The sequence below is a fragment of the Variovorax boronicumulans genome, assembly GCF_040544675.1.
Classification (GTDB): domain Bacteria; phylum Pseudomonadota; class Gammaproteobacteria; order Burkholderiales; family Burkholderiaceae_C; genus Variovorax; species Variovorax boronicumulans_D.
Map to the genome: position 1 here is coordinate 1 of NZ_JBEPKK010000022.1, position 54,866 is coordinate 54,866.

Consider the following 54,866-nt stretch of genomic DNA (forward strand, 5'->3'; position numbering starts at 1 on the left):
GAAGCGGCCGGCACAGTGGGGGCGCCCGCCCCGCACCGCACACCGGGCGCCCCCCCAAAGGTAGCGAACAGGACATTCACACCGCCACCCTCCTCAAGCTGCTCACGTCGTCCACGGTTCCGAGGTAGGCCTCGATCACGCGCTCATCTGCCTGCACCTCGCGCGGCGTACCGGTGGCCAGCACTTCGCCCATGTTCATTGCGAGCACGCGGTCCGACACCTTCGACACCAAAGACATGTCGTGCTCCACCATCAGCAGCGACACGCCCAGCTCATGCTGGATGTCCTGGATCCAGAACGCCATGTCCGCCGTCTCTTCGACGTTGAGTCCCGACGACGGCTCATCGAGCAGCAGCAGCTTGGGCTCGGTGCACAGCGCACGCGCCAGCTCCACCACCTTGCGCACGCCATAGGGCAGGCCTGCCACCATCGAATCGCGGTGATGCTGCAGATCGAGCAGCTCGATCACCTGCTCGGCCTTCTCGCGCGCCGCGATCTCGGCTCGTCGCGTGGCGGGCGTGAAGAACACTTCGCTCCAGAACCCTGTCTGCCGATGCGTGTGACGACCGATCAGCAGGTTGTGCAACACGGTCGCATGCTCGAAGAGTTCGATGTTCTGAAATGTGCGTGCGATGCCCAACGCGGCAATCGCGTGCGGCGCCTGCTGCGTCAGGGCGAGCGGGCCGGCGGCCTCGCCGTGCCATGTGATCTCGCCGGTGGTCGGCGTGTAGATGCGGCTGATCAGGTTGAACACCGTCGTCTTGCCCGCGCCGTTCGGGCCGATGAGCGTGAACACCTCGCCGCGCCGCACATCGAAGCTCACCTTGTTGACCGCGAGCACGCCGCCGAAGCGCACGCTCAGGTCCTTGGCCGACAGGAGGATGTCGCCGCTGTTGCTGCCGCTCATCTCAGCCGGTCCGATTTGGTGAAAGACTTCTGCCGCTTGAACAAGCCCTTGCGGTAGAACGGAAAGAGTTGGAGATACGTCCTGATCTTGAGCCACCGGCCATAGAGCCCCAGCGGCTCGAAGAGCACGAACGCAATCAGCACCACGCCGTACACCAGCCCCTGCAGGCCGGGCGCCTGGCCGATGACCGCGGGCAGCCAGTCCTTGCCCATCGAAATGAGCTGCGGCATCGCGATGAGGAAGATCGCGCCCAGGAACGCGCCATGCACTGAACCCAGTCCGCCGATCACCACCATCAGCAGCAGGTCGATCGATTGCAGGATGTTGAACTGGTCCGGTGAAATGAAGCTCAGCTTGTGCGCATACAGCGCGCCGCCCAGCCCCGCGAGCGCGGCCGAGATCGCGAACGACATGGTCTTGTAGCGCGCCAGATGAATGCCCATGCTCTGCGCCGAGATTTCCGAATCGCGGATCGCGACGAAAGCGCGCCCCGTCGGCGAACGCAGCAGGTTCAGGATGCCCAGCGTGCTGAGCACCGCCACCACCAGGCACAGAAAGTAGAAACCGTCGCCCGAACCCAACGACCAGCCGAAGAGCTGCGGCGACTTCACATGCAGCCCTGCGTTGCCGCCGGTGACGCTCTCCCAGCGCGCAAACACTTCCTCGACGATGAAGCCGAACGACAGCGTTGCGATGCCCAGGTAGATGCCCTTCACGCGCAGCGCCGGCAACGCGACCACCACGCCCACCGCCGCCGACAGCGCCGCCGAGGCGATCAGCGCCAGGGGAAAAGGCACACCGAGATTCGTCAGCACGCCCTGTGCGTAAGCCCCAGTTCCCAGAAACGCCGCATGCCCGATGGAGAACTGCCCCGTGAAGCCGGCCAGCAGCATCAGGCCCAAACCGACGATGCCGTAGATCAGCACGAAGGTGAGTTGCGCGAGCCAGTACTCTTCGATCACCCATGGCGCGGCGATGAGGAACGCGATGAGCAGGCCGTACCAGAACACATGGCCGCCGTGCCGGGCAAGGCGGATGTCCTGGTCGTAACTGGTCTTGAAGATGTAGCGCATGAACGTTCAGACTTTCTTGCGCAGCTTTTCGCCAAAGAGACCGTTGGGCTTGATCATCAGCATCAGCAGCACCACGATGTACGGCGCCGTGTCCTTGAAACCATCTGGCAGATAGAAACCGGCGAACGATTCGACGATGCCGATCACCAGCCCGCCGACGATCGCGCCCGGCAGGCTGCCGAAGCCGCCCACCACCGCCGCCGGAAAGGCCTTGAGCCCGATGAAGCCCATGTTCGCGTGCACAAAAGTGATGGGCGCGAGCAGCATGCCGGCAATGGCCGCGACCGCCGCCGCCAGCCCCCACACCAGCCCGTTGAGCCGCTTGACCGGAATGCCCATGTAGTAGGCCGCCAGCTGGTTCTGCGACGAGGCCTGCATCGCGATGCCCAGCTTGCTGTAGCGGAACATGGCAAACAGCAGGCCGCACAGGATCGCCGTGGCGATGATGATCGCGAGCTGCTCCAGGTTGACCACCAGCCCGCCCAGCTTCCAGATCTGGTCCTTGTAGGGCACGGCCAGCGTGTGGGTGTCGGTGCCGATGTCCGGCACCATGGTGATGACGCCGCGCGCCACGTAGGCGATGCCGATGGTCAGCATCACGATGGAGAACTGCGGCTGGCCGAGAATCGGGCGGATCACCACCAGCTCCAGCAGCACGCCGAAGGCCGCCATCGCCACCACCGCGAGAAGGGCCGCCAGCCAGAACGGCATGCCGAAGAGCGACATGCCCGCGAACGCGCCGAAGGCGCCGAGCATCATCAGGTCGCCCTGCGCGAAGCTCACGGTTTCGGTGGCCTTGTAGATCAGCACGAAGCCCAGCGCGATCAGGCCGTAGATGCAACCTTGCGCAATGCCCGACAGCAGGAGTTGAAGGATCTGCATGCGGCCTCTGTGTGCCTAGTGCCGGAAGCCGCCGGCCGCGTCGTGCAGCGCGAGGCGGCGGGAGCCGGCCAGGATGTCGCTGGGCTTGAGGCCATACACCTGTCGGATCGAATGGCTGAAGTGCGTGGAGTCGGGGTAGCCGGTGTCCAGCGCGATGTCGGTGAGCGTGGTGGTCTGGCGCACATAGCGCAGCAGACTGCGTGCGCGCTTCCAGGCCCGGAAGGCGCGAAACGCCATGCCGGTTTCCTGCTTGAACAGATGCAGGAAGCGCGAGAACGACAGGTGCACCGAGGCCGCGCAGTCCTCGGCCGAGGTGGGCGCGGCCGGGTCGGCGACCAGGGCGTCGATGACCTTGCGGATGCGCGCATCGAGCGCGCGCGGTGCGAGAGCCTCGCCGAAGAAGAGCGCATCGAAATCGAAGCCGTCGAAGTCCGTGCCGCGGCCCGAAGCGGCCAGCAAATGCGCATGGGCGTCGCGCACGCGCCGCACGAAGGCGGGAGCATCGACCGTGCCGCAGTGCTGCATGAAGTCCGGCAGCCGCGCGGGGTCCACCGATTCCGATTCGACGAGCAGGTTGAAGATCAGCGGATGCCGGCTCTCGACATGGTGCGGCACCTGCGGCGGCACCACGATGAGCTCGCCGGTCTGCCAGGCACCGCCGCCGATGCGGATGCGGATCGGCGGCACACCCGCGGGCGACACGTACACGCCGTGCCCGCCCATCGTGCGCTCCGCCGCCGCACCGAGCAGGCCGGCGTAGAACACGCGCTGCGGCGTCAGCCACATGAGGCGTTCGCCTTGCCGTGCACCACCGGTTTCCGGGGGTGCATCAATCGCTCGCTGCATGGTGTTTGTCTCCTGCATCGGGTCTGGACTGCCGGCCTGCTGGCGGCGTCGCGGTGGCTGGATCGTAGCGGCGCGGACCGTGGACGCGGCATGCATTTGCGCGGGGACTTTCCCTAGGCTGCCGCGAAGGCGCGACGCAACTCGGTGGCGCAAAGCGCGACCGCCGTGCCGGCCTCGTCGAGCACCTTGCCCATGGTGATGAAGCCATGGATCTGCCGCTCGAAGCAGACGTAGTCCGCGCGGTTGCCGGCGGCGGTGAGCGCCTCTGCGTAGGCCAGTCCCTCATCGCGCAGCGGGTCGTACCCTGCGGTGATCACCAGGGCGGGCGGCAGCTTCGACAGATCGGTGTGCAGCAGCGGCGAGGCGCGCCAGTCGAGGTCGTGCTTCGCATCGTCGATGTAGTGGTCATGGAAGTACGTCATCGTGTCGCTGGTCAGCAGGTACCCCTGCCCGTTCGCCTGGTGCGAGGGGTGGCCGCGGCGCATGTCGGTGGCCGGGTAGATCAGCAACTGGAAGGCGATGGGCAGGTCGCCCGCATCGCGCGCCGCTATCGCCACCACCGCCGCGAGGTTGCCGCCGGCGCTGTCGCCGCCCACGGCCAGGCGGCCCGCATCGAGCCCCAGCGTCGCGGCCTCGCGGCGCACCCAGCGCGTGGCGGCAAGCACATCGTCGACGGCGGCGGGAAAGCGGTGCTCGGGGCCCATGCGGTAGTCGACCGCGACCACCGCGCAGCCCGCGCCGTTGGCCAGTTCGCGGCACAGCACGTCGTGCGTGTCGAGGTCGCCGATGACCCAGCCGCCGCCATGGAAGTACACCAGCACGGGCAGCGGGCCGGCGCCCGAACCGAGCGGCCGGTACAGCCGCACCGGGATGGTGCCGTGCGGGCCGTCCGCGGCAAGGTCGCGCACCTCGGCCACTTCCGCGGGCAGCGGCTGCGTGGCGTCGCGGCGCTCGCGGTAGAAGGCCCGCGCATCGGCGGGCGAGAGCGTGTGGGTCGGCGGAATGCCGCGTGCCTCGATGAAGTCGAGCAAGGCGCGCGCCTGGGGATGCAGCATGGGGTCTCCGGAAGGGTCGAGTGGTGTTGCTCGATCTTCACGCACGATGCCCGCGTCATTGCAACGCGGCTTGCGGAAACTGGCTACCCGGGCGTTGCACCCGGGTTCACCCTCAGAAGGCTCAGGCCCTGCGCGGCTTCACGCGCGAGGCGGCTTCCTTCGCCAGCTTGCGCGCCGTGTCGGTGTCGGCCGCGTGCACCAGCGCCACGCCCATGCGGCGCTTGGCGAAGCTCTCGGGCTTGCCGAACAGGCGGATGTCGCTGCCGGGCACCTGCAGCGCCTCGGCCACGCCGTCGAAGGCGATGCCGGTGGCGTCGACGCCGCCGTAGATCACCGCGCTCGCGCCCGGGCTCTTGAGCGAGGTGTCCACCGGCAGGCCGAGGATGGCGCGCGCATGCAGCTCGAACTCGTTCTGCCACTGCGTGGCCATGGTGACCATGCCGGTGTCGTGCGGACGCGGGCTCACTTCGCTGAACCAGACCTCGTCGCCCTTCACGAACAGCTCGACGCCGAAGAGGCCCTGGCCGCCCAGATCCGCCGTGACGGCATGGGCGATCTGCTGCGCCTTCTGCAGCGCGGCGGGGGCCATGGGGTGCGGCTGCCAGCTTTCGACATAGTCGCCGCTCACCTGCACATGGCCGATGGGGTCGCAGAACTTCGTTTCAACCGCGCCAGCCGCGTCCCTGGCGCGCACAGTCAGCAGCGTGATCTCGTAGTCGAAATCGATGAAGCCTTCGACGATCACGCGGCCATGGCTCACGCGTCCTCCGGCCATGGCGTAGTCCCAGGCCTTCTGCACGTCGGCGGGGCCGTCGATCTTGCTCTGGCCCTTGCCGGAGCTGCTCATCACGGGCTTGACGATGCACGGATAACCGATGCCTTCGTCGATGGCCGCCTGCAGCTCGGCCAGCGAGTCGCAGAACTTGTAGGGGCTGGTGGGCACGCCCAGTGTCTCGGCGGCCAGGCGGCGGATGCCTTCGCGGTCCATCGTGAGGCGGGCGGCGCGGGCCGTGGGAATCACACGCACCACGCCCGCGTCTTCGAGCTCCTGAAGCATCGGCGTGGCGATGGCCTCGATCTCCGGCACCACGAGCATCGGTTTCTCGGCCTCGATCAGCGCCTTGAGCTGCGCGGGGTCGCTCATGGTGATGGTGCGCGCGTGGTGCGCCACCTGCTGGCCGGGCGCGTTCTCGTAGCGGTCCACCGCGATGGTCTCGACGCCGAGGCGCTGCAGGGCGATCAGCACTTCCTTGCCGAGTTCGCCGGAGCCGAGCAGCATCACGCGGGTGGCGGAGGGGGAAAGAGGGGTACCGAGGGTGGTCATGGTCGATGCTGGAAAGAAGGAAGAAAAGCAACCGCCGCACTGTAAGCCACCCGTGCGCCGCAGGTGTCGCACGCGGGAACGGCCGCTTGGCGGGGCTGCTTCACAATCAATGTCCTGCCGCGGTGGCGGCCTGGCGCCCCACCCGCTCCCCCTTTCTGTTTTGCACTTCCAAGGAGTTTTCTCATGACGATCAAGACCGTCGGCATCATCGGCGCCGGAACGATGGGCAATGGCATTGCGCAGGCCTGCGCGGTGTCCGGTGTCAACGTGGTGATGGTCGACATCGCCCAGGCGGCCGTCGACAAGGGCCTGGCCACCATCTCGGGCAGCCTCGACCGCCTCATCAAGAAAGAAAAGCTCACGGCCGAGCAGAAAGCCGCGGCGCTCGCGCTGATCAAGGGCTCGACCAATTACGAGGACCTGAAGGGCGCGCAGCTGGTCATCGAGGCGGCCACCGAGAACCATGCGCTCAAGCTCAAGATCCTCAAGCAGGTCGACGAGCTGCTGGCGCCCGAAGTGATCATTGCCTCGAACACTTCGTCGATCTCGATCACGCAACTGGCGGCCGCCACCTCGCGCCCCGACCGCTTCATCGGCATGCACTTCTTCAACCCGGTGCCGATGATGGCGCTGGTGGAGCTGATCCGCGGCTATCTCACGAGCGACGCCACGCACGATGCGGTGAAGGAACTGGCCGTCGCGCTGGGCAAGTCGCCGATCACGGTGAAGAACGCGCCGGGCTTCGTGGTCAACCGCATCCTGGTGCCGATGATCAACGAGGCTTTCTTCGTGCTGTCCGAAGGCATCGCCACCGCCGAAGACATCGACGCCGGCATGAAGCTGGGCTGCAACCAGCCCATCGGCCCGCTGGCGCTGGCCGACATGATCGGCCTGGATGTGTGCCTGGCCGTGATGGAGGTGTACCTGGACCAGTTCGGCGACTCCAAGTACCGCCCCTGCCCGCTGCTCAAGGAAATGGTCGCCGCGGGCCAGTTGGGCCGCAAGACCGGCCGCGGCGTGTACACCTACTGAGCCCCACGACAAGAACAACTCGGAGACAAAAACCAATGACCGCCACGCCCACTTCCCCGCCCGCAGAAGGCTGCATCGACACCCAGGTGCTCGACCATGTGCTGCTGATCGGCATCAACCGCCCCGCCAAGCGCAACGGCTGGACGCCGCCGATGTTCAAGCAGCTGGCCGAGGCCTACACCCGGCTGGACGACGACCCGACCCTGCGCGTGGGCGTGCTGCATGCCTTCGGCGACCACTTCACGGCGGGCCTCGATCTGCCGGCGGTTACCGAGTACATGAAGCGTGGCGAGAAGGCGATTCCCGCCGGCTTGGTGGAACCGCACGACTTCGGCCTGCCCGACTACCGCCGCCGCACCAAGCCGATGGTGGTGGCCGTCAAGGGCATCTGCTTCACGGTCGGCATCGAGCTGATGCTGGGTGCGGACATCGTGGTGGCCGCCGACAACTGCCGCTTCTCGCAAATGGAAGTGCAGCGCGGCATCATGGCCACGGGCGGCGCCACGCTGCGCATGGCCGAGCGCGCGGGCGTGGGCAATGCGATGCTGCACCTGCTCACCGCCGACGAGTTCGACAGCGCCGAGGCGTACCGCTTGAACTTCGTGCAGAAGGTGGTGCCGGCCGGGCAGGAGCTCGATGCGGCGCTGGCCATTGCGCAGCGCATCGCGGCACAGGCGCCGCTCGCGGTCGTGGCCACGCGGCTCAACGTGATCAAGGCCGTCGAACACGGGCCGCTCGCGGCGGTGTCGGAATTCATCGAAACGCAGAAGCGGCTCTCGAACAGTGAGGACGCGGCCGAGGGTGTGCGCTCCTTCATCGAGCGCCGTCCCGCTCGCTTCAGCGGTCATTGATGAATTCATCCGGAGCCTTGCAACCCATGTCTTTTTTCCAACGCACGGCGCTTGTCGCCGCCTCGACACTGTTTGCCGTGAACACCTCCATTGCACAGACGCCCGCGCCCGCCGCGCTGCCCGATCCCGCGGCCACCTCTGTCGATGCGCTCGGATGGATGAAGGGCTTTCCGCCCCCGCCCGACAAGCAGATCACCTTCGACAACCCGGCCGGCGGCGTGTTTCCGCGCACGCGCTGGAGCTTCTCGCATGTGCGCGAGACGGTGCCCACGGCCAACGTGTGGCGCGGCAGCGGTGCGGCGAGCCCGCTGCCTTCGGCACCGCGCAACGACATCGAAGCGGTCACCTTCAAGCCTCTTGGAAGTGCAGGCAGTGAAGAGACCGTGACCTTCGCCCAGATGATCCCGCGCACCTACACCGACGGCATCCTGGTGATGCACCGCGGCAAGGTGGTCTACGAAAAGTACTTCGGCGCGCTCACGCCCGAGCGGCCGCACATCGCGATGTCGGTGACCAAGTCGTTCGTCGGTACGCTCGCCGCCATCCTCGCGGACGAAGGCAAGATCGATCCGTCGGCGCCGGTGACGAAGTACCTGCCCGAGCTCAAGGACACTGCGTATGGCGACGCCACCGTGCGCCAGGTGATGGACATGACCATCGGCGTGCACTACTCGGAAAACTACGCCGACCCGAAGGCCGAAATCTGGGACTACGCGCGCGCCGGTGGCATGTTGACGCAAGGGCCGAACTACACCGGCCCCAAGTCGTTCTACGAATTCCTCGTCACGCTGAAAAAGGAAGGCGCGCACGACGCCGCCTTCGCCTACAAGACGGTGAACGCCGAGGTGCTCGCGTGGATCCTTCGCCGCGCGAGCAACCAGTCGCTCGCCGACCTGCTGAGCGAGAAGATCTGGCGCCGCATCGGCGCCGAGCAGGACGCGTATTTCATGGTCGACCGCATCGGCACCGAGTCGGGCGGCGGCGGTCTGAACACGGTGCTGCGCGACCTCGCGCGCTTCGGCGAAACCATGCGCAACGGCGGGCGCGCGCCCAACGGGCAGCAGGCCATTCCGAAGGCCGTGGTCGAAGACATCCAGCGCGGCGGCGACCCCGCCAAGTTTGCCAAGGCCGGCTATGCGCTGCTGCCGGGCTGGTCGTACCGCAACATGTGGTGGGTGTCGAACAACCCGCATGGCGCGTACATGGCGCGCGGCATCCACGGCCAGAGCATCTACGTCGATCCGAAGGCGGAGATGGTGATCGTGCGCTACGCCGCGCACCCGGTGGCGGCGAATGCAGGGAACGATCCGCTCACGCTGCCGGCATTCCAGGCGGTGGCCGAGGCGCTGATCGCGCGGCCCTGATTCTTCTGCAGTTCGTCAAACGGCGGCGCGCTCGCGAGCGATGACAAGCAGGCCGTCCATGATCAGGCTCTCGACCAGTTCGAAGTGCCCGTTCATCACGGGCGCCATCTTCCAGCCCGCGCCGCCGGTCATGAAGCAGGCCGGCTCCTCGCCGCAGTGCGAGCGCACGTGCTGCACCATGCGCTCGACCGCACCCGCGATGGCGTAGGTGCCGCCGCTGGTGAGCGCATCGCTGGTGTTGGTGGGAAATTCGCGCACCTCGCCGGTGGGCACGTGCAGCCCCGCGGTGCCCGATTCGAGCGCGCGCAGCATGATGCCGTGGCCCGGCAGGATCAGTCCGCCCAGGAATTTGCCGTCGGCATCGATGGCCTCCACCGTCACTGCCGTGCCGATCAGCACCACCACCATCGGCCGCGCCGGCCCTTGCGCGAGCATGCGGTGGCGCGCGCCGATCATCGCCACGAAGCGGTCGGCGCCCAGGCGCGTGGGGTGGTCGTAGCCGTTGACGATGCCCGCCTCGCCCGCGCTGGCCACCACCCAGCGCGGCGTGCAGTCGAAGCGCTCCACGATCTGCTCTTCGGCGCGGCGCCGCAGGGTGTCGCCGGCCACCACGCAGCCCAGCATGGACTCGGGGGCGGGCAGGTCGGCCCAGGGGCCGTCGGCGAGGCGTTCGATGTGGTCCAGAAACTCCGCGCCCGAGGCCTGCAACGCGGCGCCCGGATGCGCCCCGTCGTAGAGCGCCCATTTGAGGCGGGTGTTGCCGATGTCGATTGCGAGGAAGGGGGAGGCCATGCGCGGGATTATTGCGACTTTGTTGTTATTCCTGCTGGCGCGTGCGTCGCATACGCGGCATGGGCCTACGCTGCCCTGCGGTGGTCCACCGCTACATTCGAAAATTCCATCCACCACGGCACAAGGAGAACACCATGGGATTGCTCAGTTTCATCAAGGAAGCCGGTGAAAAACTGTTCGGCGGTTCGTCGGCCCAGGCGGCCACGCCCGACGCGAACACGGCGGCCGCAGCCGCCATCAAGACCTACATCGAGACGCAGAACCTCGGCCTCACCGGGCTCGAGGTGACCTACACGGCCAGCAGCGGCGTGGTCACACTCGCGGGCCAGGCGCCTTCGCAGGAAGCCAGCGAAAAGGCCGCGCTCGCCGCGGGCAACGTGGCCAACGTGACCAGCGTGGACAACAACCTGGTCGCACCCGCCGCGCCGCCCGCGCAGTTCCACGACGTGGTCAAGGGCGATACGCTCTCGGCCATCTCGAAGAAGTACTACGGCGACGCCAACAAGTACAACGCGATCTTCGAGGCCAACAAGCCGATGCTGTCGCATCCGGACAAGATCTATCCGGGGCAGAAGCTGCGGATTCCGGCGCTGAACTGATCTCCCGCGCCTCGTCAAGAAAAGGCTCACGGCTTGCCCGTGGGCCTTTTGTTTTTGTGCGCGATCGCTCGCCGTCGCCTGTTCCGCTCTTCGAGCATGGCGCGCAGTGGCCTTGCCGAATGTCGCCTTATTAGCAACAATCGTCGCCTAATGAGCAACGACTCTTCCCTGATGGACCTCCTGTTCCCCGCCGCGCGGCAGCGTGCGCTGGCGGTGTTGCTGCTGCAGCCGCAATCGGCCTTTCATCTAAGGGAGCTTGCGCGCCTCACCGACAGCCACGCGGGCACGCTGGCGCGCGAGGTGGACAAGCTGGCACGCACCGGCCTGCTGTTACGCAGCGAACAAGGCAATCAGGTGCGCTACAACGTCAACACGCGCCATCCTCTGTTCGACGATCTGGCGGCGCTGTTTCGCAAGACGCATGGCGTGGTGCCTGCCGTGCGTGAAGCACTGGCGCCGCTGGACGCGCAGATCAGGTTGGCGCTGGTGTTTGGCTCGGTGGCGCGCGGCACGCCCTCGCCGGGCAGCGATGTGGACCTGCTGGTGCTGGGCAGCGTGGATTTCATGACGCTGGCACAGGCGGTGTTTCCTCTGCATGCGGCACTGGGCCGAGAGGTGAACACGGTGCTCTATACGCCTGAAGAGTTCGCGCAGCGTGCGCGCAGTGGCGATGCGTTCGCGCGCGACATACTGGCCAAACCAAAATTGCTTGTGAAGGGAGGCGCCGATGAGCTTGCAGAACTTGCTGGCGATCGGGCGGCTGCAGGCCCACCAGCCTGACGCCGCGGGCATCGCCAAATTGCTTTCAGGCGGCGCGGCGAAATCTGGCCGACGCGCATATTGCACAACTCAGCACCGACAACCGATTCGATGCGGCCTACAAATGCATCATGCAATGCGCGATGCTGGCTTTGTGGGCCAACGGCTACCGCACATCCACCAGCCAACCCGGCCACCACCAGACGGCCATCCAGAGCCTGGGCCTCACGATGGGTGTGGCGCAGCCGGACATCATCGTGCTCGATGCACTGCGTCGGCAACGCAATGTGAGCGACTATGAAGGTGACCCGGTTTCCACCGCCACGCTGCGGGGCTGCGTTGACCAAGCCACGAAATTGCTGGCCAACGCCGAAAGGTGGCTCCGAGCCCATCGACCCGATCTCCTGACCCCGCCATGAATCTGCTGGAGGCGCTGCGAGCGCGGTCGAACAGCGCAGACCCAAGGCCTTCGGCCTCGTAGCAGACGCGGATTCAGTTCTGCTTCCAGGGCAACCCGCGCTTGCGCCAGCCGCCGGTCTGCCCCCGGTGCCCTTGCTCGTCCGGATTCCCCTCGAAGCCTTCGAGGATGTTGTAGGCCTCCAGCCCCAGTTCGGTGGCCCGCTTGGCGGCCGCGATGGAGCGCACACCGCTGCGGCACAGCAGCACCAGCTTCTTCCCGCCTTCCCCGGCGGCGCGCACGCCGTCGTCGAACGCCGGATTCATCGCCATCCCGGGCCATTGCTTCCACGCCAGGGGCACGGCGCCGGGCACGTAGCCGACCCATTCGCGCTCCGCATCGGTGCGCACGTCGACCAGCACCGCCTCGCCGCTGGCCTGCCATTGCGCAGCTTGCTCGGGGGTCACGTCGCCCGCGTAGCCTTTTTCACCAATGGGTTCAGTCATTGCTTTGCTTCCTTCAATCAATAGGGTTAGTTCGGAGGCGGCTCGTCTTTACTTCGGAGCCGGCGGCTCGCCGGATGATGGAATTTTTCACCAGTTCGTGAAAACCCTGTTTGTCACGTTTTCGCGCGCGCCAAAGATGGGGGCTTGGCCTGCAGAACATAACTCCAAGAAGGCGGGCAGGGTTTATTCGGTCAGAACTTGGATGGAGAGAGACACATGACAGACAGCAAATCACCCCGCCGCCGCAGCCTTCTGAAGGGTGCAGCCGTTGCCGCAGGCGCCATGTCGGCGCCGATGGTCAGCATGGCCCAGACCACGTCGCTGCGCTTCCAGAGCACCTGGCCGGCCAAGGACATCTTCCACGAGTACGCCACCGACTTCGCCAAGAAGGTGAACGACATGGCCGGCAACCGACTGAAGATCGAAGTGCTGCCCGCCGGCTCGGTGGTGCCCGCCTTCCAGCTGCTGGACGCTGTGGCCAAGGGCACGCTGGACGGCGGCCACGGCGTGGTGGCGTACTGGTACGGCAAGAACTCGGCGCTCGCGCTGTGGGGTTCGGGCCCGGGCTACGGCATGGACGCCAACATGATCCTGGCCTGGCACACCTACGGCGGCGGCAGGGCGCTGATGGACGAGATCTACAAAAGCCTCAACCTGGACGTGGCCTCCTACCTCTACGGCCCCATGCCCACGCAGCCGCTGGGCTGGTTCAAGAAGCCGGTGTCCAAGGTCGAAGACATGAAGGGCCTGAAGTTCCGCACCGTGGGCCTGGCGGTCGACGTGTTCACCGACATGGGCGCGGCGGTGAACCCGCTGCCCGGCGGCGAGATCGTGCCCGCGCTGGACCGCGGCCTGATCGATGCGGCCGAGTTCAACAATGCCTCCAGCGACCGCGTGCTGGGCTTTCCCGACGTGGCCAAGACCTGCATGCTGCAGAGCTTTCACCAGTGCGGCGAGCAGTTCGAGGTGCTGTTCAACGGCTCCAAGCTCAAGGCGCTGCCGCCCGAGCTCAAGTCGATCATCGAGTACGCCACGCAGGCCGCCAGCGCCGACATGAGCTGGAAGGCCATCGACCGCAACTCCAAGGACTACGAAGAGCTCAAGAAGAGCGGCATCAAGTTCTACAAGACGCCCGACGCCGTGCTGCGCGCGCAGCTCGCCTCGTGGGACAAGACCATCGCCAAGAAGTCCGCCGAGAACCCGATGTTCAAGAAGGTGCTCGATTCGCAGCGCGCCTTCGCCGAGCGCGCGGGCCAATGGCAGAACGACTACTCGGTCGATTTCAAGATGGCCTACAACCACTACTTCGGACGCCAGGCCAAGAAGTCCTGATGCGCTTGCAGTGACACGAGGGCACCCGGGGGGTGCCCTCCTTCATTTTTCTCGCCCCATTTCCCTGTTCCATGCCTGAACGCAAGCTGCGCACCGCTCGCAGCGAGGAGTTCGTTCCGATGCAATCTTTACTGCTGGCGGTCGACCGGTTTTCCACCTGGATCGGCAAGACCTTTGCCTGGTGCGTCCTGCTGCTCACGCTGCTGATCGCCTGGGAGGTGTTCTCGCGCTACGTGCTCAACAAGCCCCACGCCTGGGTGCTGGACGCGCAGATCATGCTGTACGGCGCCATGTTCATGACCGCCGGGGCCTACACGCTTTCCAAGAACGGGCACGTGCGCGGCGACGTGCTCTACGGCTTCTTCCGGCCGCGCACGCAGGCGCTGTTCGACCTGGTGCTGTACATCGTGTTCTTCCTGCCGGGCATCGTGGCGCTCACCTACGCGGGCTGGATCTACGCGGGCGAGTCGCTGGCCATCCGCGAGCAGACCTTCTCAGCCGAGCCGCTGCCGCTGTATCCGTTCAAGTTCATCATTCCGCTGGCGGGCTTCACGCTGCTGCTGCAGGGCATCGTGGAAATCATCCGCTGCGTGCAGTGCATCCGCAGCGGCGCCTGGCCCTCGCGCGAGCAGGACGTGGAAGAGGTCGACGTCGCAAAACTCAAGGAGATGGTGCACGTGAACGATGACGACATCGCCGCGCTCGACCGCGTGGTGCTCGCCCACGCCGCACCCGGCGCCAAGGAGGGTGCGCGATGATCCGCCGCGAACTCTGGTTCGGCCTGTCGTTCATGGCGCTGATCATCATCGGCGCGGCCACGGTGCTTTTCAACGCCCCGACCATCACCAACGGCCACCTGGGCCTGTTGATGCTGTCGCTGGTGGTGGTGGCCATCATGCTGGGCTTTCCCACGGCGTTCACGCTGATGGGCATGGGCATGCTGTTCACCTGGCTGGCCTACGACCGCGACTGGCACCGCACGCTCGACCTGATGGTGCAGTCGGCCTACAAGACGATGGCCAACGACGTGCTCATCGCGGTGCCGCTCTTCGTGTTCATGGGCTACCTGGTGGAGCGCGCGAACCTGATCGAGTCGCTCTTCAAGAGCCTGCACCTCGCGATGGCGCGGCTGCCCGGCGCGCTGGCGGTGGCCACGCTGGTGACCTGCACCATCTTTGCCACGGCCACCGGCATCGTGGGTGCGGTGGTCACGCTGATGGGATTGCTGGCGCTGCCCGCGATGCTGCGCGGCGGCTACAGCGTGCCGCTGGCCGCGGGCTCGATCACCGCGGGCGGGTGCCTGGGCATCCTGATTCCGCCGTCGGTGCTGCTCATCGTGTACGGCGCGACGGCTGGCGTGTCGGTGGTGCAGCTGTATGCGGGCGCCTTCTTTCCGGGCCTGATGCTGGCGTCGCTCTACGTGCTGTACGTGGTCCTCATCGCGTGGATCAAGCCGCAGTGGGCGCCGCCGCTGTCGCAGGCCGAGCGCCAGGTGCCGTTGCCGCCGCTGTCGCAGCGGCTGGCCGACAGCCCCGCCGCGCATGCGGTGGTGGGGCTACTGAAAGGTCGGCGCAATGCCGACGTGCCCTTCTCGCACGTGCTGCGACAACTGGGCATCGTCGCGCTGCCCGGCGTGCTCTTCCTGCTGCTGGCCGGCTTCAGCTACAAGTCCGTGACCACGGTGGAAGCGGAGGTCCGCTACGACATCCAGGAGATCGGCGCCATGCGAAGCGCAGCACCCGCCGAGGGCGGCTTGCAGGAGCCGCCGGCAGAAGGCGGGCTGCAGGCGCCGCCGAGCGAAGGGGGACTGCAGGAGCCGCCCTCCGAGGAAGAGGCCGCCGCGCCGGCTCCTTTGGGCGAGCCGCCGGCTTCCTTGAATGAGCCCCCCATGGCCACACCACCCGCCACGCCGGGCACGGCCCAGCCCGCCGCGGAACCCGCCGCCGCAACGGCCACCGAGGCCGCCACCACGCGCCCCGCACCCACCTGGTGGTGGGTGGTCTTCGCGGTGTTCGGCGCGCTCGTCTCGCTGTTCTATCTGTTCCTGAGCTTCGCGAGGCTCGAGATCTTCAAGATGCTGCTGGCGTCGTTCTTCCCGCTGATGCTGCTGATCTCCGCGGTGCTGGGCTCCATCGTGCTGGGCCTGGCCACGCCGACCGAGGCGGCCGCCATGGGCGCGCTGGGCGGCATGCTGCTGGCGGCGGCCTACCGGCGGCTCAACCTCACGGTACTCAAGGAGTCGGTGTTCCTGACCGCCAAGACATCGGCCATGGTGTGCTGGCTCTTCGTGGGCTCGGCCATCTTCTCGGCCGCCTTCGCACTGCTGGGCGGGCAGGCGCTGGTGGAGGAGTGGGTGCTCGGCATGAACCTCACGAAGCTGGAGTTCCTCATCCTGAGCCAGGTCATCATCTTCCTGCTGGGCTGGCCGCTGGAGTGGACCGAGATCATCGTGATCTTCATGCCCATCTTCATTCCGCTGCTGGACAACTTCGGGGTGGACCCGCTGTTCTTCGGCCTCCTGGTGGCGATGAACCTGCAAACGGCGTTTCTCTCGCCGCCGGTGGCCATGGCGGCCTTCTACCTGAAGGGCGTGAGCCCGCCGCACGTCACGCTGAACCAGATCTTCCTGGGGATGCTGCCGTTCATGGGCATCCAGGTGCTGGCGATCGTGATGCTGTACATCTGGCCGCAGATCGGGCTGTGGCTGCCGCAGCTGCTTTACAAGTGAGAAATCGCGGCGAGCAGCCACGCGCTGCTCGCCGCGCGGCCTGCCTCATCAGCGCGCCAAGCCCCGCCCACGGCACTGTCTTCGGCCGGCCGCTACAGTCGCCCGCAAGGAGCGCTTTCTCATGCCCACATTCGACTTCGATCTCTTCGTCATCGGCGGCGGTAGCGGCGGTGTTCGCGCCGCGCGCATGGCCGCGCAGACAGGCGCCCGCGTGGGGCTGGCCGAGGCCGCCGAGCTCGGCGGTACCTGCGTCAACGTGGGCTGCATTCCCAAGAAGCTCTACAGCTACGCGGCCGGCTATGCCGAGTCCTTCGAGGAAGCCGAGGGCTACGGCTGGAAGCTGCCGTCGGCGCCGCAGTTCGACTGGTCGCACCTCAAGTCGCAACGCGCGAAAGAGATCGGCCGGCTCAACGGCATCTACGGCTCGCTGCTGAAGAACTCGGGCGTCACGCTGGTCACCGGATGGGCGCAGCTGGTCGATGCGCACACGGTGGAGATCGACGGCAAGCGCCACACCGCGCGCCACCTGCTGGTCGCCACCGGCGGCACGCCCTTCGTGCCGGACATTCCGGGCCGCGAGCACATCGTGACCTCGGATGCGATGTTCGACCTCGACCCCTTCCCCAAGCGCCTGCTGGTGGTGGGCGGCGGCTACATCGCGTGCGAGTTCGCGTCGATCTTCAACGGACTGGGCTCCAAGGTGACGCAGTTGCATCGCCGCGCGCATTTGCTCACCGGCTTCGACGACGACGTGCGGCAGTTCCTCGCGAACGAGATGGGCAAGGCCGGCGTCGATGTGCGGCTGAACTGCGAGGCCTCGTCGATCGCGCGCGGGCCGAACGGCCTGGTCGTGACGCTCGCGCGCGGCCAGCAGGTCGAGGCCGACACGGTGCTCTTCGCCACGGGCCGCGTGCCGAACACGCAAGGCCTCGGCCTCGAAGCGGCGGGCGTGAAGCTCGACGACAAGGGCGCCATCGCGGTCGATGCGCACTACCGCACCTCGGTGCCGTCGATCTACGCGGTGGGCGATGTCTCCACGCGCGTGCAGCTCACGCCGGTGGCGCTGGCCGAGGCGATGGTGGTGGTCGACGAACTGTTCGGCAAGGGCAAGCGCCGCATGGATTACGAGTTCATCCCGACGGCGGTGTTCACCCATCCGAACATCGGCACCTGCGGCTACTCCGAGATCGACGCGCGCGCCAAGTTCGGCGAGGTGACGGTGTTCTCCAGCGAGTTCAAGTCGCTGCGCCACACGATGTCGGGCCGCAGCGAACGCACCTTCATGAAGCTGGTGGTCGACAAGAAAAGCGATCGCGTGGTCGGCCTGCACATGGTGGGCGCGGACGCGGGCGAGGTGGTGCAGGGCTTTGCGGTGGCGATGCGCGCGGGCGCGACGAAGGCGATCTTCGACAGCACCATCGGCATTCACCCGACGGCGGCCGAAGAGTTCGTCACCATGCGCGAACCCATGCCTGGATAGGGCTCGCCCCCAGGCTTCGCGCACTTCGTGTCGCTACTCCTACCCCTACCGGGGGCAACACCTGCGGCCCGGCGAAGCCGGTTCCGCGGTGTTCCGCGAAAAGAGGGGGTCAGCGACGCTGCTGCTTGCCTTCGAGGAGCTTCACCATCACGAACAGCACGCGGTTCGCTGGCGTAGGCACACCGAGCGCTTCGCCGCGCCGCACGACCAGGCCGTTGAGGTGGTCGATCTCGCTGAGCTTGCCGCGTGCGAGGTCTTGCGCAGTCGATGAGTACTGCGAGGGCATCGACTGCGCGATGCCGCGGATGGCTGCATCGGTGTCGCCCGGGATGACCACGCCTTCAGCCTTTGCCACGGCGAGGCATTCGGCGACCACGTCGCGGATCACCTCGGCCACGCCCGCGCCTTTCACGAGTTCACCATAGGGCAGCTGCGACACCGCCGAAAGCGCGTTGTAGGCGCAATTCAAGACCAGCTTGGCCCAGAGCGCGCCGCGCACGTTGTCGGAAATCTGCGTGGGCACGCCAGCGGCGACCAGGTGCTGCGCGACCTGTTCGCTGGCGCGCGAAGGCGCGATCACCAGCTCGCCGCGGCCGTGGTGCTTGACATGGCCGGGGCCGGCCATCTCGGTCGCCACGTAGACCACGGCGGCGGCCACCTCGTTGGACGGCAGCACCGAGCGCACGCGCTCGTCGTTGTCCACGCCGTTCTGCAGCGTGAGCACCAACGCATCGGACGCCAGGTGCGGCCTGATCTGCGCGGCGGCCGATTCGCTGTCGGTGGACTTCACGCAGAACAGCACGAGGTTGGCGCCCTGCACGGCGCTCGCTTCGGTGCTCGCACCGAGGCGCACCTGCTCATCGAAGGTCTTGGTCTCCAGCCGCAGGCCGTTCGCGAGGACAGCCTCCACATGCGAAGGCCGGCCGATCAGCACCACCTCGTGGCCCGCGCGCGCCAGCATGGCGCCGTAGTAGCAGCCGACTGCGCCGGCGCCCATGACTGCGACTTTCATCGGCTCATCTCCTTGCTCGTTGTTCGTTCGACGCCAGAGGTTAGCTAAAAAACCTGTGCCGCCATGCCTTTGTGCACGGAAAGGCATCCATCGCTCTTTCACACGCATGCAGACTGTCCGAGCCGCGCACGACCCATGGCGCATCGACGCTCGACCACTCACCTTCACATGCCGATCGATCAAGACTCCTTCCATCTCCAGGGCTATGCCCGGCTGTCCAGGGCCATCGAGCCCGTCCTGATCGACAGCCTTTGCGCCGCCATCGACGCGATCCAGAGCCGGGTCCCCCGGATGTCGGAAGCGGAGCGCGCCAGGCTGGTTTTCGAAAAAGACCTGCCGGCCCATCGACGCGACGACGTTCAAGCGCAAGCCGTGGGCGATGCGATCTTCATCCTCGGCGAACCGTGCGCATTCGATCCGATGTTCGATGCGCTGCTTGACCACCCCGCGATTCGCGATGCCGCGCGCACCCTCCTGGCGAGCGACGCGCTCACGGTTCACTTCATGAACGTGACCATCAAGCATCCACGCTTCGGCCGGTCGATCGGCTGGCACCGGGATTTTCCGAACGACTACATATGCCCGGCAAGCTCGGGCTTCGTTCGCCTGATGCTGTGCCTCGACGGCATGGAGGAGGCAATGGGCGCCACGCGCTTCCTGCCGGGCAGCCACCGCCTCTCTGATGCGGAAGCGCTGCGCGAGAAAAGCGAAGGCACGCCCCCCCGACCATCGGACGACGAAGGCATGGCACTGGAATGCACTGCGGGCGATCTGGTCGCCATTCATCCCAAAGTCTTGCACGGCGGCGGCATCAATCGCAGCGACCGCATGCGCCGCAACGTGGTGCTGCAGATCGGGTTGGCGTCCGAGCCGCTCGTCACGACCGAGCGCGAGGGAGTGACAGGAAGACTGCTGAGCTAGCGCATTGCACAATGCCGCCATGCCCTACATGCCCACATTCGTCGCCCCCGCCCGCTTCACCGACGCCGCCGCCGCACTCGACCAGGTCAAGGCCATCTACCAGGGCGGCATCGCCCATCTGCGCGAGTCGATGCTGCGCTTCGTAGCGGGCGAGGCGCTGCCGGGCCGGGTGCGGGCCTGCTATCCGTTCGTGCGGGTGCACACCCACACCGTCTCGCGCCACACGCCGCCGGCCAATGCGGGCCTGAGCTACGGCTTCGTGGCCGGGCCCGGCCGCTACGAGACCACGCTGACGCGGCCCGATCTCTTCTCGCGCTACTACCTCGACCAGTTCCGCCTGCTGCTGGAGAACCACCAGGTCGAGCTGGAGGTCGGCACCAGCACGCAGCCGATTCCGATCCACTTCTCGTTCGCGGAGAACGACCACATCGAAGGCACGATGAGCGACGACCGCCGCGCGCTGATGCGCGATGTGTTCGACCTGCCCGACCTGGGCGTGATGGACGACGGCATCGCCAACGGCACCTATGAGGCGCGCGAGGGCGAGGCGCAGCCGCTGTCGCTGTTCACGGCGGCCCGCGTGGACTACTCGCTGCACCGCCTGCGCCACTACACCGGCACCGCGCCCGAGTGGTTCCAGAACTTCGTGCTGTTCACCAACTACCAGTTCTACATCGACGAGTTCGTGCGCCTGGGCCACGAAGCCATGGCCGACGAGAACAGCGAATACATCGCCTTCATCGAGCCCGGCAACGTGATCACGCGCCGGCGCGGACTGGATGCCGGCGCGAGCGCCACCTTCGGCCACCTGCTCGACGGCAGCCAGGGCACCGCGCCGCCGCGGCTGCCGCAGATGCCGGCCTACCACCTGGTGCGCGAGGACTACAGCGGCATCACCATGACGAACATCGGCGTGGGCCCGGCCAATGCCAAGACCATCACCGACCACATCGCCGTGCTGCGCCCGCACGCCTGGATGATGCTGGGCCACTGCGCGGGTCTGCGCAACACGCAGCAACTGGGCGACTACGTGCTGGCCCACGCCTATGTACGCGAGGACCATGTGCTCGACGAAGAGCTGCCGCTGTGGGTGCCGATTCCGGCGCTGTCGGAAATCCAGCTCGCGCTGGAAAAAGCGGTGGCTGACGTCACGCGCTACGAAGGTCCGGACCTGAAGAAGATCATGCGCACCGGCACCGTGGCCAGCACCGACAACCGCAACTGGGAGCTGCTGCCCGGCAACCAGCCGCAGCGCCGTTTCAGCCAGAGCCGCGCGGTGGCGCTGGACATGGAGAGCGCGACCATCGCAGCCAACGGCTTCCGTTTTCGGGTGCCCTACGGTACTTTGTTGTGTGTGAGCGACAAACCGCTGCACGGCGAGATCAAGCTGCCCGGCATGGCCAACCACTTCTATCGGGAGCGTGTGGAGCAGCACTTGCGAATCGGCATGCGGGCCATCGACATCCTTCGCCAGGAGGGCTCGACCCGTCTTCACAGCCGCAAGCTGCGCAGCTTTGCGGAGGTCGCTTTCCAGTAACAGTTGGCACCGCCTAGGGTTTCCACTTAGGCATCGGCGCAGTCGTTTGACGCGTTTCGCGGACATCATCCAGTTACCTTTGTGAACAACTGGAAACAAAATGTCTAAATCGTCGACTGCGTGCCTTTCCCGCCGCAACTTCAGCGCATGGATGGCGGGCGGCGTTGCCGCCGCAGGCGCCGGCCAGGCCGCGCTGCTGTGGCCCCGGTCGGCCGGCGCGGCCGAACCGCAGCTGGTTGCCAAGCTGCGCATCGTGATCCCCGCCAATGAAGGCGGCGGCTGGGACCAGACCGGCCGCGCGCTCGGTGCGGCGCTGCTGGCCTCGGGCGCGGCGGGCGACGTGGCCTACGAGAACATCGGCGGCAAGGGCGGCACCATCGGCCTCGCCAAATACGTCGAGAAATACGATGCCGACCCCGACACCCTGTTGATGAGCGGCATGGTGATGGTCGGCGCGGTGGCGCTGCAGAAACCCGCCGTTACCATGGCGCAGGTCGCGCCGGTGGCGCGCCTGACCAGCGACTACGAAGTGGTGGCGGTCAAGGCCGATTCGCCCATCAAGACTCCCAAGGACCTGATCGCCCAACTGCGCGCCGATGCGGCCAAGACCGTCATCGCCGGCGGCTCGGCCGGCGGCGTCGACCACATGTACGCGGGCATGCTGGCGCGCGTGGCCGGCAACACCGCGGGCCTGGTCTACCAGCCGTACCCCGGCGGCGCACAGGTGGTCGAGGCGCTGGAGACGGGCAAGGCCGTGGCCGGCATTTCCGGCTACAGCGAGTTCAGCGAAGCGCTGGCCGGCGGCAAGCTGCGCGCGATCGGCGTGTCGGCCAAGCGGCCGTTCCTGGGCATTCCGTCGGTGCGCGAACAGGGCGTGGACGCCGACCTCGCCAACTGGCGCGGCGTGCTGACCGGCAAGAAGGTGCCCGCCGAACGCAAGGCCATGCTGCTCGAAGCCGTGCGCCGCGCCACCAGCGCCGACGTCTGGCAAAAAACCATCAAGCGCAACAACTGGGACCCGTACTGGATGGCGGGAAAGGACTTCGAGAGCTTCCTGGAGCTGGACCTGGCAATGGCCGGTCCGATGATCTATCTGCTCAAGCTGAAGGCCTGAGCGCACGCCTTCAGGCAAAAAGCTCCGGCATCTCGCGCTGCGCCTTGGGCGTGAGCGCGAGTTCGCGCCCGTCGAGTTCCTGCCGCACCCACCCGCGGCGCAGCGACAGCTGCAACCACGCCGCACCCAGCGCGCCGCCCAGGTGCGGGCGGCGCTCGCTCCAGTCCAGGCAGGCACAGGCAAAACGCCGGCGCGAGCGGCGCACCGCATCGACTTCCACACCCAGGCTTTCGAGTGCGATCGCACCTTCGGGCGTGAGTTCGTACGAGCCGCTCTGCAGGCCGCTGAGCCAGCCCTGTGCATGCAGCCGGTCGTGCAGCGCGACGCCCGCCGTGCCGGCCATGTGGTCGTAGCAAGTGCGTGCGCTGCGCAGGCGGCTCGGCGTGCTGGGCTTGAAGTCGGCTGCGCGCGGCGCGCCGGCCACCACCATCAGGCTTTCGAGTGCGGCCGCGACGTTGTCGTCGGCCAGCCGGAAGTAGCGGTGCTTGCCCTGCACCAGCAACTGGACCAGCCGCTCTTCCTTCAGGCGCGCCAGGTGCGCGCTCGCGGTGGAGGCGGCCACCTCTGCCACGGTGGCGAGCTCGGTCGCGGTGCGCGCGTGGCCGTCCATCAGGCAGTTGAGCATGCGGGCGCGCGCCGGTTCGGCGATGGCGCCGGCCAGGCGCGCCAGTTGCACGTCCGCGTTCGGCGATGAAGAGGAGGGTGGGGTGTCCATGCGCAGATCCTAAGACGCCGCTGCATCCCACACTTCGTTCACGGCCGAAGTGTGGCGGCGCCTGCAATCGCACACTGCGCGGCATGACCCCCCGCCCCACTTCTTTTGCCGACGCGCCCTCGGACCCGGTCGCGGCCGTCACGCATGCCGACCCCTATCCCTTCTACGCCGAGCTGCGCGCCGGGCCGCCGCTCGCGTGGCACCCGAAGCTGCGCGTCTGGGTCGCGAGCCGCGCGGAAGTCATCGAATCGCTGCTGCTCGCGCACGGCGCGCTGCATGTGCGGCCGGCGGCCGAGCCGGTGCCGCGCGCCATCGTCGGAAGCCCGGCCGGCGAGGTGTTCGGCCATCTGGTGCGGATGAACGACGGCGCGGCGCACAGGGCGCATCGCCCCGCGCTGCAGCGTGCGCTGGCGGGCCTGGATCTGGATGCCGTCCATGCGGCGGCCCTGCGGGTTGCCCAAGCTGCCTCGCCGCAGCCCTTGTCGGACGCGTTGTTCTCCGTGCCGGTGCGCACGGTCGCGCACCTGCTCGGCTTTGCAGACGAAGCGCTGCCGCAGGTGGACCGGTGGATGCGCGATTTCGTCGCCTGCCTGTCGCCGCTGTCCACGGCGGACCCGTTGCAGGACGCCAGCGCTGCGGCGGCTGCACTCATGGCGCGCATCGAAGCCATCACCGCGGGGGCATCGCCACGACACGGCACGCTGCTCGCTGCCGTGCGCGAACAAAGTGCCGCCAGCGCGCCGCTCGCACGTTCCCTGCTCGCCAACCTGGTCGGCCTGCTCTCGCAGACCTGCGATGCGACGGCGGGCCTGCTGGGCAACAGCCTCATCGCGGTGATGCGCGAAGCTTCACTGCGCCAGGCCCTGCCCGCGCGCCTTGCGCTGCAGGCCGTGGTCGAGGAGACGGCGCGGCACGATCCGGCGGTCCACAACACGCGCCGCTTCGCGGCCGAGCCCGTCACCATCGCCGGCACGCCCTTGGCGGCGGGCGATGCGGTGCTGCTCGTGCTGGCCGCCGCGAACCGCGACCCTGCGTTCAATGCGGACCCCGACAACTTCAGGCTCGTGCGCGAAAGGCGCCGCATGCTGGGCTTCGGACACGGCATGCACGCCTGCCCGGGTCAGGCGCTGGCCTGCACGCTCGCCGCCGCGGGGCTCGAAGCAGTGCTCGGGCGCGCGCCCGATCTCGATGCGATGCGCGAACGCGGCTGGCACTACCGCCCTTCGGCCAACGCGCGCATCCCCGTCTTTCACTGACACCACGCGTGCTCAGCGTCGCCCGGCCGCCCACTGCCCGGTGCCTGCGAGATGCGGCGACAGTTGCGCATCGCCCCAGCGCAGCGGCAGCGCGGCCGGTCGGCGCAGCGCATGCTGCACACGCAACCGCAGCAGCCGCTCCGCGCCTTCGAACGCGGCGAGCTCGGGGCCTTCATGCACGATCTCGGCGGTGGCTGCCACATGAAGCAGCTCACCGTTGTCGTGGTCGATGAACAGCAGCCCCGCGCGCGGATGGGCCAACAGGTTGCCCAGCGTGTTGAAGAAGCGGTTGCCGTTGAAGTCCGGCACGGTCAGCACGCCGTCCTCGTCGACGCGCACGAAGCCGGGGCGCCCGCCGCGGTGCGACACGTCGACGCCGTGCGACGTCGCATCGGCATCGTCACCCGCCGCGACGTCCTCCGGATATGCGGTGGCGATGAACAGCGTGTCCGCGCTGCCGATGAGGCGTTGCGCATCCAGGTCCAGCGCATCGAGCCGCTGCACGGGCGCGGTGTCGTGGCGCGCGGACACGAACTCCGGCTCGCGCGCCTGGATGTAGCGCGGGCAATTGCCAAAGCTCTGCTGCACCTGGACCATGAAGCCTGTGCCGTCGAGCGATTCGACGGTGCCGTTCATGCGGTTGCGGCGCCGTGTGTGCGGCTCGATGCCCAGCAGGCCGAGCGGGGCGCCGTGCACGAGCTGCGCCGCCAGCGGATCGCCGTCCGCCGGCAGCGCATCGACACGCAGGTGCGTCGCATCGGGCGAATGCGCAAAGCCCGGCGGCGCCGAGAGCACGCTGGCCCAGGGCTGCAACTGAGCATCGAGGCTGCCGACCACCAGGAACGGCAGCTGCGCGAAGAACTGTCGATGCTGGTCGGGCATGCGGTCGCGGATCACGCGCGGCCCCACCAACGCCATCTGCTCGCGCGCGCCGGTCTGCGCCTGCAAAGCGCGCTCGCCGGCATGAAAAGGCGCGGCGATCACAGCGGCACCGCCGCGAGCCCGACGGGCGTGCGCACCATCGGCACGAAGCCGGGCAAGGCTTCGATGCGCGCGAGCCATTCGCGCACATGCGGATAGGCATCGAGCGACACGCTGCCCTCGGGCGCATGCGCCACGTAGGCGTAGTTCGCGATGTCGGCCAGCGTAGCGGCAGGCCCGGCCAGAAAGCGTTGCTGCGTCAGATGCATCTCCATCACGGTGAGCAATGCATGCGAGCGTGTGACCGTCTCGGTCGGGTCGGCCGACGGGGCGAACAGCGCCATGATGCGCGCCGCCGCCGGGCCGTTGGCCAGCGGCCCGGCCGCCACCGAGAACCAGCGCTGCACGCGCGCCGCACCGACAGGGTCGGCCGGCATCCAGCGCGCCGGGTCGGGCGAATAGCGCGCGTTGAGGTAGACCAGGATCGCGTTGGAATCGGCCAGCGTGGTCTCGCCGTCCTCGATCACCGGCACCTGGCCGAAGGGGTTGCGTGCGAGGAACTCGGGCGTGCGGCTGGCGCGCTTCTTCAGGTCGAGCTCGATGATCTCGAAGGGCAGGCCGAGCATCGAGAGGAACAGCCGCACGCGGTGCACATGCCCCGAGATGGCGCTGCCGTAGAGCTTGATGGGGTGCGCTGGGCGGGTTGCGTTCATGGGGCGTCCTTTGGAGTGGCGGAGTGGGTATGGCGCCGATTCTTCTCTGTTGCGCCGAATGAATGAATAGCCATTTTTGTATTTGACTCCTGCGATTTCCGGTTTAATGACCGCATGGACCGTTTCAAAGCCATGCAGACCTTCGTTCAGATCGCCGACCAGGGCAGCATGACCCGCGCCGCCGCGGCGCTGGGCACCTCGTTGCCGGTGGTGGTGCGCTCGCTCGCCGCGCTGGAGGCGCACCTGGGCGTGCGGCTGTTCCACCGCACCACGCGCCGCCTGTCGCTCACCGACGAAGGCCGCCACTACCTGCCGAGCGCGCGCGAGGTGCTGCTCGCAGCCGACGCCGCGGACCTGGCGCTCAAGGACGAAGCGCGCGAACTCGGGGGCCATCTCACCATCACCGCGCCGGTGCTCTTCGGCCACATGTACGTGGCACCGGCCATCACGCGCTTCATGCAGCGCTACGACCAGGTGCGCTGCAGCGTGCTGCTGCACGACCGCACGGTGAACCTGCTGGAAGAAGGCATCGACGTAGGCATCCGCATCAGCCCGCTGGCCGATTCGTCCTTGGTGGCGCAAACGCTGGGCACCGTGCGCCGCGTGGTGGCGGCCAGCCCCGACTACCTGGCGCGCCACGGCACGCCGCGGCATCCGCGCGAGCTGGACGGCGCGCCCTGCGTGCGCGGCCATGTCGACGGGCCGACGCCATGGACCTTCCACGAAGGCGGCAAGACCCTGAGCGTGACGCCGCAAAGCCGCCTCGCGTTCAACCACCTCGCACCCGCCATCGAGGCCTGCGCCGCGGGCATGGGCTTCGGCAGTTTCTTCTCGTACCAGGTGCTGCCGCATGTGGCGCAGGGCCGCCTGGCACTGGTGCTGGAAGACTTCGAGCCGCCGCCGCGGCCGGTGAGCGTGATCTACCCGAATGCGCGGCTGCTGCCGGCGCGCACGCGGGCCTTCATCGACTGGATGAAGGCGGAGTTCAGCGGGTTGCGGATGTAGATCACCCGGCGGGCGGCGCGGGAGGCGCGGGCAACGGCCGGCCTTCGCACAACGCGCCGGCATCGCTTGCCAGGCTGCGCACCGCCTCTTCCATGCCGAGGTTCAGCACCGACATGAACTCGCTGTTGCCGCTGGCCCAGTTGGTGCGCGTGCCCATGCCGTGGTACTGGCGCACAACGACCTCGCCGCCCGGCAGCCGGTAGCTCGCCTGCAGCACCACGTGCGAGACGAGGTTGAGCCCGGCAGACCAGCCATGGGCGAGGCGCAGCGCCACCTCGGCCGTGACCTGCCGCGCGGCGGCGGGCGGCGCGGATGCGCCCACCACGGTCTGGAAACCATAGCGCCGCGTCGACTGCAGCGCATCGCGCGTCCATGCGCCCGCGTCGCCGCTCTTGAGCGACTGCATGGTCCTGGGCGTGGCGTGGACGGTCGGCATCATCAGCGTGAGGTTGCCGGCGTTGGCCTTGTTGCTGCGGGCATCTTCGATCTTCGGCAGGTAAAGCGTGCAGCCCTGGGGCACGCGAAGGACTTCGACCGGCGGGCCGTTGGGGCGCTGCTCCTGTTCAGGGGCCTGCTCGTAGACCATGCTGAGCGGCTCGCTCTCGGTCATGGCATGCACGAGGCCGGGCGTTGCAAGGAAAGCCGCCAAGGGCAGCAGCGCGGCATGCGCGGCGGCGGCGAAGGCTGTGCGAAACAGGTGCTGCGGCTTCATGGCGCGACGTTCCTTACCGTGTACATCGCGTTGTCCTGGTCGCGAAACACCACGCGCCCCGGCAGCTCGTCGAAGCTCTGGCCCGCCAGGGTGAACCACGTGCCGTTGACGTTGAAGCGCGCTGTCCTGATGCCGCCGGAGCGCGCACCGGCGATGTCCATGCCCAGCACATGCAAGGTCTGCTTCACCGAATCGCGCATCACCGCCTTGAGCACCTGCCCGTCGTTCGCGGTAAGCCGCCGGATGACGGTGGCGCGCGCGCCGCCGCCCAGCGGCGTCTGGAAGATGGTGGCGGAACGGTATGAAGGCTCGCTGTTGCCCGCCTGCCAGAGAAAGGCCGAGGTGCGCGTGGTGAAGGCGCCCAGCCCCGGCTCCAGCGCGTACTGAAGCAGCAGCACCAGGTAGGCAGGGCCGGTCTTCGTGGCGGCGATGCGGGCCTCGTGCACGGCCTTGTCGGGCATGGCGGCGAGCACCTGCGACGAGGCGATCTTCAAGGGGAACGATGTGGGCTCGGCCAGCAGCTCGCCGAATGCCAGGCCGGCCTCGTCGCGGTAGTCGTAGTCCAGCAGCGGGCCGACGATGGCCTGCACTTCGGCACTCATCTCCTTTTGCCGCGACTGCTGCACCGAGGAATCGATCAGCGCGCCGATCAGCCCGCCGCCCGTGGCGGCGCTCAGGCCTGGCGCCTGCGCGGAGAACATGAAGCTCTCCTGCGCCACGACCAGGCGCACGTCGACCGACTGGACCCTGGCCCGGTCCGCGCTTGCCAGCGGCCGGTGAAAAAATGGTGCGCAGGCGGTCAGCAGCAGCAACACCGACAACACCGACAACGCCGACAGCAAACGAAGCATCTTTGGGTCTCCCCCGCGATATCGGAACAAGAAGCCAGTACGCGAACACGCACCCGGGCGTGGATTGTGCCGGGAACTTGCGCGCAAGACGCGCGCCTTGTCCATCGGTTGATCCGCTGCCGACGCCTGTCGCGTGCCTGGGCCAGAATGCCCTGTGCCTTCTTCTTTTACCTCCCCCCTCTTTCGCGTCAGCCATCTGCGCAAGCGCTATGGCGACACCACGGTCGTGGACGACCTGTCGTTCGAGATCGCACCCGGCGAGTGCCTGGGCGTGATCGGCCCGAACGGCGCCGGCAAGACCACCACCATCCGCATGTGCCTGGGCCTCACCGCGCCCGACGGCGGCGAGATCTCGGCCCTGGGCCTGCAGATGCCGCGCGATGCGCTGGCCATCAAGGCGCAGCTGGGCGTGGTCACGCAGTTCGACACGCTGGACCCCGACTTCAGCTGCGCCGAGAACCTGGTGGTGTACGGGCGCTACTTCGGCTTCGGCAAGGCAGAGGTGCGTGCACGCGTGCCGCAGTTGCTGGACTTCGCTGCGCTCTCGCACAAGGCGGATGCGAAGCCGGGCGAGCTCTCGGGCGGCATGCGTCGGCGGCTGTCGCTGGCGCGCGCGCTGGTGAACGACCCCAAGCTGCTGCTGCTCGACGAGCCGACCACCGGGCTGGACCCGCAGGCGCGCCACCTGATGTGGGAACGTCTGCAGGTGCTGCTGCAGCAGGGCAAGTCGATCCTGCTGACCACGCACTTCATGGACGAAGCCGAGCGCCTGTGCTCGCGCCTGCTGGTGCTCGACCATGGCCGCAAGATCGCCGAAGGCAAGCCGCGCGACCTGATCGCCGAGCATCTGGAGCCCGACGTGGTCGAGGTGTACGGCAACGGTGCGCTCGCGCTGGCCGAATCGCCCGAACTCAAGGCGATGGCGGCGCGCGTCGAGGTGAGCGGAGAGACGGTGTTCTTCTACACGCAGGATGCGCGGCGGCTGCTCGATGCACTGACGCAGCATGCGGGCCTGCGCACCTTTCATCGCCCAGCAAATCTCGAAGACCTTTTCCTGAAGCTCACCGGACGGCAGATCCGCGAGGACGGCTAGACCATGAACACAACGACTGCAACGACAACGACGAACAACACGCCGGCTCCGCCTTCCGTGTGGCGCGCGCCCGAAATCTCGCTGCGCTGGTGGCCCGTTTTTTTGCGCAACCTGCTGGTGTGGCGCAAGCTCGCGATACCCAGCCTCATCGGCAACATCGCCGAGCCGCTGATCTGGCTGGTGGCCTTCGGCTACGGCATGGGCGCGCTGGTGGGGCAGGTGGCGGTGGACGGCGTGAAGGTGCCCTACATCCTGTTCCTGGCAAGCGGCTCCATCTGCATGAGCGCGATGAATGCCGCGAGCTTCGAGGCGCTGTACTCCGCGTTCTCGCGCATGCATGTGCAGAAGACCTGGGACGGCATCATGAACGCGCCCGTGGGCCTGGACGACATCGTGATGGCCGAGATGCTGTGGGCGGCCTTCAAGTCGATCTTCACCGTCACCGCCATCCTGTTCGTGATGCTCGGATTGGGCATCAGCCACAGCCCGAAGCTCATCGTCGCGTGGCTGGTGCTGATCGGTGCGGGCATCACCTTCTCGTCGATCGCGCTGATCTTCAACGCGCTCGCCAAGGGCTACGACTTCTTCACCTATTACTTCACGCTGTTCATGACGCCGATGATGTTCCTGAGCGGCGTGTTCTTTCCGCTGGAGCAGTTGCCCTCGGCGGTGAAGGCGGTGGCCGCATGGCTGCCGCTGACCAACGCGGTGGCGCTGGTGCGGCCGCTCTTCATGGACCAGTGGCCGGCCGACTGGTGGCTGCATGCGGGGGTGTTGGCGGTGTATGCGGTGGTGGCGTTCTGGGTCGCGCTGGCGTTGACGCGCAAGCGGTTCCGGGCCTGAAGCCGCACGCCTGATCGCATCCGGAAACGGATGCTTTCAAATTTAAATTGCACACAATTTAATTGCTCACTACAATCCAGCTCATGCGCTCCACCAAGGTCACTGCCGACGACATGCTCAAGCTGGACAACCAGCTGTGCTTCGCGGTGTATTCCGCCTCGTTGGCGATGACCCGGCTCTACAAGCCGGTGCTCGAAAAGCTGCAGCTCACCTATCCCCAATACCTCGTCATGCTGGCCCTCTGGGAGCAGGACGGGCCGATGGTGTCCGAACTCGGCGAACGCCTCTCGCTCGACTCCGGCACGCTCACCCCGCTGCTCAAGCGCCTGGAGGCCAGCGGCTACGTGGCCCGGGTGCGCGACGTGGCCGACGAGCGCCGCGTGCACATCACCCTCACCGCCGCGGGCCGCAAGCTCAAGGCCCGCGCCGCCGATGTGCCGGGCTGCCTCATGGCCGCCGCCCAGTGCTCGGTGCCCGAGCTCATTGCGCTCACCCAGCAGATCCAGACCCTGCGCGACCGCATCAAGAAGGCGGCCTGACACCTCACGATTTCTCCCGGCTTCGATCCAGCAAAGAGAGAAGCTTTTTTCACCCCTCCCTCATCCATCACCAAAGGAATCACCATGACCACCAAGCTCGACAAAGTGCTCTACACCGCAGAAGCCCACACCGTCGGCGGCCGTGACGGCGCAGGCAAGTCCAGCGACGGCGCGATCGACGTCAAGCTCAGCTCGCCCGGTTCGGGCAAGCCCGGCACCAACCCCGAGCAGCTGTTCGCGGTCGGCTACGCCGCCTGCTTCATCGGCGCGATGAAGGCCGTGGGCCCGAAGATCAGCGTGAAGGTGCCCGAGGACGTGGCCATCGACTCGAAGGTCTCCCTGGGCCCGACGAACGGCGGCGCTGCCTACGGCATCTCGGTGCAGCTGGCGATCACCCTGCCAGGCCTGGACGACGCACAGAAGAAGCTGCTGGTCGACACGGCCCACCAGGTCTGCCCGTACTCGAACGCCACCCGCGGCAACATCGACGTCGAACTCACCATTGTTTGAGCTCGCCCCCAGGCTTCGCGCACTTCGTGTCGCGTGCGCCTTCCCCTACCGGGGGCAACACCTGAGGCCCGGCAAAGCCGGTTCCTCGGTGTTCGCTTGAAGGGACCCGACAATTTCAGAGAAAGCGCCCCAGCCAAATGCAGGGGCGCTTTTTTCATGGCCGGGGTTGTCTCACGGGTGACGCGGAAAGGGACAACGCGATAGCGCCTTTCATCAAGCTTGGCTAACGTGGCCGCACGCCTCGCAACTCACACCACCGTGGAGATCGCCCCATGAGCACCACCAGCCTCCTGATCCGCAAGGACAGCCTCCCCACCACGCGCCTGCACACCGCCACCGACCTGCCATTGGTCGACGGCCAGGTGCGCGTGCGCATCGACAGCTTTGCGCTCACCTCCAACAACATCACCTATGCCGCCTTCGGCGATGCAATGAGCTACTGGCAGTTCTTTCCCTCGGAAGAAGACGGCTGGGGCAGCATCCCCGTGTGGGGCTTTGCGAGCGTGGTGCAGTCGCTGCACCCGGGCGTGGCGGTGGGCGAGCGGCTCTACGGCTACTGGCCGATGGCGTCGAGCGCGGTGCTCAGCCCCGACCGGCTCTCGGCCGCGCGCTTCACCGATGCGGCGCCGCACCGCGCCGAGCTGCCCGCGGTGTACAACCAGTACTTCCGCTGCAACGCCGATCCGCTCTACACCACCGACACCGAAGACCTGCAGGCGCTGCTGCGCCCGCTGTTCATCACCTCGTGGCTGATCGACGACTTCATGGCCGACAACGATTTCTTCGGCGCCGGCACCATGCTGCTGTCGAGCGCGTCGAGCAAGACGGCCTACGGCACGGCCTTCCAGTTGCACCAGCGCAAGGGGATCGAGGTGATCGGCCTCACATCGCCCGCCAACGTGGCCTTCTGCCAGAGCCTGGGCTGCTACGACCGCGTGGTGAGCTACGACGCACTGGACAGCATCGCGGCCGATACGCCCTGCGTCTACATCGACTTCGCGGGCAACGGCGGGTTGCGCACGGCGATCCACACGCGCTTTGCGCAGCTCAAGTACAGCAGCTCGATCGGCGGCACGCATGTGGAGCAGCTCTCGGCCAAGGGCGCGGGCAAGGACATGCCCGGCCCGCGCGCCACGCTGTTCTTCGCGCCCGCGCAGATCAAGAAGCGCACTGCCGAGTGGGGCGCCGACGAGTTCGGCCGCCGCATGGTGGCCGCCTGGCACGCCTTCCTGGCCACGGTGACCGACGCGAGCAACCCCTGGCTGCACGCCGAGCACCACGACGGCGGCGAGGCCGTGCAGGCCGCCTATGCGCAGGTGCTGGCGGGCAAGGGCGACCCGCGCGCCGGCCATATCCTTTCGTTTTACAAGCAAGCGGGCAGGCTGTAGGCGGCTTGGGGGTCCGTGTAGCGACAATCGCTGCATGACCCCTTCTCCCGCGGCGCCCGCCAACACCCATCCCTACGAGAGCCTCACGCCCGACGTGGTGCTCGACGCGCTCGCGACGCTGGGCCTGCACGGCGACGGCCGGCTCACCGGCCTGAACTCCTATGAAAACCGGGTCTACCAGGTGTTCCTGGAGGACCGCAGCGCCGTGGTGGTCAAGTTCTACCGCCCCGAACGCTGGAGCGAAGCCGAGATCCTCGAGGAGCACGGCTTCTCGCTCGAACTGGCCGCGGCCGAAGTGCCCGCAGTGCCGCCGCTGGTATTCGACGGCAAGACCCTGCACCACCACGCGGGGTTCGCCTTCAGCGTGAGTCCGTACCGGGGCGGCCGCGCGCCGGAGCTCGACAACTTCGAGGTGCTCGAATGGGTGGGTCGCTTTCTGGCGCGCATCCACACCGTGGGCAGCTCCAAGCCTTTCGAGGCCCGCCCCGCCCTCGACCTTCAGACCTTCGGCCTCGACTCGCGCGACTGGCTGCTGGAGAACGACAAGATCCCGCTCGACATGCAGCGCGACTGGGAAAAGATGTGCAACCAGTCGCTGGACATGGTCCGCGCCACTGCACTGGCGCTGCAGCCGCCGGCCTCCGACTTCAAGCCGCGCAAGCTGCGCCTGCACGGCGACGTGCACCCCGGCAACATCCTGTGGACGCCGACCGACCGCCCTGGCGGCGGCCCGCACTTCGTCGACCTGGACGACGCGCGCACCGGCTTTGCTGTTCAAGACCTGTGGATGCTGCTGTCTGGCGACCGCGCCCAGCGCACCTCGCAGCTGTCGGGCCTGCTCGACGGCTACGAGCAGTTCCGCGAGTTCGACCGCCGCGAACTCGCGCTGATCGAGCCGCTGCGCACGCTGCGGCTCATTCACTACAGCGCCTGGCTGGCGCGCCGCTGGGAAGACCCGATCTTCCCGATCAACTTTCCGTGGTTCGGCTCCAGCGACTACTGGAAGGGGCAAATCCTCGTGCTGGAAGACCAGTGCGAGCAGATGGCGGAAGAGCCGCTCTACGCCTGAGCCTCCGCTTCAGCCGTAAGGCTATCCGCCACGCCCTGCAGCAAGCGCTCGACCAGCACGTTGGGCGGGCCGCTGCGCCACACGCCGTAAGCCTCCGACTGCGCCACGGCCCTGTCGAGCGGCCGGAACACCGCGCCGCGAAGCGCCGAATTGCGCATCGCCTGCGGCACCAGCGCGACGCCCATGCCTTGCGACACGAGCGACACCACGGCCAGCCAGTGGCGCACCTCGTGCCGCACCTCGGGCAGAAAGCCAGCATCGGCGCAGATCGACAGGATGCGCTCGTGATAGTCGGGTGAAGCCTCGCGCGAGAACAGCACGAAGGGTTGGTCGCGCAGGTCGGCCGGGGCCAGCACCTTCTTGCGTGCGAGCGAATGCCCGGCAGGCAGGCAGCACACGAAGGGCTCCGACAGCAGCAGGCGGTGATGCAGCTCGGGCGGCATGCGGCTCGTGTGGACGAAGCCCAGGTCCAGCCGGTCGTGCAGCAACTCGGCGATCTGCACACCCGAGTTGAGTTCATTCAGCGTGATGCGCACTGCCGGGTGCTTCGCCTGGAATGCGCGCAGTGCCGGCGGCAATCCGCGATAGAGCATCGCGCCGACGAAGCCGATGCGCAGCCGGCCCGCCGAGCCTGTCGCCACATCGCGCGCTTCGGTCGCGGCCTCTTGCGCCTGCTGCAGCAATCGCCGTGCCGAAATGCGCAGCGCCTCGCCCGCGTGCGTGAGCCGCACCTCCTTGCTGTTGCGCTCGAACAGCCGCGCGCCCACCGATTCCTCGAGCTGCCGGATGGCGACGGACAGCGGCGGCTGCGAAATCGACAGACGCCGCGCTGCGCGACCGAAGTGCAGCTCTTCGGCCAGCACACCGAAATACCGCAGATGACGCAATTCCATGAATAGGCAGATCAGATTGAACAAGACCAATTCGATATTAGACACAGATCGTCTCGGCTTCAACAATGCAGCGAACCAGGAGACAAGACACATGTCCGAGAACGCCGTTCACGCCGCGTCGCCAGCCGCGCACGCCCATCCGATCCCCGACCGCCACGGCCAGAACCTGTTCACCGTCGACACCGAGCTGCACGGCCTGCTCGCGCTCTACCTGCCCGACGACCTGCGCGTCCATATGCAGCCGCACTTCGAGCGCCTCGGCGGCCTTGCGGGCGGCCTGCTCGACGAACTGGCGGGCACCGCCGACCGCAACCCGCCCACGCTGAAGCAGCGCACGCGCACCGGCCTGGACGATCAGAAGATCGTCAAGCACCCGGCCTATGTGGAGATGGAGCGTCTGGCGCTCAGCGAATTCGGCCTGGCCGCGATCTCGCACCGCGACCAGACGCTGGGCTGGAAGGGCAAGATGCCGCCGCTGGTCAAGTACGTGCTGACCTATCTCTTCGTGCAGGCCGAGTTCGGGCTGTGCTGCCCGGTCTCGATGACCGACTCGCTCACGCGCACGCTCAAGAAATTCGGCAGCCCCGAGCTGGTCGCGCGCTTCCTGCCGCGCCTGACCTCGCTGGACTTCGACGAGCTCGCGCAAGGCGCGATGTTCATGACCGAGCAGGCCGCGGGCTCCGACATCGCGGCCACCGCGACGATGGCACAGCGCGAAGGCGACGGCAGCTGGCGCATCACCGGCGACAAGTGGTTCTGCTCGAACCCCGATGCCGACTTTGCGATGGTGCTCGCGCGCGCAGAAGACGGCGCAGCGGGCATGAAGGGCGTGTCGCTGTTCCTGCTGCCGCGCCGGCTTGAGGACGGCAGCCTCAACCACTACCGGATCATTCGCCTGAAGGACAAGCTGGGCACGCGCTCGATGGCCAGCGGCGAGATCCGGCTCGAGGGCGCGATCGCGTACCTGGTGGGCGAAGAAGGCCGCGGCTTCGTGCAGATGGCCGACATGGTGAACAACTCGCGCCTGTCGAACGGCGTGCGCGCCGCGGGCCTCATGCGCCGGGCAGTGGCCGAGGCCGAGTACATCGCCTCGGAACGCCGCGCCTTCGGCCGCACGCTAGCCCAGATGCCGCTGATGCAGCGCCAGCTCGACAAGCTGCGCGTTCCGGCCGAGCAGGCGCGCACGATGGTGTGCCAGACCGCGCTGGCGCTGGCACGCTCCGACGCCGGCGAGCCCGATGCGTATGCGCTGCTGCGCATCCTCACGCCGCTCATCAAGTTCCGTGCGTGCCGCGATGCGCGCAAGGTGACGGGCGATGCGATGGAAGTGCGCGGCGGCTGCGGCTACATCGAGGAGTGGAGCGATCCGCGCCTTGTGCGCGATGCGCACCTGGGCTCGATCTGGGAAGGCACGAGCAACATCGTGGCGCTGGACGTGATCCGTGCGGTGAAGCGCGAAGGCTCGCTGCCGGTGCTGCGCGCGCACTGCGAAAAGCTGCTGGACGATGCGGCGCTCGCACCTGCTTTCGCCAAAGCCTTGCGCGATGCACTGGCGCGCGCCGCAGCGCTGGCCGAGACCGCCGCACGCGAAGGCGGCGACGTGCTCGCGCGCCAGGCTGCCTCGGCGCTCTACCACTGCACGAGCAGCATCGCGATGACCTGGGAGGCCAGCCACACCCACTCGGCCGCGCGCCTGCGCTGGGCGCAACTGGTGCTGCTGCACCGCGTGCTGCCGCGCGATCCGCTTGCGCCCGATGCGATGCCCGCGGACTGGAATCTCGCCGCCGCGCGCACCGCCACAGACATCGCCTGATTCACAAAACAACGGAGACATCCCCATGCGACACCTCACCCGACTTCTTGCTGCAATCAGTGCCTGCGCCGCGCTGCTGAGCGCCGCCCCCGCCGTACAAGCCCAAGGCTCGTTCCCCACCAAGCCCCTGGTGCTGGTCGTGCCCTTCCCGCCCGGCGGACCGACCGACGCCATGGCCCGCACGCTCGCCGCCGAGATGAAAGACCGCCTCGGCCAACCCATGATCGTGGAGAACCGCGCGGGCGCGGGCGGCAACATCGGCGCCGAGTACGTGGCGCGCGCCGAGGCCGACGGCCACACGCTGCTGTTCGGCACCTCCGGCCCGCTCGCCATCAACGCGAGCCTCTACCGAAAGATCAACTACGACCCGGTGAAAAGCTACGCGCCGGTGATCCAGGTCGGCTATCTGCCGAACATCCTGGTGGTCAACCCGGCACTGCCGGTGAAGACCGTGCCCGAACTGGTCGCGTATGCCAAGGCCAACCCCGGCAAGCTCAGCTATGCGTCGTCGGGCAACGGCGCCTCGTCGCACCTGGCGGGTGTGCTGTTCAATTCGGTGGCGGGCACCGACCTGCAGCACATCCCGTACAAGGGCACGGGGCCGGCGCTCAACGACCTCCTGGGCAACCAGGTCAGCATGACCTTCACCGACATCCTCACCGCGCTGCCTTACGTCAAGGCCGGCAAGCTGCGCGCGCTGGGCGTGGCGACGCTCGCGCGCTCGCAGGCGCTGCCCGAGGTGCCGACGATTTCGGAGCAGGGCTACAAGGGCTATGACGTGAGCGTGTTCTTCGGCATCGTCGCGCCGGCCGGCACGCCCGCGGACCGCGTCACCAAGCTCAACCATGCATTCGCCGAAGTGCTGAACTCGCCGAAGGTCAAGCAGATGTTCGCCGCGCAAGGGCTGGAAGCCTCGGCCGATACCTCGCCGCAGAAGCTCGGCCAGTTCATCGTGAGCGAATCGGCCAAGTGGAAGGACGTCGTGAAGACCTCGGGCGCGCAGCTCGATTGATGGCCACGCACGGAGCACTCGCATGACACCGACCCAAGGCGCCCTCTCGGGCATCCGTGTGCTGGACATCTCGCGCATCCTCGGCGGTCCCTACTGTGGCCAGATCCTGGGCGACCACGGCGCCGACGTGCTCAAGGTCGAGCCGCCGCAGGGCGACGACACCCGCACCTGGGGCCCGCCCTTCAAGGAAGGCGTGGCCTCGTACTACCACGGACTCAACCGCAACAAGCGCGTGCAGCACCTGGATTTCTCGACCGAAGAAGGCCGCGAGGCGCTGCTCGCGCTGGTGGCCGAGGCCGACGTGCTGATCGAGAACTTCAAGACCGGCACGATGGAACGCTGGGGCATCGGCTACGAGACGCTGTCGCTGCGCTTTCCGCGCCTCGTGTGGTGCCGCGTGTCGGGCTTCGGCGCCGACGGGCCGCTGGGCGCGCTGCCCGGCTACGACGCGGCGGTGCAGGCCATGACCGGCATCATGAGCATCAACGGCGAGGCCGACGGCGGACCGCTGCGCGTGGGCCTGCCGGTGGTGGACATGGTGACGGGGCTGAACGCGGTGATCGGCGTGCTGCTGGCGCTGCAGGAGCGCCAGCGCAGCGGACGCGGACAGTTCGTGGAAGCGGCGCTCTACGACAGCGGCCTCTCGCTGCTGCACCCCCACGCCGCCAACTGGTTCATGGACGGTACGGCGCCGCGCCGCACGGGCAACGCGCATCCCAACATCTATCCCTACGACGCGCTCGCCACAGGCACCGACCCGGTGTTCGTGGCGGTGGGCAACGACCGGCAATTCGCCAGCCTGTGCCGCTGCATCGGCCTGCCCGAACTCGCGGACGACCCGCTCTACCGCACGGCCGGTGCGCGCTCGGTGCACCGCGACGGGCTCAAGCAGCGGCTCGAAGCGGCGATGGCGGCTTTCGACGGCCGCACGCTGGTCGATCAGTTGATGGCCGCCGGTGTGCCCGCGGCGCCGGTGCTGCCGGTGGCCGATGCGCTGCAGCATCCGCACACGCTGCACCGCGAAATGGTGGTGGAAATGCCCGGCGGCTACCGAGGCATCGGCGCGCCGGTCAAGCTGAGCCGCACGCCGGCGAGCTACCGCCATGCGCCGCTGACACCGGGCAATGCATTCCTGCCCGCTGATGACTCAGCGCAGCACTGAACTGCCCCGGCCAATGCCGTAGCACCTGCGCGGCCATCAAGGCGCGATGGGATTGCCCGGCGTGCCGAGCGCGCCGGCCGGCACGGCAGCGGCGGGCACGGCTGGCGTGCGGTAGGAGACGCGCGCAGCGGGCACAGGCTGCGGCGCGGAAGAAGCCACCGGCCGGGTGACGCCGCCCTTGGTGACCATGACCGGCGGGGTCGGCGCGATCGGCGCGACAGGAGACACTGCAGCCAGGGGCGCGGCAGGGTTGGCCGCCGCCACAGCCGCGGAAGTCACCGGTGCGGCGCCGCCCGGGGGCGCGAACGCCGGCTTTCCCGCATTGGGGTCGTGCAGCACCACGCTCTTGCCCACACCCACGCCGGTGCCGATCGGCCCGATGCCGACACCGACCCCCACGCCCGCGTTGCCGGCCACTACACCGGTGTTGTTGACCGACACGCCCGCGCCCAGCGGGCCCCAGCCGGTGTTCAGGCCCACGGAAAAGTTGCCGTCCTTCGTGGCGCCCAGCCCAAGCGAGAGCCCGGGCACCAGCGGAATGCCGATGTGATAGTGAGAACAGCCGCTCACCAGAAGCAGCAGCACCGCCGCCGAGGCGGCGCTTGCTGCACGAACGGTGCGCGGCCGGGCGTTCACACCAGCAGCGCGTTGACGCGCCTCACATAGGCGGCGGGGTCGGCCGGCAGACCGCCCTCGGCGAGCAGGGCCTGGTCGAACAGGATGTTGGCGAGGTCGTCGAAATGCTCGGAGCCTTCGAGCTTCTTCACCAGCGCATGCTCGGCGTTGACTTCGAGCACCGGCTTCAGGTCGGGCGCGGGCTGGCCGGCTTGCTTGAGCATGCGCGCGAGCTGCGTGCTCATGCCGCCGTCCTCGGCCACCAGGCAGGCGGGCGAATCGACCAGGCGCGTGGTCACGCGCACGTCGCCGGCCTTGTCCTTGAGCGCTTCCTTGAGCTTTTCCAGCAGCGGCTTGAAGGACTCGGCGGCTTCCTCGGCCGCCTTCTTCTCGGCTTCGTCCTGCAGCTTGCCCAGGTCGACCGCGCCCTTGGCCACGCTCTGCAGCGGCGTGCCGTCGAACTCGGTGAGGTAGTTGAGCGCCCACTCGTCGACGCGGTCGGTCATCAGGAGCACTTCGATGCCCTTCTTCTTGAAGACTTCGAGCTGCGGGCTGTTCTTGGCACCCGGGAGCGTGTCGGCGGTGATGTAGTAGATCGCGTCCTGGCCTTCCTTCATGCGCGCCTTGTAGTCGGCAAAGCTCACGGTGGCCGCATCGCTGGTGGTCGAAGCAAAGCGCAAGAGCTTGGCGATGCGGTCGCGGTTGGCCATGTCCTCGCCCAGGCCCTCCTTGAGCACCGCGCCGAACTCGGCGTAGAACCTGGCGTACTTGCCGGACTCATCGGCGTGCGCGGCAGCGGCTTCCGCGGCCGGGGTGCCGTTCTTGTCGACCACGTCGGTCACATCGGCTCCGTCGGCGAGCGCTTCGGTCGGCTCGGGAGCCGGCACCGATTCGCCCGAGCCCACGTCGATCTTGCCCTCGACGCTGTCGGGTGCGGTCTTCTGCTTCTTCGCCAGGTCTTCGAGCATGGAGAGCACGCGCTTGGTGCTGCCCTCGCGGATAGCCTTGACGTCGCGGCTTTCCTGCAGCAGCTCGCGGCTCACGTTGAGCGGCAGGTCGGCCGAGTCGATCACGCCCTTGACGAAGCGCAGGTAGCTGGGCATCAGCGCCTCGGCGTCGTCCATGATGAAGACGCGCTTGACGTACAGCTTCACGCCCGCGCTCTTCTCGCGGTTCCACAGGTCGAACGGCGCCTTGGCGGGGATGTAGAGCAGCTGCGTGTATTCGGTGCTGCCCTCCACGCGGTTGTGGCTCCAGGCGAGCGGCGCCTCGTAGTCGTGGCTGATGCTCTTGTAGAACTCCGCGTACTGCTCGGACGTGATGTCCTTCTTGGGACGGCTCCAGAGAGCGTTGGCCTTGTTGACCGTTTCCCATTCGCCGGTTTTCACCATGTCGCCGGGCTGGTCGTTCTCGCCTTCCTTCCACTCTTCCTTTTCCATGAGGATCGGCAGCGAGATGTGGTCGGAATACTTGCCGACGATCTGCTTGATCTTCCAGGCGTTGAGGTATTCGTCGGCATCGTCGCGCAGGTGCAGCGTGATGCTGGTGCCGCGCTCGGCGCGCGTGATGTCGGCCACCTCGAAGTCGCCCGCGCCGCCGCTGACCCAGCGCACGCCCTGCTCGGCCGGAACACCCGCGCGGCGCGATTCCACCGAGATTTTGTCGGACACGATGAAGCCCGAATAGAAGCCCACGCCGAACTGGCCGATGAGCTGCGCGTCGGCCTTCTGGTCGCCGCTCAGCTTGCTCATGAAGTCCTTGGTGCCGCTCTTGGCGATGGTGCCCAGGTTCTCGATGGCCTCCTGGCGCGACAGGCCGATGCCCTTGTCGGTGATGGTGAGGGTGCGCGCGGCCTTGTCGAACGAGATGCGCACGTCCAGCTCGGGCTGGTCTTCGTACAGATCGGGCTGGTCCAGCGCCTCGAAGCGCAGCTTGTCGCACGCATCCGACGCGTTCGAGATCAGCTCGCGCAGGAAGATTTCCTTGTTGGAGTAGAGCGCATGCGTGACGAGGTGCAGCAGTTGCGCGACTTCAGCCTGGAAGGGGAGTTTGGTGTTGGAGGAGTCAGCCATTGGGACAAAAGGGTTGGATCGAAAAAATTCTAAGTCGGCACGGCGACCGAGAGACGACGCGGCACCAACTTCTTCAGCTGGGGTTCGGTGTTCCAAAAACAACGGTTTGGCTTGAAAAAAGCGGAAATTTTCACAGTTGAGTCACAAAAATCTGGCCCCCGCGCCTAAAACGAATACTTTAGACCCATATAAGTTACCTAAGTTAACAATTCTGGACTAGCCTCCGCACCCAGTGATCAATCAGGGCCGCGATGCCCGAAGGAACGGAGATGTTGTTGAATGACGAGTGTTGCCCTGTCGACTTCCACCGGCCCCGCCGGCATGTCGTGGCGCCTCGTCTTCGCCCGGTTGGGCGTCGGCAGCGCGGCCGCGATGGCCTGCCTTGCAGCACAGGCGCAGACCGCTCCGGAGAAGGCGGCGACCATGCCATCCGTCGCCGCTGATGTCCGCATCCAGTCCATGGACCGCGCCCAGGCGGAGCAGGCGCGCCTGAAGGCGCTCATCGAGGCCGCGCCCAAGGCCTACCAGGACAACTTCATGAGCGCGCCTGAAGCGGGCGCCGCAGCCGCCGAGGATGCCGCCTCGCAGGCCGAGCAACCGCAGGGCTTTCGCGCCTGGCTGGTCGAGAGCCGCATCGGCTTCGGCGATTCGAAGACCACCGGCTACGGCCGCCAGCGCGCAACCGAGTTCGGGCAGCGCCTGGAATATCGGCAGGAAACACTGAACTACGGGGAGTTCGTGCTGCAGGCGGATGGGCGGCATTTGAGCGGCGACGGCTTCGTCAGCGGTGGGGCCATCGGTGCACTGGGCTATGCCCGGCAGCCGACCAGCGGTCGCTTCACGCTGCGCAACCTGGGCTTTCCGCTCACCACGCAGACCTTCGCCGACAGCGCCGTGGGCGACATCTACAGCGAGCTGACCGATGGCCTGAGTCGCAACTACCGCCTCTCGCTGGGCTCGACGACGGTTCGCGGTGCCTCGACGCGCATCTTCAGTAACGATACCGATGTGCGCGCGGGCTTCGGCCAGCGCGGCAACCTCACAGGCGGCCCATACCCGGGTTTCGAGAAGAGCCAGGGCACGCTCGGCTGGCTGGGTCTGACGCGACGCCTGGACGACCAGTGGGTCGTCTCTGCGCAGGTGGACCAGGCGCGCGACATTCCAGCCTACTACTTCGATCCGGTCACCGCACAGGGCCTCGGCTCGAAGAACGTCTCGAGTTGGGCCACCTCGCTCGGGTACGGCCGCGAGGTGGTCCGCGATGGCGACTTCAAGGCGCGCGCCACGCTGGTGGGCAGCCGCGCGAGCTCCCAGACCCCCGGCGTTGCCACCGGCAGTTCGCAGGGGCTGTTCCTCGAGGCCAGCACGCTCGCCGGCGCCTATCGCCACGAGTTCGGCGCGTATGCGGCACGACCCAACCTGTACTTTGGCGACTACGCACTGACCACAGGCACCCGTGGCGTGTACTGGCGCGTCGACCGCAGCGCCCGCAGCATGAACTGGGGCGCCTCCATCGATCACGAGCGGGCGGCGCCGAACGACAGCTTCAACCTGGCGGGATACACCCGCACCGGCGCGAGCGGCAACTTCCAATACCTGCTGGACCGCCACACCTCGTTCGGCGGCAGCCTGAGCGTCTTCCAGACACGCTATGAAAGCGCTGCGACTGGCGGGCCTTCGGAAGCGGCCAGCGGCGCACGCAGCCTCTACGGCAACGCGTTCTATCAGACTCGTTTCTTCGACTGGCCTCGCAGCCGCTTCAACCTGTCAGTGCGACGCAACGAAGCCATCGTGCTCGGTTCCGGCACGGCCACCGGACAGGAGTTGCAATGGGAACAGGATTGGGTCGGGGGCCGCTACGAAACGATGCGCCCCGAACTGACCACGACGCTCGGCTTCGCTCGCGACGAAAGCGGCGGCACGCCGCAGCACTACCCCACTGCCGGGGTGCAGTTCCGTTACTGGATCGCCAGCGGCTTCAGCGTCCTGGGCAACCTGCGCTACACCTCGCAGCATGGCGGCCTCTCCACGAGCCGCGGGCTGTCGGGCACGCTGAGTGCCGAGAAAGAGATTGCCCCCGGATGGCGCGCGGGCATCGCCGCCAATCTGAACCAGGCGCGCGCCACCACGATGCCGACCTCGCCGAACACCCCGCGGCTCTTTCGCACCAACGACAAGACGGTCTACATCTTCCTGCGCTGGGAGGGCAGCGCCGGCTCGGCCTTCCAGACGGCAGGGGCACGCGGCAACAGTGCCGGCGGCGGCAGCGTGGCGGGCCGGGTGTTCCTCGATGCCAACCGCGACGGCGAGCAACAGATCGACGAAGGCGGCGCGGCCAGTGTCGAGGTGGTGCTGGACGGCCGCTACCGCACCGTGACCGACCGCGACGGCCGTTTCGAGTTTCCGCTGGTGACGACCGGTCGCCACCAGCTCACCCTCACCCCCGAAACCGTGCCGCTTCCCTGGGGTGCAGCACGGGATGCCGGTGTGAGCATCGATGTTCCGCTGCGTGGCCAGGCCACAGCTGCGATCGCCGTGGTCAAGGTGGGGCAATGACCACGCTCGGCTTGCTACCCCGTGAAGGCATTTCCGCCTCGTATTTTTTGAACCACTGAAAACCAAGGAAACTGAAACATGAAATCCCGCATGAAGTTGCTCACCGCCATCACCGGCATGGCCATGACGTTGGGCGGCGGCACGGCCCTGGCTGAAAGCCAGTACGGCTATGGCACGGGCGCTCCGGCCGTGACCGCGCAGGCGCGCCTCAACCTGAGCGTGACGGTGCCCAAGCTGATCTTGCTGCGCGTCGGCACGCAGACCGGCGGCGGTGACTCGCTGGCCTGGACCGCCCCGCTGACGTGGGCCACGGCACCCGCTATCACCACCGCCAACAACCAGGCCGCCAACTGGGACGGCACGGCACCGACCATTGGCACAGTGACCAACCCGGCCGCCGTGCCCGTGTTTGCATGGACCAACAGCAGCGGCGGTGGATCGCTGAGCTACACCGCCGCTGCGTTTGCAGCCGGAGGCCCGACCCTGGCAAACATTTCGGTGGCGTCCGGAGCGGGTCTGGCGCACCCCGGCGCAGCAACGCTTGCAACCAGCAGCGGCGCCGCACCAAGCACCTTCGGCGCCGCCACCCTTGCAACCGGCACCTGGACGTTCTCGCTGACAGGTTCGGCGGTGACCTGGCTGCCAGGCGCCTACACGACCATCATCACGTACACCGCCACCAGTGTCTGAACGATTCCACCCGGCGTTTCCATCGACGCAAAAATTGCGCTCCATGGCGCGTCGGGCGCTCGCGCCCGCGTTCCTCGCCTGCATCGCGCCGAACGCGGGCGCTGTGTTCACCTATGCCAGCACCAATGCGCCCTACGGCATCACGCTGCAGGTCGGCTCGGCGGTTGCTGTCGATGAGGTGGCCTTCAATGTGACAGGCGCCAACGTCGGCCTCACGCCGACATCGGTTGCCGGTTCGCAGCCGATCACCATCCGCATCAGCCCCAGCCGACCCTCGATGCTGTTTGCCGAAACGCGGCCCGTGACCCTCACCGTCGACGTGCCGGCCGGATTGAACTGCACGACCTTCAGCAGCTGCGGCAACACCATCATTCCGTTCAGCACGATCAGTTGGGTCTCGACCAATGCGACCAGCCCCAATCAGGGCGACATCCAGAGCGGCACCTTCGCCAACAGCACGACGCAGTCGCTCGCCAGTTTCAATGCGGCAACAAGCGCCTTTCTTATTTTCAACAGCGACACCCGCTTCATGGCCAACACCCTGACTTTCCGTTACGCCAACACCACGGTGTACCCAGCAGGGAGTTACCGTGGCAAGGTGCGGTTCACAGCCACGATGGTCTGATGAAGACTGCGACTGCTTCACCGATGCGTAGGCGCTTGGCCGCCAGCGCGCTCGCTTGCCTGTCGGGCCTGCCTGGCCTGGCGCAGGCCGTGGTCGAACGGCTTGACGATTCGACATCGCCCAGCGCGCAGGTGCATGCCACCCTGGACGACGGGGCGGCGCTCACGGCACCTCGTGCGCCCTTTTCTTCGGTGCTGCAAGTCCCTTTCGGACGAGTCCACTATCGCCTTTCCACTTCGCGCTACATCGGCCGTCATGCCCGCATCTACTACGTGTTGCCGATGGCCATTCCAGGCTTGCGCTCGCCTGCCGGCCTGCAGGTGAGTTGGCGTACCAACGGTTTGTTTGCCGCCGGCACCGGCCGACCGGGCGACCGGATTCCGGTATGGACTGGCGTGGTGCGCGATGCCTGGACGAACGAGTCGCTCGATCTGACCTGGCAACTGGACGTGCGAGAGCTGCGGCTGACCCGCGGCATGCCCCTCGGCTTCGAGGCTTATTTCGAGATAGAGACATTGCCATGAAACTGCTTTCAACTTCCCCGCTGCGGGTGCTTCGCGCCATTGCGCCGCTGATGCTGGCCGTTGCGGCATCGGTCACCTGGGCCGCCCCGTTCGAGATCGCCGTCATGCCCTCGCGCTTCGAGTTGTCCGCCAAAAGCGGCGTTCGCCTCGGCCAGTCGCTGGACATCCACAACGTGGGCAACGCCGCCACCGAGGTGTCGGTGCGAACCCTCGATTGGCGCTACTCGCCCGAAGGCGATATTGCGTACCTGGACCCTTTGCAACCCGACAGCTGCCGGCCGTGGGTGACACTGGAGCGCAAGACGGTCAAGGTGGCTGCGCGCGGCAAGGCCAGCTTCCGCTTCCAGATCGACCCGCCAACCGACGCACCGCGCGGCGAGTGCCGCTTCATGCTGGCGATCGAAGGGGTAGAGCCTGCCTACCAGGCAGCCATCGGCCAAGGCGGCGCAAGCCTCAGCCTTCCTGTCAGCGGACGCATCGCCGTGGCGGTTTATGTACAGATGAACGGCGCGGAGCCGAAGCTGGTGCTGAGCGAGGTCGGCATGAAAGACATTCGCGGCAAGCGCTCGCCCTATGTCACGATCAGCAACACCGGCGACGCACACGGGCGGCTCGAAGGCAGCCTCGAGGCGACCGATGCGGCCGGAACTGCTTTCGACTTGGCGCCGGAAGGCACCCCCATCATGCCGGGCCAGACCCGCGCGATCCCGCTGCAACTGAAGGGCGATGCCCAAGGCAAGGCGCCGGCGCCGGTCTATCCCCTGAAGGCCAGCGGCACCCTCGAGTGGGAAAAGGGCGGCTTCAAGGTGAACGCCGAGTTCCGCTGATGCAGCCCGGCATTCGGCCACTCTTGCACGTCCTGCGTGCGGGACTCGGTTGCGTCGTGGCCGCGACATGGCTTTGCACAGCGCAGGCTGGCACGACCACCACGACCGGCCTTGGCAACCCCGCGTCGGCCGATCTGAACTTTGCGATCAACATCGACAAGTTCGTGTTCTTCCGGCTGGGCAACAGCGCCTGGCCCGCGGAGGACCCGGGCATCAGCGGCATTGCTTTCAATCTCACGCCCTCGATCCCGGGTGGACCGACAACCCCGGTCGCCGTCAACAACGCGTCGGCCAACTGGAGCGGTGGAGCACCCAACTTCGCCGTCACGCCCAACGGCAGCGCGCTGCCCGTCGAAGTGCGCAGCAACGCCGGGCAGATCAGCTTGCGCGCCTCGGTGGTGCTGCCGCTCGCCAGCGGCACCAACACCATTCCATTCTCGGAGATCACGATCACCACCAGCAACCCGGCGCTGCCCGCTCCCGCCATTCCCAACACCGGCCTCGGCATCACCGCAAATGTCACGCCCACGAGTCCCGACAACTTCGTGACCTTGCGCAGCGCGACCTGGACCTTCTTCTACGCCAATCTGATCAACCGGCCCGCCGGCGCCTACACGGGCCAGGTCATGTTCACAGCCACCTCACCCTGACACTGCTCGAGGTATTGAGGCCTTCCGTACACACGCAACGCAGTTGCGGCACCGCACAAAACTTCGCGATCCGTGAAGAGATGCCGTTCACAGCCAGGCGGTGCTCGACGCCATGCTTTTCCCGCTCCAGAATCCGCCCGCGCCAGGCAGCCGCCGGGCGCGATTATTCATATGGAGGATGGAGCGTCATGGAACACAGTACCTACAAAAAATGGTCGGCGGAGTTCATTGGTACTTTCTGGCTCACGCTCGGAGGCTGCGGCAGCGCAGTCCTGGCGGCGGCCTTCCCCGGCTTGGGCATCGGCCTGCTCGGGGTTTCGCTGGCCTTCGGTCTCACGGTGGTGACCGGGGCCTATGCGCTGGGGCCGATCTCGGGCGGCCACTTCAATCCGGCGGTGTCCATCGGCCTCGTGGCCGCGGGACGCTTCAAGGTCTCGCAGCTCGCGGGCTACATCGTGGCGCAGGTGCTCGGCGCCGTGGCGGCGGCCGGCATTCTCTACCTGATCGCCACAGGCAAACCGGGTGCCGACATCGGCGGCTTCGCCACCAACGGCTATGGCGAGCACTCGCCCGGCAAGTACGGACTGTATGCAGCCGCGCTGTGCGAGGTCGTGATGACGGCGGTGTTCCTGATCGTGATCCTCGGCGCGACCGCCAGGCGCGCGGCGGGCGGCTTCGCGGGCATGGCCATCGGCCTGTGCCTGACGCTGATCCACCTGATCTCGATCCCCGTGACCAACACCTCGGTGAACCCGGCGCGCAGCACGGGCCCGGCGCTGTTCGCACCGTCCTATGCGCTCGCCGAACTGTGGCTGTTCTGGGCCGCGCCCATCGCGGGCGCGATCCTCGGCGCGGTGATCTACCGCGTGCTGCTGAGCAACGGCAACGACGACTGAGCGACGCCGCTGCCGTTGCGTCCGCCGGTCAGCTGCCGCTGGCCGAGTTCACCAGCGGCAGCGAGGTCGACTGGCCGATGGCTTCGGTGCCGCTCGCATGCGAAGCCGCAAAGGCGCCGGCCTGAACCTCGGTGTCGGACACCGTCGACATCATCGCGGGCGCGCCGGTCGACTGGCCGATGGCTTCGCTGCCGGTCGCATGGGCGGCGGCGATGGCGCCGGCCTGCACATCGGGCAGCTCGGGCGAATTCATCTGCAACGGATGGAAGTCGGAGCCATCGGTCGTTTCGGCCGATGCGTTGATGGCACCCAGCGCTGCGAGCGCAGCGAAGGAGCCGACGGCCAAAAGCTTGAAAGAAAACTTCGAAGAGGTGCGCATGGTGTGTTCTCCTGAGGGCTGTTTGTTTTCAGGTCTCGTGCCATCGCGCGATATGCATGTGTGGCAGGACCTGCACGCACTCTAGGCACCCAGACTGAGCGGACGATGAGCGAAGACTTAGCCCGGCGTGAGCGGCAGATGCACCCGCGCCATCAGGCCCGGGCCGGCATCGCCCGCGCCATCGTCACCGCGGTTGCGCAGTTCGATGCGCAGGCCGTTGCGCTCGGCGGCGGTGCGCGCAATCGCCAGCCCGAGCCCGCTGCCGCCGGCCGCTGAGCCGGGCACGCGGAAGAAGCGGTCGAACACGCGCCCCATCGCGTCCGCCGGAATGCCGGGGCCGTTGTCCAGCACGTCGACCACCGCATGGCCGTCCACCTCGTGCAGCCGCACGTCGACCACGCCGCCTTCGGGCGCATAGCGCAGCGCGTTGTCGATCAGGTTGTCGAACACGCTGCGCAACTCGGCGGCCGGGGCCGGCACCACGGGCGTGATGCGGCCCTCGAAGCCCACGTCCACGCGGCGCGCGTCGGCCAGCACCATCAGCTGGCTCACGCTCTCGCGCAGCAGCACCTCGATGTCGACCGGCTCGCTCGCGGTGGCGCGCCGCGGCGCGTCCTGCCGCGACAGGCTCAACAGCTGCTCGATGAGGTGCTGCGCGCGCGTGACGCCCGCTTCGAGCTGATTGAAGCGCTCGGTGGCCTCGCCGGCCGGCACGTGCGCGCGCAGGTTCTCGATCTGCAGGCCGATGGCCGCCATCGGCGTGCGCAGCTCGTGCGCCGCGTCCTGCACGAAGCGCCGCTGCGTGGCGAAGGCGCTGCGCACGCGCGCGAGCAGGTTGTTGAAGGCGCCGACCAGCGGCGCGATTTCTTCGGGCACGCGCGCGAGCGACAGGTCGGTCGGGCTGCGCTCGTCCTGCGAGGCGACGTCGCGCGCCACCACACGCAGCGAGCGCGAGGCCGACGAGACGATGAGCCACAGGATCAGCAACGCCGCCGGCAGCAGCAGCGCGATCGGCAGGCTCTCGAGCAGGGCGCGCCGCAGCGCGCGGCGGCTGCGGTAGTCCTCGTTCTGCAGCACCTGCACGCGCGGCTGGTCGGCGCGCGGGCCGGGCTCGGCGGTAAAGACACGCCAGTTCGAATGCGCAGGGTCGTCCATGCTGAGGTTGCGAAAGCCGTCGCCGGGCTGCAGCGGCACCGACAGCGCGGGCCACGAACTCGCGCGCAGCGTGCCGCCGTCGGCGCTCCAGATCTGCACGACGAAGGCGCCGCGCGAGAGCGCCGCTTCGCCGGCGACCGGGCGCGGCGTCTTGGCCGGATCGTTGCCCGCATACGACTCGGCCACCAGCCGCATCTGGTCGTCCAGCGCGTTGTGGACCAGGTTGCCGAACGCGAGAAAGGAAAACCATACGGTCGCCAGCGCGCCGACCAGGTGCAGCGTGATCAGCCACAGCAGCAGCCGGGTGCGCAGCGAGCGGGGCCGCCACCAGCGGGCGGCCTGCGCGGCGCCGTCGGTCATGCGGCCACGCGCCAGCCCAGGCCGCGCACATTGCGGATGGACTCGGCACCCAGCTTGCGGCGCATGCCGTGGATCAGCACGTCGATGGCATTGCTGGTCACTTCCTCGCCCCAGCCGTAGATGCGGTTCTCCAGCTGCTCGCGCGAGAGGATGGCGCCGGGCCGCTCCAGCAGCGCATGCAGCAGCGCGAATTCGCGCGCGGTGAGCGCCTCCCGCGCGCCGTTCACCAGCACCTCGCGCGTCGTGAGGTCCAGCTGCAGCACGCCGCTGCCCACCAGCGAATGCGCGGCCCCGTCGCGGCGCCGCACGATGGCCCGCATGCGCGCGAGCAGTTCGCGGAATTCGAAGGGCTTGAGCAGGTAGTCGTCTGCGCCCAGGTCCAGGCTGTGGATGCGGTCGTCCAGGCCGTCGCGCGCGGTGAGCACCAGCACCGGAGTCGCGTTGCCGCGTTCGCGTGCACGGCGCAAGACCTCGGTGCCGTCCTGTTTGGGCAGGCCCAGGTCGAGCAGCACGCAGGTGTAGTCGCCGTCGCCCAATGCGCTTTGCGCGAGCTCGCCGTCGCGCACCCAATCCACGGACCAGCATGCGCCCTCGAGCGCCTGTTTCAGGCTGCGCCCGATCATTTCGTCGTCTTCCACCAAAAGCACGCGCATTGCGGCGACTCCTTGGGCGGCAAGGTAGCACGCGATCGGAATGATCGGTAGTGCCCTGCGCCGCGGCGCAGCGTAGAGGCGAAGTCTTAGGCGAGGCTTAGACGCCGTGCGGCCACAAGGGTCACAGCACGCGGATGGCGTGCTGTTCGGCCGGACCCTCGCCGTCCGCGGCAAAGGTCAGCAGGCGCATCGCCTCTTCCTGCACGCCGAGCCGGTCGGCCTTGGACCAGCGCGTGAAGGGCTCCAGCACCACCGTGGCTGCGTTCTTCGCACGCTCGATCTTCCAGGTGCCCGCGACGAAGCCGTCGAGCAGCACCGTGCCGCGCACGATGCCGTTGGCGGTGAACACGCGGGCGCGGTGCGCCTCGCTCATCACGCGGCTGCGGTCGGCATGGGAGAGCAGCAGGTTGTCCCATTCGGCGACGAGGCGCGGCGGCGCGGGCGTGTCGGGGTCGGGGCGCGGCGCGCGCGGCAGGTCGAACAGCGCCTGGCCCTGTTCGCCAGTGAACTCGCGCAGCTGTGGGCGCAGGCGCTCCGCCACCGCCTTCCAGCCGGTGAGGCCCGACCATGCGCCGGCATCGGCGAGCGTGGCGGGGCCGAAGGCGGCCAGGTAGCGCAGCAGCAGGTCGTCCTGTGTGGCGGCTGCGGCATCGGCGGCAGAGGGGCCGAGCCACTGCCCGATGGGCTGCAGCTGCGCGTTCTGGTGCGAGTTCCAGCTGCCCGCGGGCGGCAGGTGCACCAGGGGCAGGTTGTTGCGGATGAGCGCGGCGAGCGAGGCCGGCGCGCGGTCTTTCCAGCGCGCCGCGAGCGCCTGCCCGAGTTCGGTGCTGGTGAGCGGGCCTTCGTCCAGCAGCGCCCATCCGGCCTTCACCACGGCGGCACGGTCGATGCCTTCGAGCGCCCGCGCGTGCTCGCCCGACAGGCCGCGTTGATGCACGGCCTCGAGCAGCGGCCGCCACGCCAGTGCGTCGCTTGCCGTCATCAGGTGCAAGGTCGCGCGCAGCGTGGACATGCGCACGATGCGGCGCTTCTTCAGCGCATCGGTCAGTTGCTCGCGGCGAAAGCCTTCGAGCCGGCTCCAGAGGCCGATGTAGGGCGGGTTCGGCGCCTGCGCCTGCAGGCCGCCCAGTTTTTCGATGGCCTGCACGACCGTCGCCTTGCGCCGCTCCAGCAGCATCTGCCGCGCCAGCGTGGCCCGGTTCAGCGCGCGCTGACTCAGCAGGGCGGCCATCGGCGAGGGCTCAGAACTTCTCGTGCGGCCCGAGGTAGCGCCACTGCCCCACCGGCAGGTTGCCCAGCATCACCTTGCCGATGCGCACGCGCTTCAAGCCCACCACCTTGAGGCCGACCAGCTCGCACATGCGGCGGATCTGGCGCTTCTTGCCCTCGGTGAGCACGAAGCGCAGCTGCTCGGGGTTCTGCCATTCGACCCGCGCCGGCTTGAGCGCCTGGCCGTCGAGGCTCAGGCCGTGCCGCAGCCTGGCGAGCATCGCCGGCGGAAAGACCGCCTGCACGTTCTGCGTGACCGGATCGTCGTCGTCCATGCGAATGAGCTGCCCCGTCGGTGCGGCCTGGCCCGGGCCGTAGTAAGCGACGCGCACCAGGTATTCCTTCTCCATCACCGAGTCTTCGCCGATCAGCTGGCGCGCGACGCGGCCGTCTTGCGTCATCACCAGCAGGCCGATGGAATCGATATCGAGCCGGCCGCAGGGCGCAAGGCCGCGCAACTGCTGGGGGCTGAAGAAGAAACGCGCGTTGTCTTCGGCCCAGCGGTTCTGCGGCGTGAACAGCGTGACCGCCGGTTCGTGGCCGTCTTCGGCCTGCCCGCTCACATAGCCGATGGGCTTGTTGATGAGGATGGTGACCTGGTTCGCCTGCTGGCCCTTGGCGGCCTTGTCGATCTCGATGCGGTCCGACGGCGTGACCTTCACGCCCATCTCGGCCGGCTTGCCATTCACCTTGACCCAGCCGTTGGCGATCCATTCGTCGGCCTCGCGGCGCGAGCACATCTTGAGTTCTGCCATGCGCTTGTTGAGGCGCACGGGCGCATTGGGGGAAGTGGAGGGCTCGGTCATCAGGGGTTGATCAATATGCGGCACCGATGCTATCCTGAACCCAAGCGCAAGTTGATTGCGCCCTTTTTGGGGGATTCCCAAGTGAGCACACGCAAGTACCAATACGCCATCGTCATCGGGCGTTTCCAGCCCGTCCATTTCGGTCACCAACGACTCATCGAAGAGGGCCTTCGCGCCGCCGATCGGGTCATCGTGGTGGTCGGCTCCGACCGCAAGCCCCGGAGCGTCAAGAACCCCTTCACCTTCGACGAACGCGAACGCATGGTGCGCGCCTGTCTGCGCGGTACCGAGCAGATGCGCGTGAGCGTCGTGGGCGTGGGCGACTCGCCCTACAACGACCAGATCTGGATCGCGTCGATCCAGTCCGCCGTCGAGCGGCTGATCCAGCAGGACGGCCATGCACCGTCGAAGGCCAAGGTCGCGCTGGTGGGCCATCTGAAAGACGCATCGAGCTACTACCTCAAGCTCTTCCCGCACTGGGAATTCGTCGGCCAGCACAGCGTCGAAAGCCTCAACGCCACCGACGTGCGCAGCCTCTACTTCGACCCCGAGAACCGCGGCCAGCTCGCACCGGCCGACCTGCCCGACGGCACGGCGGCATTTCTCGAACAGTTCACGCACACCGCCGACTACGCCGATCTTTGCGAAGAGCGCGCCTTCCTCGTCGACTACCGCGACAAGTACCGCTATGCCGGCAGCGACTTTCCGCCGATCTACACCACGGTCGATGCCATCGTGGTCGAGGCCGGCCACATCCTTTTGGTGCAGCGCAAGTTCCATCCCGGCAAGGGCACCTGGGCGCTGCCCGGCGGCTTCGTCGGCCAGCACGAGCGGCTTCAGGATGCGGCCATCCGCGAGCTGAAGGAAGAAACGCGCCTGAAGGTGCCCGTGCCCGTGCTCAACGGCAGCATGAAGGCCAGCCACGTGTTCGATGCGCCCGACCGCTCGCAGCGCGGCCGCACGATCACGCACGGCTTCTTCTTCGAGCTGGCGCACAACCAGTGGGCGGGCCTGTCGGATGTGCGCGCCGACGACGATGCGGCCGAAGTGCGCTGGGTGCCGATTGCAGAATTCCTCGACATGCAAGACCGCATCTACGAAGACCACTTCTTCATCGCGAATCATTTTTTGGGTGGCCTGGGCAAGAACTGAACGACCAGGCTTTGTCAGCAAGAACGGCCCCGGTTGACGGGGCCAACGTGAAAGGAGCTTTCACATGAACCGCAATCTCACCTCTTCGCCCCTGGGCAACAACCTGCTGCTGCGCACCGACTCCTACAAGGTGTCGCACTGGATGCAATATCCGCCCGGCACGCAGACGGTGCACAGCTACATCGAGTCGCGCGGCGGGCTCTTCAGCCACTCGCTGTTCTTCGGCCTGCAGGCGTACCTGCGTGAGTATCTGCAGACGCCGGTGACGCTGGCCGATGTCGATGAAGCCGCCGCGCTCATGGCGGTGCACGGCGAGCCCTTCAACCGCGAAGGGTGGCTCCGGCTCATCGAAAAGCACGGCGGGCTGATGCCTGTGCGCATCCGCGCGGTGCCCGAGGGCAGCGTGCTGCCGGTGCACAACGTGCTCGCCACCATCGAGAACACGGACCCCGAATTCTTCTGGGTCACGAGCTTTCTTGAAACCGAGTTGCTGCGCGCGATCTGGTACCCGACCACGGTGGCCACGCTCTCCGCGGCGGCGCGCACCACGCTGCTGCGCTACCTCGAAGCGACCTGCGACGACCCGCAGGGCCAAATCGCCTTCAGGCTGCACGACTTCGGCGCGCGCGGG

General features: G+C 67.4%; 55 protein-coding genes (1 of these 55 running past the window's edge). 33 read left to right on the forward strand and 22 right to left on the reverse strand.

All coding sequences use genetic code 11. The features are described from left to right. Positions 1-76 precede the first annotated feature (76 nt). The 6 genes from ABIC90_RS25645 to purT all read right to left on the reverse strand — a co-directional run bounded on the left by ABIC90_RS25645 (position 77) and on the right by purT (position 6,087). Complete coding sequence (locus ABIC90_RS25645; protein WP_354359250.1) at positions 77-907, reverse strand: ABC transporter ATP-binding protein; 831 nt, start codon at positions 905-907, stop codon at positions 77-79. Beyond that, a complete protein-coding gene (locus ABIC90_RS25650) occupies positions 904-1,980 on the reverse strand; it encodes a branched-chain amino acid ABC transporter permease (protein ID WP_354359252.1) in 1,077 nt (358 codons plus the stop codon). Before ABIC90_RS25650 ends, ABIC90_RS25645 begins: the two co-directional genes overlap by 4 nt. Positions 1,981-1,986: 6 nt before the next feature. Beyond that, positions 1,987-2,862 (reverse strand): branched-chain amino acid ABC transporter permease, encoded by an 876-nt coding sequence (locus ABIC90_RS25655; protein WP_354359254.1) that lies wholly within the window; start codon positions 2,860-2,862, stop codon positions 1,987-1,989. Positions 2,863-2,877: 15 nt separating this feature from the next. Next, positions 2,878-3,708: a helix-turn-helix domain-containing protein gene (locus tag ABIC90_RS25660; protein WP_354359256.1), complete on the reverse strand. Its 831-nt coding sequence runs from the start codon at positions 3,706-3,708 to the stop codon at positions 2,878-2,880. 113 nt (positions 3,709-3,821) lie between these two features. After that, positions 3,822-4,763 (reverse strand): alpha/beta hydrolase, encoded by a 942-nt coding sequence (locus ABIC90_RS25665; protein ID WP_354359258.1) that lies wholly within the window; start codon positions 4,761-4,763, stop codon positions 3,822-3,824. A gap of 121 nt (positions 4,764-4,884) precedes the next feature. After that, positions 4,885-6,087, reverse strand: coding sequence for a formate-dependent phosphoribosylglycinamide formyltransferase (gene purT, locus ABIC90_RS25670; protein WP_354359260.1), 1,203 nt, complete (start codon positions 6,085-6,087; stop codon positions 4,885-4,887). Between the two features lie 183 nt (positions 6,088-6,270). Here purT and ABIC90_RS25675 point away from each other — a divergent pair, with 183 nt between their 5' ends. From ABIC90_RS25675 to ABIC90_RS25685, 3 genes are read left to right on the forward strand one after another with little or no spacing between them, the layout of a single operon-like run. Then, complete coding sequence (locus ABIC90_RS25675) at positions 6,271-7,119, forward strand: 3-hydroxybutyryl-CoA dehydrogenase (protein WP_354359262.1); 849 nt, start codon at positions 6,271-6,273, stop codon at positions 7,117-7,119. 35 nt (positions 7,120-7,154) lie between these two features. After that, positions 7,155-7,970 (forward strand): crotonase/enoyl-CoA hydratase family protein, encoded by an 816-nt coding sequence (locus ABIC90_RS25680; protein ID WP_354359264.1) that lies wholly within the window; start codon positions 7,155-7,157, stop codon positions 7,968-7,970. Between the two features lie 26 nt (positions 7,971-7,996). Then, complete coding sequence (locus ABIC90_RS25685) at positions 7,997-9,334, forward strand: serine hydrolase domain-containing protein (protein ID WP_354359266.1); 1,338 nt, start codon at positions 7,997-7,999, stop codon at positions 9,332-9,334. A 15-nt stretch (positions 9,335-9,349) separates the two neighbouring features. On the opposite strand, the gene ABIC90_RS25690 is transcribed toward ABIC90_RS25685, so the two are convergent. After that, on the reverse strand, positions 9,350-10,126 hold the full coding sequence (locus ABIC90_RS25690; protein WP_354359268.1) for a type III pantothenate kinase: 777 nt from the start codon (positions 10,124-10,126) through the stop codon (positions 9,350-9,352). A gap of 134 nt (positions 10,127-10,260) precedes the next feature. On the opposite strand from ABIC90_RS25690, the gene lysM reads away from it, so the two are divergent. The 3 genes from lysM to ABIC90_RS25705 all read left to right on the forward strand — a co-directional run bounded on the left by lysM (position 10,261) and on the right by ABIC90_RS25705 (position 11,903). After that, positions 10,261-10,725 (forward strand): peptidoglycan-binding protein LysM, encoded by a 465-nt coding sequence (gene lysM / locus ABIC90_RS25695; protein WP_354359270.1) that lies wholly within the window; start codon positions 10,261-10,263, stop codon positions 10,723-10,725. A 171-nt stretch (positions 10,726-10,896) separates the two neighbouring features. After that, complete coding sequence (locus ABIC90_RS25700; RefSeq protein WP_354359272.1) at positions 10,897-11,505, forward strand: nucleotidyltransferase domain-containing protein; 609 nt, start codon at positions 10,897-10,899, stop codon at positions 11,503-11,505. A gap of 110 nt (positions 11,506-11,615) precedes the next feature. Beyond that, the gene (locus ABIC90_RS25705; RefSeq protein ID WP_354359274.1) at positions 11,616-11,903 is read left to right on the forward strand and encodes a hypothetical protein; all 288 of its coding nucleotides are present in this window, start codon (positions 11,616-11,618) and stop codon (positions 11,901-11,903) included. Between the two features lie 73 nt (positions 11,904-11,976). Here ABIC90_RS25705 and ABIC90_RS25710 read toward each other — a convergent pair whose 3' ends face one another. Further along, positions 11,977-12,387 (reverse strand): rhodanese-like domain-containing protein, encoded by a 411-nt coding sequence (locus ABIC90_RS25710; protein ID WP_354359276.1) that lies wholly within the window; start codon positions 12,385-12,387, stop codon positions 11,977-11,979. Positions 12,388-12,603: 216 nt separating this feature from the next. On the opposite strand from ABIC90_RS25710, the gene ABIC90_RS25715 reads away from it, so the two are divergent. The 4 genes from ABIC90_RS25715 to gorA all read left to right on the forward strand — a co-directional run bounded on the left by ABIC90_RS25715 (position 12,604) and on the right by gorA (position 17,927). Then, positions 12,604-13,719, forward strand: coding sequence for a TRAP transporter substrate-binding protein (locus ABIC90_RS25715; RefSeq protein ID WP_354359278.1), 1,116 nt, complete (start codon positions 12,604-12,606; stop codon positions 13,717-13,719). Positions 13,720-13,838: 119 nt separating this feature from the next. Beyond that, positions 13,839-14,477: a TRAP transporter small permease subunit gene (locus tag ABIC90_RS25720; RefSeq protein ID WP_354359280.1), complete on the forward strand. Its 639-nt coding sequence runs from the start codon at positions 13,839-13,841 to the stop codon at positions 14,475-14,477. Next, positions 14,474-16,447, forward strand: a complete 1,974-nt coding sequence (locus tag ABIC90_RS25725; protein WP_354359282.1) for a TRAP transporter large permease — start codon at positions 14,474-14,476, stop codon at positions 16,445-16,447. Before ABIC90_RS25720 ends, ABIC90_RS25725 begins: the two co-directional genes overlap by 4 nt. Before the next feature lie 121 nt (positions 16,448-16,568). Then, positions 16,569-17,927 carry a glutathione-disulfide reductase gene (gene gorA / locus ABIC90_RS25730; protein ID WP_354359284.1) on the forward strand — a complete coding sequence of 453 codons (1,359 nt, stop codon included), beginning with the start codon at positions 16,569-16,571 and terminating at the stop codon, positions 17,925-17,927. 109 nt (positions 17,928-18,036) lie between these two features. On the opposite strand, the gene ABIC90_RS25735 is transcribed toward gorA, so the two are convergent. Further along, a complete protein-coding gene (locus ABIC90_RS25735; protein WP_354359286.1) occupies positions 18,037-18,939 on the reverse strand; it encodes a ketopantoate reductase family protein in 903 nt (300 codons plus the stop codon). Between the two features lie 168 nt (positions 18,940-19,107). Between ABIC90_RS25735 and ABIC90_RS25740 the strand changes: the two genes are divergently transcribed. The 3 genes from ABIC90_RS25740 (at position 19,108) to ABIC90_RS25750 (ending at position 22,511) form a co-directional block, all read left to right on the forward strand. After that, the gene (locus ABIC90_RS25740) at positions 19,108-19,860 is read left to right on the forward strand and encodes a phytanoyl-CoA dioxygenase family protein (protein ID WP_354359288.1); all 753 of its coding nucleotides are present in this window, start codon (positions 19,108-19,110) and stop codon (positions 19,858-19,860) included. A gap of 19 nt (positions 19,861-19,879) precedes the next feature. Next, positions 19,880-21,397 carry an AMP nucleosidase gene (locus ABIC90_RS25745; protein WP_354359290.1) on the forward strand — a complete coding sequence of 506 codons (1,518 nt, stop codon included), beginning with the start codon at positions 19,880-19,882 and terminating at the stop codon, positions 21,395-21,397. A 151-nt stretch (positions 21,398-21,548) separates the two neighbouring features. Beyond that, the gene (locus ABIC90_RS25750) at positions 21,549-22,511 is read left to right on the forward strand and encodes a Bug family tripartite tricarboxylate transporter substrate binding protein (protein ID WP_354359366.1); all 963 of its coding nucleotides are present in this window, start codon (positions 21,549-21,551) and stop codon (positions 22,509-22,511) included. 10 nt (positions 22,512-22,521) lie between these two features. Here ABIC90_RS25750 and ABIC90_RS25755 read toward each other — a convergent pair whose 3' ends face one another. After that, positions 22,522-23,226, reverse strand: coding sequence for an ArsR/SmtB family transcription factor (locus tag ABIC90_RS25755; protein WP_354359292.1), 705 nt, complete (start codon positions 23,224-23,226; stop codon positions 22,522-22,524). A gap of 83 nt (positions 23,227-23,309) precedes the next feature. Between ABIC90_RS25755 and ABIC90_RS25760 the strand changes: the two genes are divergently transcribed. Beyond that, entirely contained in the window at positions 23,310-24,482 is a 1,173-nt protein-coding gene (locus ABIC90_RS25760; RefSeq protein ID WP_354359294.1) for a cytochrome P450, read from the forward strand. A 12-nt stretch (positions 24,483-24,494) separates the two neighbouring features. On the opposite strand, the gene ABIC90_RS25765 is transcribed toward ABIC90_RS25760, so the two are convergent. Continuing rightward, on the reverse strand, positions 24,495-25,466 hold the full coding sequence (locus ABIC90_RS25765) for a pyridoxamine 5'-phosphate oxidase family protein (RefSeq protein ID WP_354359296.1): 972 nt from the start codon (positions 25,464-25,466) through the stop codon (positions 24,495-24,497). Further along, positions 25,463-26,116 carry a glutathione S-transferase family protein gene (locus ABIC90_RS25770; protein WP_354359298.1) on the reverse strand — a complete coding sequence of 218 codons (654 nt, stop codon included), beginning with the start codon at positions 26,114-26,116 and terminating at the stop codon, positions 25,463-25,465. Before ABIC90_RS25770 ends, ABIC90_RS25765 begins: the two co-directional genes overlap by 4 nt. Before the next feature lie 114 nt (positions 26,117-26,230). Between ABIC90_RS25770 and ABIC90_RS25775 the strand changes: the two genes are divergently transcribed. Beyond that, complete coding sequence (locus tag ABIC90_RS25775; protein WP_354359300.1) at positions 26,231-27,121, forward strand: LysR family transcriptional regulator; 891 nt, start codon at positions 26,231-26,233, stop codon at positions 27,119-27,121. A 1-nt stretch (position 27,122) separates the two neighbouring features. Here the strand turns inward: ABIC90_RS25775 and ABIC90_RS25780 are convergent, their stop codons facing one another. Both ABIC90_RS25780 and ABIC90_RS25785 read right to left on the reverse strand, forming a co-directional pair. After that, positions 27,123-27,833, reverse strand: a complete 711-nt coding sequence (locus ABIC90_RS25780; RefSeq protein WP_354359302.1) for a hypothetical protein — start codon at positions 27,831-27,833, stop codon at positions 27,123-27,125. Further along, a complete protein-coding gene (locus ABIC90_RS25785; protein WP_354359304.1) occupies positions 27,830-28,684 on the reverse strand; it encodes a hypothetical protein in 855 nt (284 codons plus the stop codon). Before ABIC90_RS25785 ends, ABIC90_RS25780 begins: the two co-directional genes overlap by 4 nt. 154 nt (positions 28,685-28,838) lie before the next feature. Between ABIC90_RS25785 and ABIC90_RS25790 the strand changes: the two genes are divergently transcribed. From ABIC90_RS25790 to ABIC90_RS25815, 6 genes are all read left to right on the forward strand, one after another. Further along, positions 28,839-29,777: an ATP-binding cassette domain-containing protein gene (locus ABIC90_RS25790; RefSeq protein ID WP_354359306.1), complete on the forward strand. Its 939-nt coding sequence runs from the start codon at positions 28,839-28,841 to the stop codon at positions 29,775-29,777. Positions 29,778-29,780: 3 nt separating this feature from the next. Then, positions 29,781-30,620, forward strand: coding sequence for an ABC transporter permease (locus tag ABIC90_RS25795; RefSeq protein ID WP_354359308.1), 840 nt, complete (start codon positions 29,781-29,783; stop codon positions 30,618-30,620). A gap of 83 nt (positions 30,621-30,703) precedes the next feature. Continuing rightward, the gene (locus tag ABIC90_RS25800) at positions 30,704-31,159 is read left to right on the forward strand and encodes a MarR family winged helix-turn-helix transcriptional regulator (protein ID WP_354359310.1); all 456 of its coding nucleotides are present in this window, start codon (positions 30,704-30,706) and stop codon (positions 31,157-31,159) included. An 84-nt stretch (positions 31,160-31,243) separates the two neighbouring features. Then, on the forward strand, positions 31,244-31,669 hold the full coding sequence (locus ABIC90_RS25805) for an organic hydroperoxide resistance protein (RefSeq protein ID WP_056576713.1): 426 nt from the start codon (positions 31,244-31,246) through the stop codon (positions 31,667-31,669). Positions 31,670-31,941: 272 nt separating this feature from the next. Continuing rightward, positions 31,942-33,057 (forward strand): DUF2855 family protein, encoded by a 1,116-nt coding sequence (locus ABIC90_RS25810; protein ID WP_354359312.1) that lies wholly within the window; start codon positions 31,942-31,944, stop codon positions 33,055-33,057. Positions 33,058-33,091: 34 nt separating this feature from the next. Next, complete coding sequence (locus ABIC90_RS25815) at positions 33,092-34,126, forward strand: serine/threonine protein kinase (protein ID WP_354359314.1); 1,035 nt, start codon at positions 33,092-33,094, stop codon at positions 34,124-34,126. On the opposite strand, the gene ABIC90_RS25820 is transcribed toward ABIC90_RS25815, so the two are convergent. After that, complete coding sequence (locus ABIC90_RS25820; RefSeq protein ID WP_354359316.1) at positions 34,117-35,019, reverse strand: LysR family transcriptional regulator; 903 nt, start codon at positions 35,017-35,019, stop codon at positions 34,117-34,119. The two genes, ABIC90_RS25815 and ABIC90_RS25820, sit on opposite strands and share 10 nt — an antisense overlap. A gap of 91 nt (positions 35,020-35,110) precedes the next feature. Between ABIC90_RS25820 and ABIC90_RS25825 the strand changes: the two genes are divergently transcribed. From ABIC90_RS25825 to ABIC90_RS25835, 3 genes are read left to right on the forward strand one after another with little or no spacing between them, the layout of a single operon-like run. Then, entirely contained in the window at positions 35,111-36,832 is a 1,722-nt protein-coding gene (locus ABIC90_RS25825; protein ID WP_354359319.1) for an acyl-CoA dehydrogenase family protein, read from the forward strand. 25 nt (positions 36,833-36,857) lie between these two features. After that, complete coding sequence (locus ABIC90_RS25830) at positions 36,858-37,844, forward strand: Bug family tripartite tricarboxylate transporter substrate binding protein (protein WP_354359321.1); 987 nt, start codon at positions 36,858-36,860, stop codon at positions 37,842-37,844. A gap of 22 nt (positions 37,845-37,866) precedes the next feature. After that, positions 37,867-39,006: a CaiB/BaiF CoA transferase family protein gene (locus ABIC90_RS25835; protein ID WP_354359323.1), complete on the forward strand. Its 1,140-nt coding sequence runs from the start codon at positions 37,867-37,869 to the stop codon at positions 39,004-39,006. Between the two features lie 36 nt (positions 39,007-39,042). On the opposite strand, the gene ABIC90_RS25840 is transcribed toward ABIC90_RS25835, so the two are convergent. Both ABIC90_RS25840 and htpG read right to left on the reverse strand, forming a co-directional pair. Continuing rightward, positions 39,043-39,642, reverse strand: coding sequence for a hypothetical protein (locus ABIC90_RS25840; RefSeq protein ID WP_354359325.1), 600 nt, complete (start codon positions 39,640-39,642; stop codon positions 39,043-39,045). After that, positions 39,639-41,693: a molecular chaperone HtpG gene (gene htpG / locus ABIC90_RS25845; protein WP_354359327.1), complete on the reverse strand. Its 2,055-nt coding sequence runs from the start codon at positions 41,691-41,693 to the stop codon at positions 39,639-39,641. Before htpG ends, ABIC90_RS25840 begins: the two co-directional genes overlap by 4 nt. 279 nt (positions 41,694-41,972) lie before the next feature. Here htpG and ABIC90_RS25850 point away from each other — a divergent pair, with 279 nt between their 5' ends. The 7 genes from ABIC90_RS25850 to aqpZ all read left to right on the forward strand — a co-directional run bounded on the left by ABIC90_RS25850 (position 41,973) and on the right by aqpZ (position 48,461). Next, complete coding sequence (locus ABIC90_RS25850; protein WP_354359329.1) at positions 41,973-44,249, forward strand: hypothetical protein; 2,277 nt, start codon at positions 41,973-41,975, stop codon at positions 44,247-44,249. Between the two features lie 78 nt (positions 44,250-44,327). Continuing rightward, the gene (locus ABIC90_RS25855; RefSeq protein ID WP_354359331.1) at positions 44,328-44,939 is read left to right on the forward strand and encodes a hypothetical protein; all 612 of its coding nucleotides are present in this window, start codon (positions 44,328-44,330) and stop codon (positions 44,937-44,939) included. After that, positions 44,932-45,564, forward strand: coding sequence for a hypothetical protein (locus tag ABIC90_RS25860; protein ID WP_354359333.1), 633 nt, complete (start codon positions 44,932-44,934; stop codon positions 45,562-45,564). Before ABIC90_RS25855 ends, ABIC90_RS25860 begins: the two co-directional genes overlap by 8 nt. A gap of 35 nt (positions 45,565-45,599) precedes the next feature. Next, a complete protein-coding gene (locus ABIC90_RS25865) occupies positions 45,600-46,088 on the forward strand; it encodes a hypothetical protein (protein WP_354359335.1) in 489 nt (162 codons plus the stop codon). Beyond that, on the forward strand, positions 46,085-46,915 hold the full coding sequence (locus ABIC90_RS25870) for a hypothetical protein (RefSeq protein WP_354359337.1): 831 nt from the start codon (positions 46,085-46,087) through the stop codon (positions 46,913-46,915). The genes ABIC90_RS25865 and ABIC90_RS25870 overlap by 4 nt, the downstream gene beginning before the upstream one ends. Continuing rightward, complete coding sequence (locus ABIC90_RS25875) at positions 46,915-47,565, forward strand: hypothetical protein (RefSeq protein ID WP_354359339.1); 651 nt, start codon at positions 46,915-46,917, stop codon at positions 47,563-47,565. The genes ABIC90_RS25870 and ABIC90_RS25875 overlap by 1 nt, the downstream gene beginning before the upstream one ends. A 188-nt stretch (positions 47,566-47,753) precedes the next feature. Next, positions 47,754-48,461, forward strand: a complete 708-nt coding sequence (gene aqpZ, locus ABIC90_RS25880; RefSeq protein WP_354359341.1) for an aquaporin Z — start codon at positions 47,754-47,756, stop codon at positions 48,459-48,461. 28 nt (positions 48,462-48,489) lie between these two features. Here aqpZ and ABIC90_RS25885 read toward each other — a convergent pair whose 3' ends face one another. The 5 genes from ABIC90_RS25885 to ABIC90_RS25905 all read right to left on the reverse strand — a co-directional run bounded on the left by ABIC90_RS25885 (position 48,490) and on the right by ABIC90_RS25905 (position 53,083). Then, a complete protein-coding gene (locus ABIC90_RS25885; RefSeq protein ID WP_354359343.1) occupies positions 48,490-48,840 on the reverse strand; it encodes a hypothetical protein in 351 nt (116 codons plus the stop codon). A 117-nt stretch (positions 48,841-48,957) separates the two neighbouring features. Next, positions 48,958-50,355 carry a sensor histidine kinase gene (locus tag ABIC90_RS25890; RefSeq protein ID WP_354359345.1) on the reverse strand — a complete coding sequence of 466 codons (1,398 nt, stop codon included), beginning with the start codon at positions 50,353-50,355 and terminating at the stop codon, positions 48,958-48,960. Beyond that, positions 50,352-51,008 carry a response regulator gene (locus tag ABIC90_RS25895; protein WP_354359347.1) on the reverse strand — a complete coding sequence of 219 codons (657 nt, stop codon included), beginning with the start codon at positions 51,006-51,008 and terminating at the stop codon, positions 50,352-50,354. Before ABIC90_RS25895 ends, ABIC90_RS25890 begins: the two co-directional genes overlap by 4 nt. Before the next feature lie 121 nt (positions 51,009-51,129). Next, the gene (locus ABIC90_RS25900) at positions 51,130-52,239 is read right to left on the reverse strand and encodes a winged helix DNA-binding domain-containing protein (protein ID WP_354359349.1); all 1,110 of its coding nucleotides are present in this window, start codon (positions 52,237-52,239) and stop codon (positions 51,130-51,132) included. Positions 52,240-52,249: 10 nt separating this feature from the next. After that, positions 52,250-53,083, reverse strand: a complete 834-nt coding sequence (locus tag ABIC90_RS25905) for a pseudouridine synthase (protein WP_354359351.1) — start codon at positions 53,081-53,083, stop codon at positions 52,250-52,252. A gap of 81 nt (positions 53,084-53,164) precedes the next feature. On the opposite strand from ABIC90_RS25905, the gene ABIC90_RS25910 reads away from it, so the two are divergent. Both ABIC90_RS25910 and ABIC90_RS25915 read left to right on the forward strand, forming a co-directional pair. Further along, positions 53,165-54,235, forward strand: a complete 1,071-nt coding sequence (locus ABIC90_RS25910) for a bifunctional nicotinamide-nucleotide adenylyltransferase/Nudix hydroxylase (RefSeq protein ID WP_354359354.1) — start codon at positions 53,165-53,167, stop codon at positions 54,233-54,235. 64 nt (positions 54,236-54,299) lie between these two features. Next, positions 54,300-54,866 carry the 5' end (the start) of a nicotinate phosphoribosyltransferase gene (locus ABIC90_RS25915; protein ID WP_354359356.1) on the forward strand. 882 nt of this gene lie beyond the right edge of the window, so only the first 567 of its 1,449 coding nucleotides appear in the window; the start codon lies at positions 54,300-54,302; its stop codon lies beyond the right edge, outside the window.

Excerpts from the sequence above, each read along its gene's own strand:
- ABIC90_RS25645 (WP_354359250.1), bottom strand. The coding sequence starts at position 907 with ATGAGCGGCAGCAACAGCGGCGACATCCTCCTGTCGGCCAAGGACCTG.
- ABIC90_RS25650 (WP_354359252.1), bottom strand. The coding sequence starts at position 1,980 with ATGCGCTACATCTTCAAGACCAGTTACGACCAGGACATCCGCCTTGCC.
- ABIC90_RS25655 (WP_354359254.1), bottom strand. The coding sequence starts at position 2,862 with ATGCAGATCCTTCAACTCCTGCTGTCGGGCATTGCGCAAGGTTGCATC.
- ABIC90_RS25660 (WP_354359256.1), bottom strand. The coding sequence starts at position 3,708 with ATGCAGCGAGCGATTGATGCACCCCCGGAAACCGGTGGTGCACGGCAA.
- ABIC90_RS25665 (WP_354359258.1), bottom strand. The coding sequence starts at position 4,763 with ATGCTGCATCCCCAGGCGCGCGCCTTGCTCGACTTCATCGAGGCACGC.
- purT (WP_354359260.1), bottom strand. The coding sequence starts at position 6,087 with ATGACCACCCTCGGTACCCCTCTTTCCCCCTCCGCCACCCGCGTGATG.
- ABIC90_RS25675 (WP_354359262.1), top strand. The coding sequence starts at position 6,271 with ATGACGATCAAGACCGTCGGCATCATCGGCGCCGGAACGATGGGCAAT.
- ABIC90_RS25680 (WP_354359264.1), top strand. The coding sequence starts at position 7,155 with ATGACCGCCACGCCCACTTCCCCGCCCGCAGAAGGCTGCATCGACACC.
- ABIC90_RS25685 (WP_354359266.1), top strand. The coding sequence starts at position 7,997 with ATGTCTTTTTTCCAACGCACGGCGCTTGTCGCCGCCTCGACACTGTTT.
- ABIC90_RS25690 (WP_354359268.1), bottom strand. The coding sequence starts at position 10,126 with ATGGCCTCCCCCTTCCTCGCAATCGACATCGGCAACACCCGCCTCAAA.
- lysM (WP_354359270.1), top strand. The coding sequence starts at position 10,261 with ATGGGATTGCTCAGTTTCATCAAGGAAGCCGGTGAAAAACTGTTCGGC.
- ABIC90_RS25700 (WP_354359272.1), top strand. The coding sequence starts at position 10,897 with ATGGACCTCCTGTTCCCCGCCGCGCGGCAGCGTGCGCTGGCGGTGTTG.
- ABIC90_RS25705 (WP_354359274.1), top strand. The coding sequence starts at position 11,616 with ATGCAATGCGCGATGCTGGCTTTGTGGGCCAACGGCTACCGCACATCC.
- ABIC90_RS25710 (WP_354359276.1), bottom strand. The coding sequence starts at position 12,387 with ATGACTGAACCCATTGGTGAAAAAGGCTACGCGGGCGACGTGACCCCC.
- ABIC90_RS25715 (WP_354359278.1), top strand. The coding sequence starts at position 12,604 with ATGACAGACAGCAAATCACCCCGCCGCCGCAGCCTTCTGAAGGGTGCA.
- ABIC90_RS25720 (WP_354359280.1), top strand. The coding sequence starts at position 13,839 with ATGCAATCTTTACTGCTGGCGGTCGACCGGTTTTCCACCTGGATCGGC.
- ABIC90_RS25725 (WP_354359282.1), top strand. The coding sequence starts at position 14,474 with ATGATCCGCCGCGAACTCTGGTTCGGCCTGTCGTTCATGGCGCTGATC.
- gorA (WP_354359284.1), top strand. The coding sequence starts at position 16,569 with ATGCCCACATTCGACTTCGATCTCTTCGTCATCGGCGGCGGTAGCGGC.
- ABIC90_RS25735 (WP_354359286.1), bottom strand. The coding sequence starts at position 18,939 with ATGAAAGTCGCAGTCATGGGCGCCGGCGCAGTCGGCTGCTACTACGGC.
- ABIC90_RS25740 (WP_354359288.1), top strand. The coding sequence starts at position 19,108 with ATGCCGATCGATCAAGACTCCTTCCATCTCCAGGGCTATGCCCGGCTG.
- ABIC90_RS25745 (WP_354359290.1), top strand. The coding sequence starts at position 19,880 with ATGCCCTACATGCCCACATTCGTCGCCCCCGCCCGCTTCACCGACGCC.
- ABIC90_RS25750 (WP_354359366.1), top strand. The coding sequence starts at position 21,549 with ATGGCGGGCGGCGTTGCCGCCGCAGGCGCCGGCCAGGCCGCGCTGCTG.
- ABIC90_RS25755 (WP_354359292.1), bottom strand. The coding sequence starts at position 23,226 with ATGGACACCCCACCCTCCTCTTCATCGCCGAACGCGGACGTGCAACTG.
- ABIC90_RS25760 (WP_354359294.1), top strand. The coding sequence starts at position 23,310 with ATGACCCCCCGCCCCACTTCTTTTGCCGACGCGCCCTCGGACCCGGTC.
- ABIC90_RS25770 (WP_354359298.1), bottom strand. The coding sequence starts at position 26,116 with ATGAACGCAACCCGCCCAGCGCACCCCATCAAGCTCTACGGCAGCGCC.
- ABIC90_RS25775 (WP_354359300.1), top strand. The coding sequence starts at position 26,231 with ATGGACCGTTTCAAAGCCATGCAGACCTTCGTTCAGATCGCCGACCAG.
- ABIC90_RS25780 (WP_354359302.1), bottom strand. The coding sequence starts at position 27,833 with ATGAAGCCGCAGCACCTGTTTCGCACAGCCTTCGCCGCCGCCGCGCAT.
- ABIC90_RS25785 (WP_354359304.1), bottom strand. The coding sequence starts at position 28,684 with ATGCTTCGTTTGCTGTCGGCGTTGTCGGTGTTGTCGGTGTTGCTGCTG.
- ABIC90_RS25795 (WP_354359308.1), top strand. The coding sequence starts at position 29,781 with ATGAACACAACGACTGCAACGACAACGACGAACAACACGCCGGCTCCG.
- ABIC90_RS25800 (WP_354359310.1), top strand. The coding sequence starts at position 30,704 with ATGCGCTCCACCAAGGTCACTGCCGACGACATGCTCAAGCTGGACAAC.
- ABIC90_RS25805 (WP_056576713.1), top strand. The coding sequence starts at position 31,244 with ATGACCACCAAGCTCGACAAAGTGCTCTACACCGCAGAAGCCCACACC.
- ABIC90_RS25810 (WP_354359312.1), top strand. The coding sequence starts at position 31,942 with ATGAGCACCACCAGCCTCCTGATCCGCAAGGACAGCCTCCCCACCACG.
- ABIC90_RS25815 (WP_354359314.1), top strand. The coding sequence starts at position 33,092 with ATGACCCCTTCTCCCGCGGCGCCCGCCAACACCCATCCCTACGAGAGC.
- ABIC90_RS25820 (WP_354359316.1), bottom strand. The coding sequence starts at position 35,019 with ATGGAATTGCGTCATCTGCGGTATTTCGGTGTGCTGGCCGAAGAGCTG.
- ABIC90_RS25825 (WP_354359319.1), top strand. The coding sequence starts at position 35,111 with ATGTCCGAGAACGCCGTTCACGCCGCGTCGCCAGCCGCGCACGCCCAT.
- ABIC90_RS25830 (WP_354359321.1), top strand. The coding sequence starts at position 36,858 with ATGCGACACCTCACCCGACTTCTTGCTGCAATCAGTGCCTGCGCCGCG.
- ABIC90_RS25835 (WP_354359323.1), top strand. The coding sequence starts at position 37,867 with ATGACACCGACCCAAGGCGCCCTCTCGGGCATCCGTGTGCTGGACATC.
- htpG (WP_354359327.1), bottom strand. The coding sequence starts at position 41,693 with ATGGCTGACTCCTCCAACACCAAACTCCCCTTCCAGGCTGAAGTCGCG.
- ABIC90_RS25850 (WP_354359329.1), top strand. The coding sequence starts at position 41,973 with ATGACGAGTGTTGCCCTGTCGACTTCCACCGGCCCCGCCGGCATGTCG.
- ABIC90_RS25855 (WP_354359331.1), top strand. The coding sequence starts at position 44,328 with ATGAAATCCCGCATGAAGTTGCTCACCGCCATCACCGGCATGGCCATG.
- ABIC90_RS25870 (WP_354359337.1), top strand. The coding sequence starts at position 46,085 with ATGAAACTGCTTTCAACTTCCCCGCTGCGGGTGCTTCGCGCCATTGCG.
- ABIC90_RS25875 (WP_354359339.1), top strand. The coding sequence starts at position 46,915 with ATGCAGCCCGGCATTCGGCCACTCTTGCACGTCCTGCGTGCGGGACTC.
- aqpZ (WP_354359341.1), top strand. The coding sequence starts at position 47,754 with ATGGAACACAGTACCTACAAAAAATGGTCGGCGGAGTTCATTGGTACT.
- ABIC90_RS25885 (WP_354359343.1), bottom strand. The coding sequence starts at position 48,840 with ATGCGCACCTCTTCGAAGTTTTCTTTCAAGCTTTTGGCCGTCGGCTCC.
- ABIC90_RS25890 (WP_354359345.1), bottom strand. The coding sequence starts at position 50,355 with ATGACCGACGGCGCCGCGCAGGCCGCCCGCTGGTGGCGGCCCCGCTCG.
- ABIC90_RS25895 (WP_354359347.1), bottom strand. The coding sequence starts at position 51,008 with ATGCGCGTGCTTTTGGTGGAAGACGACGAAATGATCGGGCGCAGCCTG.
- ABIC90_RS25900 (WP_354359349.1), bottom strand. The coding sequence starts at position 52,239 with ATGGCCGCCCTGCTGAGTCAGCGCGCGCTGAACCGGGCCACGCTGGCG.
- ABIC90_RS25905 (WP_354359351.1), bottom strand. The coding sequence starts at position 53,083 with ATGACCGAGCCCTCCACTTCCCCCAATGCGCCCGTGCGCCTCAACAAG.